Origin of the sequence: Pseudomonas idahonensis, assembly GCF_037903935.1 — a bacterium.
GTDB lineage: Bacteria > Pseudomonadota > Gammaproteobacteria > Pseudomonadales > Pseudomonadaceae > Aquipseudomonas > Aquipseudomonas danubii.
This window is the reverse complement of record NZ_CP149586.1, coordinates 3,665,753-3,722,368: the sequence shown is the minus strand read 5'-3', so window position 1 is coordinate 3,722,368 and position 56,616 is coordinate 3,665,753. Positions and strand designations below refer to the sequence as shown.

54 protein-coding genes and 1 pseudogene (2 of these 55 only partly in view) are annotated in these 56,616 nt (G+C 59.9%); 33 read left to right on the top strand and 22 right to left on the bottom strand.

The genetic code is table 11. The features are described from left to right. Together WIN67_RS16755 and WIN67_RS16750 are read left to right on the top strand one after the other, a co-directional pair. Positions 1-56: pseudogene (locus WIN67_RS16755) on the top strand (PLP-dependent aminotransferase family protein); it begins 1,335 nt to the left of the window's first position. 261 nt (positions 57-317) lie between these two features. Continuing rightward, positions 318-767 (top strand): GNAT family N-acetyltransferase, encoded by a 450-nt coding sequence (locus WIN67_RS16750; protein ID WP_102879140.1) that lies wholly within the window; start codon positions 318-320, stop codon positions 765-767. Positions 768-789: 22 nt separating this feature from the next. On the opposite strand, the gene WIN67_RS16745 is transcribed toward WIN67_RS16750, so the two are convergent. Genes WIN67_RS16745 through WIN67_RS16735 form a run of 3 tightly spaced genes read right to left on the bottom strand, consistent with a single transcriptional unit; the run spans position 790 to position 2,930 of the window. Next, positions 790-1,545: a DUF4253 domain-containing protein gene (locus tag WIN67_RS16745; RefSeq protein WP_339069386.1), complete on the bottom strand. Its 756-nt coding sequence runs from the start codon at positions 1,543-1,545 to the stop codon at positions 790-792. 55 nt (positions 1,546-1,600) lie between these two features. After that, positions 1,601-2,158, bottom strand: a complete 558-nt coding sequence (locus WIN67_RS16740) for a hypothetical protein (protein WP_339069384.1) — start codon at positions 2,156-2,158, stop codon at positions 1,601-1,603. Next, a complete protein-coding gene (locus tag WIN67_RS16735; protein ID WP_102863385.1) occupies positions 2,145-2,930 on the bottom strand; it encodes a response regulator transcription factor in 786 nt (261 codons plus the stop codon). Before WIN67_RS16735 ends, WIN67_RS16740 begins: the two co-directional genes overlap by 14 nt. Before the next feature lie 138 nt (positions 2,931-3,068). Here WIN67_RS16735 and WIN67_RS16730 point away from each other — a divergent pair, with 138 nt between their 5' ends. Both WIN67_RS16730 and WIN67_RS16725 read left to right on the top strand, forming a co-directional pair. Beyond that, entirely contained in the window at positions 3,069-4,172 is a 1,104-nt protein-coding gene (locus WIN67_RS16730; RefSeq protein WP_102879142.1) for a polyamine ABC transporter substrate-binding protein, read from the top strand. Between the two features lie 166 nt (positions 4,173-4,338). Beyond that, positions 4,339-5,532 carry a contractile injection system protein, VgrG/Pvc8 family gene (locus WIN67_RS16725; RefSeq protein WP_339071723.1) on the top strand — a complete coding sequence of 398 codons (1,194 nt, stop codon included), beginning with the start codon at positions 4,339-4,341 and terminating at the stop codon, positions 5,530-5,532. A 105-nt stretch (positions 5,533-5,637) separates the two neighbouring features. On the opposite strand, the gene WIN67_RS16720 is transcribed toward WIN67_RS16725, so the two are convergent. From WIN67_RS16720 to WIN67_RS16680, 9 genes are all read right to left on the bottom strand, one after another. Continuing rightward, positions 5,638-6,918 carry an MFS transporter gene (locus WIN67_RS16720; protein ID WP_110653319.1) on the bottom strand — a complete coding sequence of 427 codons (1,281 nt, stop codon included), beginning with the start codon at positions 6,916-6,918 and terminating at the stop codon, positions 5,638-5,640. Continuing rightward, a complete protein-coding gene (locus WIN67_RS16715; RefSeq protein ID WP_339069379.1) occupies positions 6,915-9,359 on the bottom strand; it encodes a lantibiotic dehydratase in 2,445 nt (814 codons plus the stop codon). The genes WIN67_RS16720 and WIN67_RS16715 overlap by 4 nt, the downstream gene beginning before the upstream one ends. Positions 9,360-9,362: 3 nt before the next feature. After that, entirely contained in the window at positions 9,363-10,166 is an 804-nt protein-coding gene (locus WIN67_RS16710) for a hypothetical protein (RefSeq protein ID WP_110653317.1), read from the bottom strand. Continuing rightward, on the bottom strand, positions 10,156-11,037 hold the full coding sequence (locus tag WIN67_RS16705; protein ID WP_339069376.1) for a DUF692 domain-containing protein: 882 nt from the start codon (positions 11,035-11,037) through the stop codon (positions 10,156-10,158). The genes WIN67_RS16710 and WIN67_RS16705 overlap by 11 nt, the downstream gene beginning before the upstream one ends. Positions 11,038-11,133: 96 nt before the next feature. Continuing rightward, complete coding sequence (locus WIN67_RS16700) at positions 11,134-11,292, bottom strand: TglA family RiPP precursor (protein ID WP_162884043.1); 159 nt, start codon at positions 11,290-11,292, stop codon at positions 11,134-11,136. 10 nt (positions 11,293-11,302) lie between these two features. Beyond that, complete coding sequence (locus WIN67_RS16695) at positions 11,303-12,376, bottom strand: M50 family metallopeptidase (protein WP_339069373.1); 1,074 nt, start codon at positions 12,374-12,376, stop codon at positions 11,303-11,305. 68 nt (positions 12,377-12,444) lie between these two features. After that, the gene (locus tag WIN67_RS16690) at positions 12,445-13,254 is read right to left on the bottom strand and encodes a class I SAM-dependent methyltransferase (protein ID WP_339069372.1); all 810 of its coding nucleotides are present in this window, start codon (positions 13,252-13,254) and stop codon (positions 12,445-12,447) included. Positions 13,255-13,375: 121 nt separating this feature from the next. Continuing rightward, entirely contained in the window at positions 13,376-14,122 is a 747-nt protein-coding gene (locus WIN67_RS16685; RefSeq protein ID WP_102879149.1) for a methyltransferase domain-containing protein, read from the bottom strand. Between the two features lie 355 nt (positions 14,123-14,477). After that, a complete protein-coding gene (locus WIN67_RS16680; protein ID WP_339069369.1) occupies positions 14,478-14,990 on the bottom strand; it encodes a hypothetical protein in 513 nt (170 codons plus the stop codon). Between the two features lie 107 nt (positions 14,991-15,097). Here WIN67_RS16680 and WIN67_RS16675 point away from each other — a divergent pair, with 107 nt between their 5' ends. The 6 genes from WIN67_RS16675 (at position 15,098) to WIN67_RS16650 (ending at position 20,187) form a co-directional block, all read left to right on the top strand. After that, a complete protein-coding gene (locus WIN67_RS16675) occupies positions 15,098-15,694 on the top strand; it encodes a hypothetical protein (RefSeq protein ID WP_339069367.1) in 597 nt (198 codons plus the stop codon). 270 nt (positions 15,695-15,964) lie between these two features. Further along, positions 15,965-16,528, top strand: coding sequence for a hypothetical protein (locus tag WIN67_RS16670; protein WP_213666473.1), 564 nt, complete (start codon positions 15,965-15,967; stop codon positions 16,526-16,528). Between the two features lie 24 nt (positions 16,529-16,552). Further along, positions 16,553-16,930: a hypothetical protein gene (locus WIN67_RS16665; RefSeq protein ID WP_272755276.1), complete on the top strand. Its 378-nt coding sequence runs from the start codon at positions 16,553-16,555 to the stop codon at positions 16,928-16,930. 840 nt (positions 16,931-17,770) lie between these two features. After that, positions 17,771-18,814 carry a reverse transcriptase family protein gene (locus WIN67_RS16660; RefSeq protein WP_339069363.1) on the top strand — a complete coding sequence of 348 codons (1,044 nt, stop codon included), beginning with the start codon at positions 17,771-17,773 and terminating at the stop codon, positions 18,812-18,814. A 27-nt stretch (positions 18,815-18,841) separates the two neighbouring features. Beyond that, positions 18,842-19,579, top strand: a complete 738-nt coding sequence (locus WIN67_RS16655; RefSeq protein WP_339069361.1) for a retron Ec48 family effector membrane protein — start codon at positions 18,842-18,844, stop codon at positions 19,577-19,579. Between the two features lie 65 nt (positions 19,580-19,644). Beyond that, positions 19,645-20,187 (top strand): restriction endonuclease, encoded by a 543-nt coding sequence (locus WIN67_RS16650; RefSeq protein ID WP_339069359.1) that lies wholly within the window; start codon positions 19,645-19,647, stop codon positions 20,185-20,187. Positions 20,188-20,458: 271 nt separating this feature from the next. On the opposite strand, the gene WIN67_RS16645 is transcribed toward WIN67_RS16650, so the two are convergent. From WIN67_RS16645 to WIN67_RS16630, 4 genes are all read right to left on the bottom strand, one after another. Further along, on the bottom strand, positions 20,459-21,718 hold the full coding sequence (locus WIN67_RS16645; RefSeq protein WP_339069357.1) for a hypothetical protein: 1,260 nt from the start codon (positions 21,716-21,718) through the stop codon (positions 20,459-20,461). Positions 21,719-22,263: 545 nt separating this feature from the next. Next, positions 22,264-22,710: a hypothetical protein gene (locus WIN67_RS16640; RefSeq protein ID WP_339069355.1), complete on the bottom strand. Its 447-nt coding sequence runs from the start codon at positions 22,708-22,710 to the stop codon at positions 22,264-22,266. A gap of 448 nt (positions 22,711-23,158) precedes the next feature. Then, on the bottom strand, positions 23,159-23,422 hold the full coding sequence (locus WIN67_RS16635; protein ID WP_306393599.1) for a short-chain dehydrogenase: 264 nt from the start codon (positions 23,420-23,422) through the stop codon (positions 23,159-23,161). Between the two features lie 630 nt (positions 23,423-24,052). Beyond that, a complete protein-coding gene (locus WIN67_RS16630) occupies positions 24,053-24,250 on the bottom strand; it encodes a hypothetical protein (RefSeq protein ID WP_339069353.1) in 198 nt (65 codons plus the stop codon). A 166-nt stretch (positions 24,251-24,416) separates the two neighbouring features. On the opposite strand from WIN67_RS16630, the gene WIN67_RS16625 reads away from it, so the two are divergent. From WIN67_RS16625 to WIN67_RS16580, 10 genes are all read left to right on the top strand, one after another. Next, on the top strand, positions 24,417-25,019 hold the full coding sequence (locus WIN67_RS16625; protein ID WP_019093945.1) for a transposase: 603 nt from the start codon (positions 24,417-24,419) through the stop codon (positions 25,017-25,019). A 32-nt stretch (positions 25,020-25,051) separates the two neighbouring features. Next, on the top strand, positions 25,052-26,725 hold the full coding sequence (locus WIN67_RS16620; RefSeq protein WP_339069351.1) for a ShlB/FhaC/HecB family hemolysin secretion/activation protein: 1,674 nt from the start codon (positions 25,052-25,054) through the stop codon (positions 26,723-26,725). A 21-nt stretch (positions 26,726-26,746) separates the two neighbouring features. Then, positions 26,747-28,564 carry a DUF2341 domain-containing protein gene (locus WIN67_RS16615; RefSeq protein ID WP_110653308.1) on the top strand — a complete coding sequence of 606 codons (1,818 nt, stop codon included), beginning with the start codon at positions 26,747-26,749 and terminating at the stop codon, positions 28,562-28,564. An 11-nt stretch (positions 28,565-28,575) separates the two neighbouring features. Further along, positions 28,576-29,001 (top strand): ExbD/TolR family protein, encoded by a 426-nt coding sequence (locus WIN67_RS16610; protein WP_011061113.1) that lies wholly within the window; start codon positions 28,576-28,578, stop codon positions 28,999-29,001. Positions 29,002-29,004: 3 nt separating this feature from the next. Continuing rightward, a complete protein-coding gene (locus WIN67_RS16605; protein WP_339069347.1) occupies positions 29,005-29,721 on the top strand; it encodes an energy transducer TonB family protein in 717 nt (238 codons plus the stop codon). A 40-nt stretch (positions 29,722-29,761) separates the two neighbouring features. After that, positions 29,762-31,453, top strand: a complete 1,692-nt coding sequence (locus WIN67_RS16600; protein WP_102863407.1) for a putative porin — start codon at positions 29,762-29,764, stop codon at positions 31,451-31,453. Between the two features lie 17 nt (positions 31,454-31,470). Continuing rightward, entirely contained in the window at positions 31,471-32,118 is a 648-nt protein-coding gene (locus WIN67_RS16595; RefSeq protein ID WP_339069344.1) for a DNA repair protein, read from the top strand. 20 nt (positions 32,119-32,138) lie between these two features. Further along, complete coding sequence (locus tag WIN67_RS16590) at positions 32,139-32,624, top strand: YbjN domain-containing protein (protein ID WP_213666477.1); 486 nt, start codon at positions 32,139-32,141, stop codon at positions 32,622-32,624. A 92-nt stretch (positions 32,625-32,716) separates the two neighbouring features. Then, positions 32,717-33,718: a peptidylprolyl isomerase gene (locus WIN67_RS16585; protein ID WP_339069342.1), complete on the top strand. Its 1,002-nt coding sequence runs from the start codon at positions 32,717-32,719 to the stop codon at positions 33,716-33,718. A gap of 82 nt (positions 33,719-33,800) precedes the next feature. After that, positions 33,801-34,778, top strand: a complete 978-nt coding sequence (locus tag WIN67_RS16580) for a LysR family transcriptional regulator (RefSeq protein WP_102879164.1) — start codon at positions 33,801-33,803, stop codon at positions 34,776-34,778. Positions 34,779-34,844: 66 nt separating this feature from the next. Here the strand turns inward: WIN67_RS16580 and WIN67_RS16575 are convergent, their stop codons facing one another. Beyond that, positions 34,845-35,240 carry a hypothetical protein gene (locus WIN67_RS16575; protein WP_339069340.1) on the bottom strand — a complete coding sequence of 132 codons (396 nt, stop codon included), beginning with the start codon at positions 35,238-35,240 and terminating at the stop codon, positions 34,845-34,847. A gap of 196 nt (positions 35,241-35,436) precedes the next feature. Between WIN67_RS16575 and WIN67_RS16570 the strand changes: the two genes are divergently transcribed. Together WIN67_RS16570 and WIN67_RS16565 are read left to right on the top strand one after the other, a co-directional pair. Beyond that, complete coding sequence (locus WIN67_RS16570; protein ID WP_339069338.1) at positions 35,437-37,389, top strand: hypothetical protein; 1,953 nt, start codon at positions 35,437-35,439, stop codon at positions 37,387-37,389. 91 nt (positions 37,390-37,480) lie between these two features. After that, positions 37,481-37,993 (top strand): GNAT family N-acetyltransferase, encoded by a 513-nt coding sequence (locus WIN67_RS16565; protein WP_296413250.1) that lies wholly within the window; start codon positions 37,481-37,483, stop codon positions 37,991-37,993. Positions 37,994-38,428: 435 nt separating this feature from the next. Here the strand turns inward: WIN67_RS16565 and WIN67_RS16560 are convergent, their stop codons facing one another. Next, a complete protein-coding gene (locus WIN67_RS16560; RefSeq protein ID WP_102879168.1) occupies positions 38,429-39,121 on the bottom strand; it encodes an aspartate/glutamate racemase family protein in 693 nt (230 codons plus the stop codon). Positions 39,122-39,199: 78 nt separating this feature from the next. On the opposite strand from WIN67_RS16560, the gene WIN67_RS16555 reads away from it, so the two are divergent. Beyond that, positions 39,200-40,006: a helix-turn-helix domain-containing protein gene (locus tag WIN67_RS16555; protein ID WP_267268283.1), complete on the top strand. Its 807-nt coding sequence runs from the start codon at positions 39,200-39,202 to the stop codon at positions 40,004-40,006. Between the two features lie 156 nt (positions 40,007-40,162). Beyond that, positions 40,163-40,654 (top strand): hypothetical protein, encoded by a 492-nt coding sequence (locus tag WIN67_RS16550; RefSeq protein ID WP_102879170.1) that lies wholly within the window; start codon positions 40,163-40,165, stop codon positions 40,652-40,654. 197 nt (positions 40,655-40,851) lie between these two features. Here WIN67_RS16550 and WIN67_RS16545 read toward each other — a convergent pair whose 3' ends face one another. Together WIN67_RS16545 and ccoN are read right to left on the bottom strand one after the other, a co-directional pair. Next, positions 40,852-41,070 carry a CcoQ/FixQ family Cbb3-type cytochrome c oxidase assembly chaperone gene (locus WIN67_RS16545; RefSeq protein WP_102863416.1) on the bottom strand — a complete coding sequence of 73 codons (219 nt, stop codon included), beginning with the start codon at positions 41,068-41,070 and terminating at the stop codon, positions 40,852-40,854. 60 nt (positions 41,071-41,130) lie between these two features. Beyond that, complete coding sequence (ccoN, locus tag WIN67_RS16540; protein ID WP_102863417.1) at positions 41,131-42,558, bottom strand: cytochrome-c oxidase, cbb3-type subunit I; 1,428 nt, start codon at positions 42,556-42,558, stop codon at positions 41,131-41,133. Positions 42,559-42,831: 273 nt separating this feature from the next. On the opposite strand from ccoN, the gene WIN67_RS16535 reads away from it, so the two are divergent. The 3 genes from WIN67_RS16535 (at position 42,832) to WIN67_RS16525 (ending at position 45,844) form a co-directional block, all read left to right on the top strand. After that, positions 42,832-44,505, top strand: coding sequence for a nitrite/sulfite reductase (locus tag WIN67_RS16535; protein WP_102863418.1), 1,674 nt, complete (start codon positions 42,832-42,834; stop codon positions 44,503-44,505). Continuing rightward, a complete protein-coding gene (locus tag WIN67_RS16530; RefSeq protein ID WP_102879172.1) occupies positions 44,502-44,996 on the top strand; it encodes a DUF934 domain-containing protein in 495 nt (164 codons plus the stop codon). The genes WIN67_RS16535 and WIN67_RS16530 overlap by 4 nt, the downstream gene beginning before the upstream one ends. A 176-nt stretch (positions 44,997-45,172) precedes the next feature. After that, entirely contained in the window at positions 45,173-45,844 is a 672-nt protein-coding gene (locus WIN67_RS16525) for a DUF3313 domain-containing protein (protein WP_102879173.1), read from the top strand. A gap of 41 nt (positions 45,845-45,885) precedes the next feature. Here WIN67_RS16525 and WIN67_RS16520 read toward each other — a convergent pair whose 3' ends face one another. Both WIN67_RS16520 and WIN67_RS16515 read right to left on the bottom strand, forming a co-directional pair. Next, the gene (locus tag WIN67_RS16520) at positions 45,886-46,866 is read right to left on the bottom strand and encodes a DUF3829 domain-containing protein (RefSeq protein WP_339069329.1); all 981 of its coding nucleotides are present in this window, start codon (positions 46,864-46,866) and stop codon (positions 45,886-45,888) included. Beyond that, the gene (locus WIN67_RS16515) at positions 46,863-48,485 is read right to left on the bottom strand and encodes a J domain-containing protein (protein WP_110596851.1); all 1,623 of its coding nucleotides are present in this window, start codon (positions 48,483-48,485) and stop codon (positions 46,863-46,865) included. The genes WIN67_RS16520 and WIN67_RS16515 overlap by 4 nt, the downstream gene beginning before the upstream one ends. Before the next feature lie 387 nt (positions 48,486-48,872). On the opposite strand from WIN67_RS16515, the gene WIN67_RS16510 reads away from it, so the two are divergent. From WIN67_RS16510 to WIN67_RS16485, 6 genes are all read left to right on the top strand, one after another. Continuing rightward, positions 48,873-49,331: an SRPBCC family protein gene (locus WIN67_RS16510; protein WP_110653297.1), complete on the top strand. Its 459-nt coding sequence runs from the start codon at positions 48,873-48,875 to the stop codon at positions 49,329-49,331. 30 nt (positions 49,332-49,361) lie between these two features. Next, the gene (locus WIN67_RS16505) at positions 49,362-50,039 is read left to right on the top strand and encodes a type 1 glutamine amidotransferase domain-containing protein (protein ID WP_339069327.1); all 678 of its coding nucleotides are present in this window, start codon (positions 49,362-49,364) and stop codon (positions 50,037-50,039) included. A 255-nt stretch (positions 50,040-50,294) separates the two neighbouring features. Further along, positions 50,295-50,795 carry a thiol peroxidase gene (tpx, locus tag WIN67_RS16500; protein ID WP_102863425.1) on the top strand — a complete coding sequence of 167 codons (501 nt, stop codon included), beginning with the start codon at positions 50,295-50,297 and terminating at the stop codon, positions 50,793-50,795. Between the two features lie 178 nt (positions 50,796-50,973). Continuing rightward, positions 50,974-52,296, top strand: coding sequence for an MdtA/MuxA family multidrug efflux RND transporter periplasmic adaptor subunit (locus WIN67_RS16495; protein ID WP_110653295.1), 1,323 nt, complete (start codon positions 50,974-50,976; stop codon positions 52,294-52,296). Further along, positions 52,293-55,391, top strand: a complete 3,099-nt coding sequence (locus tag WIN67_RS16490) for an MdtB/MuxB family multidrug efflux RND transporter permease subunit (protein ID WP_102863427.1) — start codon at positions 52,293-52,295, stop codon at positions 55,389-55,391. The genes WIN67_RS16495 and WIN67_RS16490 overlap by 4 nt, the downstream gene beginning before the upstream one ends. A 37-nt stretch (positions 55,392-55,428) precedes the next feature. Beyond that, positions 55,429-56,616: the 5' end (the start) of an efflux RND transporter permease subunit gene (locus WIN67_RS16485; protein ID WP_102879180.1), read on the top strand. It continues 1,920 nt past the right edge of the window; the window shows 1,188 of its 3,108 coding nt (coding positions 1-1,188); its start codon is at positions 55,429-55,431; its stop codon lies beyond the right edge, outside the window.

Below are 56,616 nucleotides of genomic sequence, written 5' to 3'. Positions count from 1 at the left end.
CCAGTGCCGAACAGGCATCGACGCTGGCGCTGCGCTTGGCGCAAGTCATCCAGTGAAGAAGGGAGCTGATTGTTACTGGCGCGAAATGGCCCGCAGCAAGGTTTGAGTCGCAACAGTCCCGCCGGGACCACTTCGCGATGCAGCACTTTTTTCTGAGCTTGAAAATGGAACGCATGTGGCGGTGTGGTTATACCAACCCTGCCGAAGCAAGCAGCGACATCGCTGAAGGAGGTGTCTGTTTGCCGCGGCGTTGCTGCGTATCGCAAGGTTGGATGTTCTGGTATAGAAACACTCCACTCAAGCCAAGGACGACGACTGTGCAGATACGCAAGATGACTCACGAAGACCTGCCGAGCGCCGCTGCCCTTTGCCTGGAAGCGTTCATGCTGGCGGTTGCGCCTTCGCTGTCAGCGCAGGGCGTGGAAACCTTCGCCAAGGTAGCGGCAAAGGAGGCGTTTGCCGAACGAATGGCGAGTGACAACCTGATGCTGGTTTGTGTCACAGAGGGAACCCTGGTCGGACTGATCGAGCTCAAGGAAGGACGCCATGTGGCGATGCTGTTCGTTGCGCCGCTGTGGCAGCGGCGCGGCGTTGGCAAACGCTTGGTGAACGCAGCTCTGGAGCAGGCCAGAGCCGATGTGGTAACCGTCAGAGCGTCTCTGTCCTCAGTGGCAGCTTACGAAGGTTACGGTTTCGCGTTGGCTGGGGAGGAGGGTGAGTTTGCCGGGCTGATCTATCAGCCGATGGAGAAGCGGCTGAGCCTGTGAATCCACACCCTTTCTCCAAGCGTCATTCCACGTAGCGCAGCCACAGGTGTGTCCGCTCGCGGATCGCCTGGGCGACCGCTGAAATTACCGCTTGCCGGTTCTCATCAGGGGTGTTGTAGAGCGCACAAAAATCCTTCGCCACGGCGTTGGCGACGTGCAGGTCGGCAGGCGCTGCACGCAGGAAACCGAGGTAAGACGCGCCAACCCCCATCAATTCATAACCGTGGGCCTGGGCAAAATGGCGCGCTAGCGCATAGTTTTGCGCGGGGCCCAGGTCGCAACTGAAATAGCCGTTGGGAAACGCAGCCAGTGCCTGGCAGGCATGCTCGACCGGAACCAGGAGCGCCGAGAGAGGCTGGTCGAGCAGTGAAACCGGATTGTTCTGATAGTCCATCCATTCCTGCAGGGCGGGCTGGTCAAGGGTCAGGCCGTGGGCGCAAGCATCTTCGAACGAGCTGCCGGCCACCAGCTCGGTGAAGTTGCGCAAGCAGATTGCGAACTCGGCTTTGGTGGTGGGATAGCCCAGGTATTCGCCCTGTTCGAAGCATTCGGCAGGTAACTGGGCAATGTCCTGTTCCGAGGCCTCGTCCAGTCCCAGGTTGTTGCGGGCATGCCCGCAGGTGTAGCGAGCCTGCGGCAGATCATCCAGCGAGAAGAGGGGCCTGAAGCCTGGGTGGTTGTCGGCGATCTGGCGGTAGGCGTCGATCAGCTCATCCAGGCTGGAAATGGCGCTCAGGCTGTACTCATCGCAGGTGCCGGCAGCGGGGTTACCAGGCATTGCGTTACCGCGAAATTGCATATCCATCGAAGTGCTACCTGCTTAGGGTTGATGTTCAGGTCAATGATTCAGCTTTTCTGCGCGCCAGCGCACCACCTGCCAGCACCGCCGGCATGATGGCCAGGCAGCAGCTGATATGCACCCAGCTTATCTGGCTCAAGGAGAAGATCCCCACGGGAATGCCCCAGACCAGCAGAATGATGACCCCGACCCAGATGGCGGGACGCAAGGAGCGGGTCGCGTGGGTCCGGGTGCTGACAAATCCCCCCAGCCCTGCCATGAGGGCCCAGCTCAGCACCGTCAGCCATTGAACGCTATGCAGGCTGACCAGTTGATTGTGCTGTTGTTTCCAACCCGGTTCGCCAAGGGCAACGAACGCAGGAGGGAGAAACTGTGCAATGACCAGCCCGAAAACAGGCAGCACCAGGGCGCAGGAGAGCAGGCCGAAGAGAATGGCTTTAAACATGGGGTGTTCGACATCCGTGTTGAGAGGGGCTTGGAGGGTGTTGCTGATGGGATGCGGGGTTCGTGAGGCATCCAGGCTATGCAGTGGTTTGCTTACGGTTTCCCGGCAGGGATCGTCATCGAGGTCGATAGCGTCAAGAGAGAACATCCTGTTTTGGCATGAAGAATCGAGCGAAGAGTTCGGATTGCGACTTGATGTTCAGCTTGGCGTAAATGTTGCGACGGTGAACCTTTATCGTCTCTGCCGAGAGGGAAAGTTTGCCAGCGATCTCCTTGTTGGAAAAGCCACTGAGCAACAGCCTGAGTACATCGCTCTCGCGGGTGGTTATTTGCGTGCCTAGCTGGCTAATGGTTTCGGGCCATTGCGGCGGGGCGCTGAGGTTTTTCTCGACATCCGTTTCAAAGCACATGCGCTGATGCATCAACGCAGTGACCCACGGCTTGATCAGATCCAGCATCGTGATCTGTTCTTGATTGAAGTGCACGCCGCTGCCAATGGAGATGCACAGGGTTCTGTCGGCATCGAGCTGGATGTTGTATTGCACTTCATCGACAGAAATGTATTGCGCAAAGTACTTGTGGTAGTACTCGGTTTCCCGAAAGTACTCCGGCGCAATATCCAGCAGGTGAAAGAATCCGCTCTGCGGGTTTTCTCGATTGGCGATATAAAAGGGGTCCAGCAGATATAGCCCCTTTACATACAGGTGAATGAACGCATCCACCTCTTCCACATCGGCTACTTCGGGAAGACTGACCACTTGTACTTGTTGATTGCTGAAGATCAGCACGACCCAGTTATCGATCTGCACATATTCATTGAGTGTGCGAATAAGCGAACTCCAGAAGTCTGGACGGTTCAGCTGCATGATCAGTTTTCCAATCGAGCGGTGCCAAGCCAGGCTATGCAGGTCGAGTGGCATTTTCTACCCCTTTAGGGTTAGGGAGTCGTAGGTAAAAGGTAAGTAATCGTAGGTATTTACTATTGCCCAAGGCTCGGTATATTCGCCTTCAAGGTTTACGACAGCCATGAGGGCACGTCGTCTAGACAGGGATGTTGCATGAGAAAATCACCTTTGCGAACCGTTTTTTCGGTCGCGTTGCTCTGCGCCGGAATCAGTACATCCGCAGGTGCAGTAGAGCCAGGAATGTACCTGTACAACTGGTTCGGGCTGCTGGCTCCGGAAACGCCAAAAGAGTTCGAACAGGCCACGGGCACCCGAATTCACATGGATGCCTTCGACAGCGCCGAGATCATGCAGAGCAAGGTCATGGCCGGACGCACCGGCTATGACGTGGTGGTGGCGACCTCCAATGTGTTGCCCAGCCTGATCGAGGCGGGGGTGCTGCAGCCGCTGGACCCTGCCCAGCTGAGTAACCTGTCCCACGTCGACCCGGCCATCCTGGCCCAACTTGCGGTCAACGACCCAGGCAATCGCTACGCTGTGCCTTATTTGTGGGGCACCACCGGCATTGGCTATGACGTGGATAAAGTCAAAGCGGCATTGGGTGATCATGCGCCAGTCGATAGTTGGGACTTGATCTTCAAGGAAGAGAACATCAGCAAGCTCAAGTCTTGCGGTGTGGCCATGCTTGATTCGCCCAGCGAGATCATTTCGATTGCCTTGAATTACCTTGGGCTCCCCAGCAATAGCAAGAACCCGGATGATTACCAGAAGGCTCAGGAACTGCTGTTGAAGATCCGGCCTTATATCGTTTATTTCGATTCCTCCAGAATTGACACTGACTTGGCGGGCGGCAACATTTGTGTCGTGGTGGGCTGGGCTAATGGCGCCCTGGCGGCGCAGGCCGCCAACGAAAGTGCCAATACCGGACGCACGATCAGCTACAGCCTGCCTCGCGAAGGTGCGTTGGTCTGGTCGGAAAACCTGGTGCTGCTCAAAGACGCCCCTCACCCAAAAGAAGGCCTGGCGTTTATCAATTACATGATGCGTCCGGAAGTGATTGCCAAAACGTCAAATCACACGCTGTATCCTAATGCCAATAAGGATGCCACCGAGTTTGTCCAGCAGAAGTTGCGCGATAACCCATGGATATATCCCGACAAGGCAACCGTCGCAACACTGGTTCCGCTTGAACCGCTGCCATTGAAGTTGGAGCGCATCCGGACGCGGGTCTGGACTAAGGTGAAGAGCAGTATCTGATCGGGTTTGACTCTTCCTCTCCTGCGCCATGCACGTTTTATAGCGAGTGCGGGCTCATTATTTAAAACATTCGTTGAAATGTATTCGTCATGCGGGAAATTAACTTTCCCGCATGGCGGTATGCGCCTGTGTCCATTCAATACCTGATCCAAGAGGAGCACAGTGGATGTTCAGCCCAGCCAATCAACCGCACTTCTGTTTGACCATCGACGGTTTTGCGCATGAGGTTCAAGTGCTCGCATTCACCGGGGAAGAGGCGATCAGCAAGCCTTACTTTTTCAAGGTGGAGTGTGTGAGTGGCCGACCCGACCTGGAACTGCAAAGCCTCGTCGACAGGGAGGCCTTCCTGGCTATCGATGGCCACGGCAATGGCATTCACGGGCGCATCTATCACATCGCCCAATGTGCGGACACCCAGTGCTACAACCTGGCCCTGGTTCCGCACCTGTCCTACTTGCGCCACCGCACCAACCAGAGGATCTATCAGCAGTTTTCGGTACCGGCCATCGTTGCCCTGATTCTCGAAGAACACGGGATTCTGGGCGATGCCTACCGCTTTGAGTTGGACTCGACCTACCCCGAGCGTGATTGCTGTACCCAGTTTGGTGAAACGGATTTGCACTTCATCCAGCGCTTGTGTGAGGAGGAGGGGATTCACTTTCACTTCCAGCACAGTGCTCAAGGTCATGTGCTGGTGTTTGGCGATCATCAGGCGGTTTTTCCCAGGATCGAGCAAGCCACGGCTGTCGCCCCCGAGGGCGACAGGCGGGCCAACGAGCGACTGATCAAGCCCGCCAGGCAGCTCACCCCGCAGGCCGGTGAGCACCGCCGCGCGGCCTACCGTCCGCTTGAAAGCCAAGGTCAGCAAACCGGGTTAGCCAGTGGCCATGTTCTGGAAATTCCCGGCCCGCCGGGCCAAGAGCGCAATGAGCCATGGCTTCTGACTCGGGTCATCCATGAAGGCAGACAGCCACAGGTATTGAATGAGTACGCCAGTGGCGACCCGGCTGACGATGACCGGCATCCGGGTTACTGCAATCGCTTCATGCTTGTGCCGGGGAATGCGCTCTATCGTCCGCCTTTGGCTCACGAGAAACCGCAGGTGCCCAGCCAGACTGCGCAGGTTATCGCCATGGAAGATGAAGCGCTGCGCACTGATGGGCGCTGCGCAAGGCTCAAGGTCAAGTTTCCCTGGGATCGGGAAGGTCGGTTTGACGACAAAAGCAGCTGTTGGCTAGGAGGCGCTGCCAATTGGCAGTGCGAATTGACGCCACTGCGAACGGGGGTGGAAGTCAGGGTCACCTTTCTTGAAAGCGACCCCGATCAACCGTTGATCAGCGGTTGCCTGTGCTGTCAGTGATTCGATGCTGAGCATGCCTTGCTCGCTCATACGCAGCGCAACTGGCGGGTTTTTGCGGCGGGTTGACGGACCTGTGGTCAACGAAGACCAGCTGGCCGCCAGCGTTTACCGCGCCGTCGCTGTTTTCAGTTGCCACGGTTTGAAACTCAGCCACAGCAACACCCCAGGTACCTGCAACGCAATCATCACGCCCAGCGACCACTGATAAGCCTCCACCGGATGCCCTTGTCCACTGGCCGGCCACAGGTTCAGGATCTCTCCCATCAACCATTGCAAGGCGAACGCCAGCACGAACACCACCAGGTTGAACGACGAGCTGACCCGCCCGGCCAGTTCAGGCGATACCGACTGGGCTACGATCGCGTAGTTCATGGTGGTGGAGGTGCCGAAGAAGCTGAACCCCATGGCAATCAGCAGCGGCGACACCGGCAGTCCGCTGATCATCAGCGATTGAAACACGATGAAAATCGCAACCCCGGCGCCGCACACCATGATCGGCTGCACACCAAAGCGGCGCAGGTAGTCGGTGATCGAGCCGAAGGCCAGCGAACCTGCCACCATCGCCACGGTGCCCCAGAGCAAGGTATTGGCCATGCTCGACTCGCTGAGCTGGGCGACATCGCGTAGCCACGGTCCCATCCACAGCGACAGCACCGACATGTAGATCGCATGGGCAAACACCGAGTACAACGCCAGTCGCCAGAATACCCACGAGGAGTAAAGCGTCCCCACGGCCTTGGACATTTCGGCCAGAGTGGTGTGCTTGGGTTTGTAGGTGCGCGGCACGCTCAGGTGAATGACCGCGCTGACGAACAGAGTCAACAGCGCCAGAATCAAGAACGCTTCACGCCATGAGATCCACTTGAGCAGTTCATGCAGCGGCGTGGTGGACGCCATGGCGCCCAGGCCACCTACCGACAACAGGCACGCCGTACTCAGCGGCAGACGCTCGACCGGCAGCCAGATGGTGCACGCCTTGATCGCACTCATCAGCGAACCGGCAACCCCCAGGCCGATCAGGCCGCGACCGATGATCAGACCCAGCTCAGTATGGGAGAAGCTGAAAATCAGCGAGCCCAATACCGCGAACAACAGCATGGGGGCCTGCACGCTGCGCGGACCGTAGCGGTCGAGCATGACGCCGAGCGGAATCTGCGCCGCGGCGAAGGTCAGAAAGTACACGCCGGTCAGCAGGCCCATGCTGCTGGCCGGCAGGTGCAGTTCCTGCTCCAGGTCCACATAGATCAAAGCGTTGACCGTGCGAAACAGGTACGAGACGAAATGGCCGAGGCCAAAGGGAATGAATATGGTCAAAAACAGGTACACAAACGTGTGCTTTATTTCCTGGTCGGCCTTGGCGCAAGAGGCTGTATTTTCTTTACTCATGTCGCAAGAGCCTCGCATGTGGAAAAGGTTGTGCGTATTTCACAGCAGAAACGCCCCCGTGCCTCTTCAAGCCAAAGTTCATCGGGGCACGGTCGCATTTCAGAGAACTTGACGTGGCCAGCGTTCTTCAGCGCATTGCTGATGCCGTCGAAGGACAAAGGGTTGTCGAAGTCGAGGAACAGCGGTTTGGGTTCGGTATCGATCTTGACGAAGGCATAGCGGGGCAAACCGTGAGCGCCAGCCCAGGCACGCCATTGCAGGGTGTGTTCAAGCTCGTCGATCGAGCCCTTCGGTTCCGGCAGGCGATCGCGGGCAAATAGCCAGGAAGCGCGCTTGTAGAGGGTCCGGCCCAACCAGATACGGCGGTGATCGTGTTTGGCCACGGCGCTGCCGGCCAGGGCGAAGCCCAGCCGATGCAAGGGCGTGGAATACACGCACAGCAAGTCTTCGCTGAACTGACCCAGGGCGTCGACCACTTGCAGGCGACCGTTCACCCGCAGCACTTTTGCCCTGCCGGCGGCAAACTGCTGGTGCGCTGCGACACAACCGCCGCCAGACGGCAGCACCAATTGCAGGTAGGAGGGCTGCAATGGCCAGTCGATGTGGGAGCGCTGATAGCTCTCGGGCGAGTCAGCCAGTACCAGGCGCGGGCGTTGGAAAATCGCCTCCACCTGTTGGTTTATCTGCGTATTGAAGGGTCCGAACGGGGCGGCAACGGGCTGGCTCAGCGTATGAACTGCCGGGTGCACTTCACCGACGATGATTTGGTAGTCGCCGCGATTGAAAGCCTCGACCGACGCGCTGGAGAGCAGGATATCCGGAGAGTGAAAGTCGCTGCCGAACACCTCGAAGCCTTCGACATCCAGAAGAGTGTTCAGCAGGCTGATCAGGCGCTCGACATCCGCAGTACACAGACGCACTTCGGCATGCTCCGGGAAGCCCTGCAGCAGTTGCGCCCAAGCGGTTTCCAGGCACTGATCGAGGTCGCCGATGATGCGCGCTTCAAGTGCAGGCAACAGAGGGGCAAGGGTGTTGAGCAGGTCGAGAAAATCAACCGGTTTGCCGGGGTTGGCCACCTGGCGCTGCTCCCAGACCTCAATGAAAGCCTGATTGAGCTGGTGCGCGATGGCTTTGATCAGCCACTGATTGATGCGCATCAGCGGCGCCAGTTCTTGGTTGATTTGGTCGAGCATGGCTTGCCCAAGGCTGATGTTCATGTTTCTCGAACAATCTTCGTACAGCGGGTAACGCCCAACATACATGGCGCCGGTTTCTCGGCTGAGGTCGACCCCGGCCTCGCCAAGCAGTTGGTTCAAGCGCTCCAGGCATTCGGTCCGACGCATCAGGTCGCCGTGGGCATAGTCACGGCGCAAGCCCTCCAGTGCTTCAAGGCGCGATTGCCAGAGCTGGTTGAACGGGTCGGATACCCCCGCGTTGGCCAAACAGCGTTGCAGCTGCACGATGGGGTGACGCTCACGGGGCGACATTTGCCAGCCCCGGCGCACGATACGTTTGCTCACCAGGTGCTCCAGCAGATCGCGCAATGTGCCAGCCGCGTCTTGCGGAGAGTTGTTCAATATCCCCGCATAAGTGGCGGCTCGACCCGGGTGCTCGCTGATGTACTGCAGTACCTGTGCGGTTTGCGGGTTGAGGCGCTGGCTTTTGCCAATCGGCATGAACAGGGTCTGTTCGTGCAGGTAGCAGCCGGTATTGAGCTGCAAGGGCATAAGGTCGGTGTCTGGGCATTGCTGGTTGATCTGTTCGACCAACCGCTGTACCACCCAATTCTCGAAGAAGGTGTGGCGATCCTTGATCCACGCCGTGTCATCCTGGGTCAGATGCACATTGGCCGTCTGCCGGGTATCGAACCGGCCCCAGGCCAAAGGTCCGAAAAAACTGGAGGTATCGTTCTTGGCGCAGAAACGTTGCGCGTAACTCCAGCCCAAGCGCAGCTTCTGCTTTTTGCGGGTGTCGTTCCTGCTGTGCCGATCCCTGATCAGCTCACGGATGCGTGTCAACGCCGACGGGTTGGAGATGAACAAGGCCTCGGCCACCGCCTCGTCATCCAGGAAGTCGATCAGCCCTTGGCGGGCGCTCTCCAGATAGGCGTCATATTCCCGGGCGGCTTCTTCAGGCGCTGACGTTCGCGCCAGCAAAGCATTCCAGTGTTGCAAAGCCTCACCGAGAGGTTCGCGCAGTACTTCTGGCAGATCGGTGGGTTGCAGGGCCTGGTTCTCGTTGAGTTTGCGGATGAATTTGCGGCAGGCCTGGGGCGAATGCGCGTTGGCCTTTTCAAGTAGCGTCGCCTTCAGCGTCTGCAAGGAGCGGAAGTCTTGCTCGAAGGCGCGGCACGCCGGCAGGTCGGCGAATCGGCCCAGATCCGTCAAGTGATGAATGGGGAAGCCGGTCGAGCGCAGCCAGAAGTACTGTGAGCTTTCCATGGTCTAGGCCGGCATCCTGATGGCGTTGAGTCGATGCAGCTTATCGAGCAGTGCCAAGTCTTCGCCGCTGGGTTGTGCGGCGCTGGAACCCAGTATCTGCATCAAGCTTGCGAGTGACTGCGGTTGCTCCAGGCAGTGATAGAGGTACGCAGCGCGCGGGCTGATCAGGGTGAATTTGTGGCGCGCCTCAGGGGTGGGCAAATACACCAAGATATGCTCGCTGGCTTCCTCCGGTCTGCTACGCCCGAGCAGGCTTTTATCACGCAACCAGTGCGACAGCGCATAGCGGCTCTGGTAAATGCGTGCACCGTCGGTGCGTTGATAAGTGCCCGGCACTGCGGCACTGGTTTCCACCAGCCCGATGTAGAGGCGCACAGATTCGCGCTCAAGGCCCATCAGGTCGCGAATCTGCGGGTAGTCGGCGAGTTCCTGGCGTTCGAGCAGAAAGCCCAATGCCGCATCGCAATAGCCATACACTCTTGGCCCGTAGTCGAACCACTCTTGTTGGCGCAGGAATGCCTTGGACAGTGCCGGCAGGTCCAGGTCGATATTGAGCAGCGCGCGCAGCGTCAATGGCGCGCCGGTTTCCAGCGCATTGATAAAGGAATTGACCAAGCGGAACTGATAGTTTTCGACGAACCATTTCACTCTTTCAAACTGACTGCCATAGGCCTGCAGAATCACCCGCTCGTTATCAGGAAAGTGTTCCAGCCATTGAGTCGCGCCTTGAGCTTCGAACAACTGCTGCTGCAGTGTTTCATCGCGTAGCAGGCGTCGCCACAGCTTCCAGACCTGCTCAGCATCCATGCGTCAGCTCCTGTGCCGCTTTTGTGTAGTGATTCCAGATGTTCTGTGCGCGCCGCACATCGGTGACGATCATGTGTTCGTCGTTGGCGTCCATCACGCGTGTCAGTGCGTGGTGAGCCTGCCCCTGGTATTCGAGGATGATCGCCGAGGGTTGGCAGCTGGACATGAGTTCCTGGTACAGATCCCAAACAGGTTCGGGCACACACGAGTCATGCCAGTCGTGGTAGAGCCCCTCATGCCAGCTGCCACCTGCCAGATGCACAGAGATCACCTTGTCCAACGGCAAGGTGTCGAGGTAGTCGCGCAAGTCAAAGTTTTTCAGGTTCAGGTGGTTGGTGTAGATGTTGTGCAAGTCCAGGTGCAAGAAGGTGCCGGACTGCTGCACGAGACGGGCCAGGAACTCGGCTTCGCGCATTTCTGCACCCGGGCATTGCAAGTAATAGGCGGCGTTTTCATGGGCCAGTGGCATCCCATAATGTGCCTGCAAAGCCTTCGCGCGTTCGGCGCAGCGCAGAACCTCTGCATTGGAAAACTGCAGCGGGCTGCTCCAGATATCCAGCCAGGAGTTGTCGCCATAAAAACAATGGTTGGCGACCCATGGGCTGTTCAGCATCTTGGCCAGGGGCACATGGCGTTGCACAGCGGCGGTTTCTTCAAGCGGGCTGAAACCAAAGTCGCAACCGTAGTTGGAATGCGCCAGCAAGGTGAATTTCTCAGCCAGCCGATTGATCATCGCCTGGGCCGCGGGCTTGATGATCTGCGGGCCATCCATAGGGGCCATGATGTTGTCGAGCAGTATTTCCAGCACATCGACTTCGATGTCCTCAAATGGAAACCAGTCGAGGATCTCGGGGTTGTACTGGATACCCACACCAATCGGTTCGGGCTTAACGAAGTGAGCCATGTGGTTGCCCAGTCTGAGGAAGGGGAGGCTCCCTCGACGTCAAGCCGAGGAAGCCCGGAGCGATCAGGCGAAAACTTTGCTTTCGATGATTTCGATATCGTCGAGGTCGAACTCCTCGAACGGTGCATCGGTAAGGGCTTGCGGCGCGACGTCGGCCGGGGCGGTTGTGGTGGTGGCTTCATCCATGGCGGCAATAGCCGGAGTCACTGTAGGTTGAGTCATGACACTGTCCTTATGGGTGGTTGAAAAGGCGAATCAGGGTGGCTGCAATGAAGCTCCAGGCGATGACCCAGCCCAGGCAGGTCAACAGGAATGTGCTCCAGTAGAGCCTGCGCAATGCAGGGGAAAGGCTTTCCTGCGGCGCGCTGCGCCAATGGCGTTTTACATAGTTGAAAGCACGCTGGCGCAGGCGCGGTTGCCCCAGCACTTCGGTAATCGCCAGGTAGGTGTCGCCATTGAAGATGGGCAGCAGGGTGGGGATGAGGGAAATGCACGAAGCCACGATCATCACCACGAAAAGGGCGGGTAAAACCCCTTGGGTGTCACGGAACATCGCCCACAGGGCAATGCCCACTCCCGCATACAGAAGGCTGAGCAAGGGGCCTGCCAGAATGGTGATCACCCGTTGGTTCAGCGGTAGCTGCGACCATTGCGTCTGCACCGGACGTACCCAACCGGTGGCGAGCAACAAGTAGATGCCGATCCCGAAATCGTTGACCTTGACCCCATAGTGACGACAGGCCATCGCGTGCCCCAGTTCGTGAAGGGCGATGGAGGTCAGGATCACCGGGAAGTGCCAGAGCAGCCAGCGGTAACTGTGGATATAGGTGGCGCTGACATCGGCCATGAAGCTGTCCAAGTGCGCGCCCAGGTACACGAAGCTCAACAGGGACAAGGCCAGCAGCAGCAAAATGAATGCCGCGCGGCAGCACCAGGGCGCCAACCGGTAAAGATGATCAAGCAATGGCTGCGGGTTGGTTTTAACCAGGTTAATCAGCAAATGCTCTTTCAGCGGGCCATAGGTTATGCCCGTGGCGGGATCGCGCAGGTCCTTTTTATGATCCGTTTGCTCGCTGCTCAGCAGTTTCAGGTTGAGCAGTTTGCGCTCGAACTGCGCAAGCTTCTCGGGGCTGACCTTGATTCGATGCTGCGCCAGGGCGGCGTCGACAATCGCTTGCAGGTTTCGCTGGCCATCGAACAGCAAGGCAAGTGAGTACTCGGCCTGGCCCAGTTCAAAACCGATATCACTACGGGGGTCGTAGAGGTTGTAGCGCCGGGTGACCGCGTCTGCTGGCGGTGGTGTCACGACCAGATCATCCCTGAAGCAGGAATGGACGCGGGCACTCGACTTTTCGAGGGCATAGGCCGAGGCACTCATGTGCGGAGTCGCATCGAGTGCAGGCTTGGCATGTAGGACTCCTGCAGTGCCTTGCGGCCCTGAGCCTTGATGCTATCGAGGTGCTCGGTGGCAGGCTGGGCACAGGCTCGCCCCAGCACGAACACCGCCCCCGGTCGGGTCGGCCCGCACACGGGCTCATGGGTGGTCTGGATCGGCTCCCAACCATGCCGGTACATCAGGTGCTCGATACTGCTGGCACTCAAGTAGCGGCGATGGTTATGGGTTAGAAACCCTTGTTTGATGCCATAACCCAACGCGCGACCTTCAATCAGCAGCAATCCGTCCTCGGCACTGGCCTGCCGGCAAAGCTGCATGACCTGGTTGACGTCATGAACATGCTCCAGCGAACCATTGATGATGATCAGGTTGTAATCACCCGTGGGGCTCATGTGTTCGGCGCCCACCAGGTCGATGTCCAGGCCGATATTCTTGCCGTACTCGACGTAGGCCCGGTCGGGGTCATTGCCTCTGACTGTCCAGCCGCGCTTGGCAAAAGGAATCATCAGGCCGCCGGCGGAGCAACCGACGTCAAGCATTTTGCCTTTGGCGGGAAGCACATCTTGCAGGTACTGATACAGGTGTTCGCCGCGGCGTACCTGGTCCAGAAAGAAGGCGCGCTCCGGCTCCGTATTGCCGAACAAACTCAGGCGGTAGAACTTGTCGTAGTAAGCGCTGTAGAAGGCTTCGTCGAAGCGGTATTGCTGGAAAATATGCCCACAATCCTGGCAGCCGAGCACTGGCAATGCCACCGCCTGGTCACCGGGGCCCTGGACACTTTCCAGCAAAACCCGATGATCTTTGGAATTGCAAAGTTCACAATCCATTTTCTGCGCACGAAAGGTTTCAGGCATTTGCAATAGTTGCAAATACTGTTGTTCTATAGTTGTACTCACAATGAAGCCCCATTCACTTAATGCAGAAGAAGCCTTCAAAGCAAATATATTTGAAAATACTGGTTATATCCTTGAAGCCGGCGCGGGATAACATGTCGATATTGCCGGCTGTGGAAAAAGGTTCAAGTACACCTTTCAAACTTCTGGTCTTCGCCAGGATTTCCTCGGCGTTATAACCTTGGTCGCGCTTATAATCTACATACAGGCTGCTGAGAATGTCTTGAAAGCGTGCGTCTGGGCCGCGTACTTTTTCAAACATGATAAAAGCACCGCCCCAGTTCAAGGTCTCGTAGATACGATCGAACAAGGCTTGGCGAATGCGCGGGTGCACGAACTGAATAGTGTAATAAGCAACTATCAGATCACTTTTTTCATAGGGAAAGGTCAGGATATCGTCGGTAACGAAGCTGACGTTGTGCTGCGGCGAAGCGCTCAAGAGCTCATTCGCCTTGCGCGTCATGGCCTCTTCCACATCAATGCCCACCCACTTCACCGAGGCGCAGTGGCGCTGTGCAAGTTGCCGAGTGAGGGTGCCGGTGGAACTACCCAGTTCGTAGCAGGTGCTATCGCTCTTTACAAAAAAGTCGCTGAGCGACAGCACGATGTTATGCCCGTCCTTATATTTAGGTACGGACTTCGAAACATGGGAGTCAAAGTGTTGCGGGGTACTGCCTCCGAAACTCCATGAGGCATTACTCGACTCTACGCCGTCACCGACGGTTTCGTAGAGAGTGGCAGGCGAGGTAATTAGGGAAGACATGTATGTCACATCCTTGTCCGATACCAATAGGGGTGTACTAGTACAACGAGATTCCTTTCTCTTGGACGGGAGAGTATCCAGTCTTAGTTAACGTGTCATCATTTTTTTTTGCGAACAATAAAGGTGCGGGCGCACCAAAAAGGTGCGATAAATCGCTGTTGAGAATAGTCCGCAGTACACACCGATTGTTGATGTTCTCGGTACTTGAGGTTGCACTGTTTGAGGCGATGGATCTTCCATCGCCTTGAAGGCGCATCAAGCCGCGAGGCAGAGGGCTCGGACCGCGCTCGATAGTGATGCGTTGTTTGACATCATCGGCCTGATTCCCGGTATCGATCTTGAGGCCAGGGCTTCTTCATGACTGTTTGGCAGCGTAGGTCTCGCCCGTCAGCAGCATGACGCCGTCTTTTGAGCAGACGCGGGTGATGCTGTTGATCACGACATTAAGGCCGCTTGAATGCGGGAACAGCGAAAACAACAACTCGAAATACAGGTAGTCCTGCACCAGGCGCGCCGCCAGATCGGGATGGTCTTGCAAGAGCGCCCTGAAGCTTGGGTAACCCAGCTGTGCAAGCTCCGGAATGTCGACAAAACCCTGGTCGATATCGTCGGTTTTGCATTCGGCGGCAAAGGTGTCGGCGCAGTCAAGAAAACACTGCGGCAGATCGCTGTGGTGGATGCGCAGTTCATAGAGCGTTGCTGGAATCGTCAGTGCCTTGCCGAAGCCCAGGCTGCGATAGCCGATGGTTTTTGGGTCGATGAGTTGGCCGGCGGAGGTGAACTTCATGGGGATTGGCGCTTGATGGTCCACGACGGCTGTGCCGGTTCTATTGGCCAGTTGTTCGGGAGTGAAGTGAGTGTCATCCATGATTTGCAATCGTCAGAGAAGCCGAGAAGGGACTGTACTGTGTCCGATGTATAGTGGCGAGCGGCAGTTAACGGATGCTGCGCCCATGACTGATCGGAACGATACGGATGTTTGATGAGCTGACGTTTACCTGTGAAGTACCTGAGAAAAAAGATGCTTATGTCGGTGCTGGGGCCTGCCTGCCCACTGATCTGGCTTGGCCCTGTTCGCCTGATGGCGTGCCGCTGACACACCTCATGGCCTTTCCTGGAAGCTGGTTTTCAGGAGCCTTGATCGACAGGAATTATTGGGTTTCGGTTTTTATGCCGTATCAGCCGGGTGAAGTGGCTCACTATCGAAAGCTGCGCGCCATTGACGGTCGTTCGCAAGCAGTTGTCATGGGCTACGTTCGAGCCGGTTCCGAGCGGAATGAGGCGGCTCAGCCGATTTCAGATCGCGGGACGGTGCGGCTGGGGATGAACGCCGACGTGGACGATGATGAAAACCTGGCCTCGAAGTTGGATGGCGTGGACGCTTGGCTACAGTCGCCTGTTTCAGCAGGAGCAGGGCGTAGAAGGCTTTCCATTTATGGGGGCGATCTGGATAGAGCGCTGCCTGAGCATAAAGGCGTGCTTTCGGATGGCATGGGGTATCTGTTTCTGGATGAGGACTTTTCAGAGCGGACAGGTGCGGGGATTGGTCGGTTCTTTTTGCAGTTGGGGTAGGGCGATAAGGCGCTATTGAACTGATGCTCAGAAAGGCAGCATGGAAACGCCCTATCACTTGGTCGGAGCTTTGCCTAAGTGTCTGCGGTTCTTGGAAGCTACCCGTTTGGACTCGCCGGTGTCGGTACCTTTCTCAGGGAGCAAGTTCCAGGAAGTTTTGCGACCGCTGTTCTCGTCAAAGGCATAGGACGGATGTGCTAGATAGCCCTTTGCTACATGTTCAGGGTGCGAAGCTATTGCCTCCAAAAATAACGGCAAAGGACCGCCCCCATGACCGCTTTTACAAGGCAGCTTTTGCCTGCCGCATTACTGTGTAGTGCCCTCGCTGCCCAGGCGAGCGAAGTGCTGAAGGGCGACTACTGGGTCGTTCACTACCAGGGTGCCTTGGGCAAGAATCAGGTGTTCATCGCCGACGGCGACCCCACTCACATCATCAATCGTCCAGGTGGCGCGAAATCATTGGGTGTCTATCAACTTTACGAAGAGCCCGGCAAACCCAACTTCACCTCTTACGATGTCGAAATCGACTGTGCGAAGAACCGCGTGCGCATCATGGATGCGGCGGATTTCCACAGCGTGTTCAATGAATTTCGCAATGCGAAGTATTCCAGCCAGTGGCAGAGCAAACCTGACGCCTGGCTGGCACAAAGCCGTGACTTTGTCTGTAAGCCGACTGAACGCCAGGCCAAGAAGATGGAGCACTTGGGTGTGATGTCCGCGTCGCAAATGAGCAAGGCAGGGCCGCAGTTCTTCGAGATATTGAATCGCGAGACGGCCAAGGCGGCCATCATGCAGAAGATAGATGAAGGGTTCGCGCAGATGTCTGCCAAGTAACGCGGCCTTCAGGGAGAAGACCTTATGAACCGATTGTTTATGTTGGCCCTGCTCGCCACCTTGCTCAGTGGCTGCGCATCATTGTCGGCCAGCAGTGCCTGGAAAGATCGCCCGGTGGGCGAACTGATCGACTTCTTCGGCGTGCCAAGGCAGATCATGGTGGCACCGGAGGAAGATATGGTCGTGCTCAGATATGTACGTGACAGTAGCTATGTTTCACGTGAAGCAGCGGGTACTTACACGGGGCCGCAGAATGGGCAACTTGTGCACGCAGAATACTGGGAAGACGTGCAGCACTCAGGCAGTTGCGAAATCAATGTGTTCGTCAACAGAGCGCGACTGGTGGAAAAGGTGCGAACGAAAGGGCGTTGTGTAGCGGTCGAGATGACGCCGGCAGGGTAGGAATGGGCCACTGGCGAGGGCAGATTCCACGAACAGGCACATCAAGACAGTGGTCGTCGACCTGCGCTATAGGCGCGTGTATGGCCCACTTTGGGGTTTGAAGAGACCGGCAACCCTGTACCAGGTCTCATCCGAGAGCTCGTAACGCTTTGTAATTGCAGAATTCCTTCTTGTAGAGGAGTAGGGGCGCTACAAAAACTGAGCCAACGAGGGGCCATGATTGGAGTTCCGGGTTTTCGTACAGAGTTTCCCAAAGCTGCCCTTCACGAAGGGTAGGAACCGGCCAGAAGCGGCCATTCACGATAGGATGCTAATGAACCAAAGCCGGCTACAGTGATTGTTAGTAACCCGCAGGTGCCCCTCTGAAGCGATGGCAACCTAGCATCACAAAGATGTTGCATCCGATGCAAAAACGTGTATTTTTTACTTTGCGTGAACGTACCGTTCACTTGCTGCAATCGAAATGATACATCCGCTGATTAGCTTAGTAATAAGCATTCGATACGCTTCTGTATTGAACTGATAAGGAGGCCTCGGCAGTCTCCGACCCCGCGTCCCGCTGGAGTGCTTCACGGTGGGCCTACCATGAGAAAGATGGTGGTTTTCAGCGGATGGTTTCGATGAATGCAACATCTTTCTCTATACCCTATGTAATGGGTTGGTGTGGCCCACATTTATTTCCTATGGATGGGTGCGATGCTTTCGAATCCCCAGAAGGTGTCTAAAAACTCAATCGCTAGTCGAGAAAGCTTATGCAGGCTTCTTCGAATTCCTGATGACTTCCTAAACTCGGTCTTAGCTCTTACCCAAGATGAGCGATATTCTAGAAAGAATAGCGTCATGAAAGCTGGGGGTGTGGAGCGGCCCATCTATAATCCGCATCGCCATCTACGGAAGCTACAAAAGCGTATCAATGTCGCAATATTTTCTAATCGATATGTTGTGAGATGGCCTCATTTTATTTACGGATCTATCCCTAATCAGAAGAATAATGACGGTTACGATAGTAAGGATTATGTGTCTTGCGCTGGAAGGCATTGTGGTGCTAAAAGCCTGTTGAAGATAGACGTTTCAAGTTTTTTTGACAACATCCATCAAGATATCGTCTACGGAATATTTAATAGCTTTCTTAGTTATAGCGAGGAGGTGTCGAATATACTCGCGGATATATGCTGCCATAACGGTCACCTAGTACAAGGTGGCCTCACCTCTAGCTACATTGCCTCCCTATGTCTTTACGATGTGGAGGGGCGAGTAGTCGAACGATTGAACAGGAAGGGATTGACGTATACTAGACTAGTAGACGACATCACAATTTCTTCTAAATCACTGACGACTGATTTTACTTATGCATTGAAGATCGTCAGCGATATGCTGACCGATAAAGACTTGCCGATCAACGAAGGTAAAACCCGAGTTTATAGGACATCAACTGAGCCTTTGAGCGTACATGGTCTTAGAGTCAGCTTTGATAGCCCAAGGTTGCCTTCAGATGAGGTAAAGAGAATTCGAGCTGCTGTTAAGAATTTAGAATCTCTTGCGGCAGAACCCGGCTATAGAACGACTCATGATTACAGGCATGACTACAATCGGTGCATGGGGCGCGTTAATAAGCTCCACCGGGTGAAGCACGAGCAGCACGCACCACTTCTGAGGCGGCTAAATGATATTAGGCCTCTTCCTTCCCGTCGTGATGTTAACCGGGCTAAAGACATGGTAGCTCGACTGGAAAGAGATTTCTCTTCAAAAAAATCAACCTATTGGTACAAGTCTAGATACTATCGCGTGATGGAAAGGTTGGTTGTACTGGGTCGGATTTATGATAAAGCGACGGAACAGTTAAGGATGAAACTGAGAGCCTTGAGGCCAGGTTTAGAGGATTAAAGTGCCAGATATATTTCGGAGGTACGCATGGTTTCAAATTCTGCGGAAAAATTTTCGCAAGTACATCCGTATTTTAAATGTCTAATTTATCTCCTCGCCTTAATAGCTGGAATTGGCTTTTCAATTTCGACTCTGGTTGCAGGCGCAATAATATTTTCGGACGAGATATACAGGCTGCCTATTTGTTTTTCCAATAAGTGCTTTGGGCGATTTTATGAGCACTTTAGTGCTGCTTTTGCGATTGCGAAGTCCACGCTTGATTTAATAGTTGTTGTGGCGACTGTTGGTGCAATTTTTGTTGGCCTGCTAAGCTACTTATCAGCCCTGCGCTCCTCGCACTTTACAAATCATGTTTCACATTTAACTCTATTTCAAAGTTTCTTTGTTGAGGAAGTTTGCAAGCGTGACCTATTGTCTTTGTCTTCTTTCGATACTCATAAAATCTATGGGCTTATTTATGGTGGCTCCCGAAAAGGCGATATGACAATTTCGGATGCGTATTATTTGTTTATCGATTCGGTTAACAAAGTAATAGGCGAGTCAAACTTTAAATCATTCAAGGCAAGCAAGGGTCCATTCATATATAAAGAGCATCAATCACGAATGATCAAAGCATTGATTTTGATAGGGTTTGATTTGCAATTTATGCCTAAGAAGGATTTTTATGAGATAGAAGTACAGGTGTTCTCCCTTATAGATGCAATCTCAAATTCATTTTGTGGTGGGGACCCTCGGGCGAAGCTTCATGATCGTATCTATAGATGATGGTGATTTAACCATCTAACTACCTGCTTGCTACAATGATTTCGATTTAGATCTTTGAGGCTACGATGATTGACGCTAGATATCCGCCGCTTACACTTAAACCAGTAGAGTTTGAGTTGGAGGTCCGCAAGATACTTGATGCGCTTGGTCACGACATCCAGGACTATCATTCTGAGCATCGAGAACGCATTCAAGGCACCGACGGAGAATACGAGATCGACGTTTCTGTGAGATTTCAGGTGCTAGGGATGAGTTTTCTCGTGCTCGTTGAATGCAAACACTACAAAAAACCTGTTAAACGCGAAGTGCTACAAATTCTCTACGACCGTATGCGATCGGTAGGTGCTCAGAAAGGCGCTATTTTCGCTTCCTCCGGTTTTCAGTCTGGGGCTTTGGAATATGCCAGAACACATAATATTGCTACGGTTTCTCTTGTGGATGGACGAAGCACTTATTTTACAAAGTCATTTGGGAGCGAGGCGATCGAACCGCCGGCGTTCGCAAATATCCCACCGGTAGCAGGCTGGCTTGTGAGAGGAAACTCTTTTTCCTTGATCTCCTACCAACATGGTGAAGCATTGGCGAGTTTTCTTTTTAGTTCAGATTAAAAATGTGCTTCATCTTGACTTGATTGATCTCAATCCCGGTTAGCCTTTTCAGGCACCAGCCTACGGCTCTTAGGCCTCAACGCTCCTCTGCCTAGTAATTTGTCCTCTTAGAAGCTCTTAAAGTGTGCACTATTGGGAAGAAGCGGTCGATATTGTCTGCTTCTGGCCGAAAGCGTCCAGTCTTGAGCGGCAGCTTTCGGCCAAAAGGAGACAGTAAGTTCAGTAATTATTTTTCGCTCCAAATGCCTTTCCTATAGATAGCTGGCCTCAGTCACTGGGCAGGGTCATCAGCACTGGTTTTTGAGTCCGAATCATTTGTACTATTGAAAAACTCAGATCTTTGGGCGATCTGGCCCGTACTAAAAAATAACTCTGGAGAGTTCGTAATCTCATTTACCAGTTGTGGAGGATCTAGGTCACTAAAAATCATTCCCCCGTCGATGACTATTGCTTCAAAACTTCCCCTTCCAAAAATTTCTGCAAGGGAGTCAAAATCTGCAACTTTTGATTCAAGCAGAATATATAGCTCGTCCTCCAATTCCTTGATGACAGCCAACTGCCGATCCAACCCCCTCTGGGCGGACTCCAGCGTCCAGTTAGGAACATCATTTCCCTCTTTAAAAGATTTAATCTTATCGCGAAAAAAATCGGCACCGCTCTGATGCCTCTCCATTCTTTCATCAAAAATTTTTCGAATTGAGTCTCGAACTCGTTCCAGTGCTCGTTTGTGGCGGCCAATATTAGTCAAAGAATAATTTCCGCTAAGCAGAACTTGACAAGCCCTACCTGCAACATACCTTTCGAAGGCAGAAAAAACACTATGCTGCATGAGCGTACGCATTGCTTGCGTCGGATTAGCAAGTTTTCTATGAACATACCAATGTACGCCCGAGTACTCATCGCAGCTCTCGAAATCCATTGCTTCCGCTTTGTGCTGAGCTTCTAAGTCATCCAGAAATACACTTAGAATTTCAAAGCAGTCATCAGTATTGGTAGTCACACGGCGGAGGTTCTCTGCATTGAGTATTTCATCTCCTTCGCTCAAACTATCGAAGCAGTCAGCGATAACTTCGGAGATTCGCTCAAGCTTGGCTTTGTCACCAGATATCTGCCGGTTTCTTATGGTGACACAAATATCTGTAATGTAATTCAGGCGAGCATGGATAGAATTTAAAGCTCCTAAGGTAAGAAACATAGGCATGAAGTTTTTAGCTAGCTGGCCGTCTACCTTTTCTAAAGCCGCCATGGAGGTGATTTTACCACCCTCAACAACACTGGTTGTTTTAAGCCCAGCTAATGGCCCTTTTTGAATAGTCATCAATTCACCGGACGCTCCTGGTCTGAAAACGATCCGATAAAAATCTCCTTCGCCAGATGTAGGGAATTGAGATTGGAGGTGTTGGCTTACGAGTTGAGTCCAGGGCGAATGCAAGGAATGAGTTGGTCTTTTCACCAGCTTTGGCAATAATGGGTATTTGCCAAACTGAACCTTAATTGCTAATTGCAAATCTTTATTGCGATTTCGATTCATAGCTATCAGCTCTTAGTTAATTTAGACACATTTAATTTCGTGCATGTTCATTGGCGAATCCGGCTTGCAGTTCGATCACTCGATCATTCTTGGCGCAAATAGGTGAATCTATTTTCAGTGAATAGCAGAGTTGCGGCAAGATCGAGAAATGCGAAAAATATGCGAAGAATGGGGACGGATATATTTTCCGAAAATAAATCCGTCCTCTTTTATGTAAACCTACCAGACGTTGCGTGGTGCTAATGCAAGTGAGCCAGCAGACAGCCTGATTGATCGGCGATCACAGCTTTAGGAAGGCGAGCACCAGGTAACCGAATTTCAGTGCGATGTTTGCCCACTCCAATAACCATTCACCCCACCCTCGCACAGCTCCCGGCGTGGAGCCTGATGATGGAGGTCCGCTTGGAGAAAGTTTGGAGATTGGATGCGCAGGCGTAAAATTACGGCCCGCCTTCATTTCTCTGGAGCAGGTACTGCAGATATAACGATGTTCATGGTGCATGATTGTGATCCCGTTCGAAAATGGAGAGTTTTTTCGATGGGGATTAACGAAGGCGGTGTTTATACCCGCTGAGTTCAGGACCATCCGCCAAAAGCGGCGCGCGCAGGATAGCTCGTAGGGAACGAGCAAGAAGGGAATTGAGTTTCGCCAGCGCACTCAGGTAATAGGCGAGGACAGAAGACCAATAGCGCGAACGGTCAGCAAAGAAGCTGGCACTGATAAGCCCTTCGATTTCTCCGAGGAGATCTAGGGCGAGCTTGGCGCGCTCGATGGCGTTTGTAACTGCCCCACGGTTGTTGCCATGGTTCGGAGGAAGATCGTCGAGTTTTTCTAAAGCTTGCTTGGCTCGACGTACAGCCTCGCAATCAGCTTGCTTAGCTTCGTACTCTAACTTAGCGAACTCTGCCTTAAGCTCAGCTGTCACTGCGTCTACTGGCGCAGGCTCATCCGTCAAGTTGACGGGATCTTGTGTTAATGATGGATCGTCCATTGAGGAGTCTCGGTTGTTGTCACAGGCGAACCTTAGCGATTTATCAGAGCCAGTACAATCACCCTACCACCGTCAGACTGAAGCAGCAGCGAAGCGTTCTAGGCAAACCTTTGGCTGCGCTCCTCCCGCCGTCCAACGGACGCAGATATCTGGATAATCGAAAATTGTAGTGCCTCCGACGTTTTGGATTTGGAAAGTGAAACCACCTTACTGATCCACTAGTCTTGGAGAGTAACTTGGTCGAGGTAGCCTCCCCATAAAGGATGCATTCACGACCACGTTAGCTGACACTGTCCAATATCAGATCGAATTTTCCTTGAATCGCCGCATGCTTCGTCGACAGCCGATGACCGCTTCTGGCCGATTGCAGCCACTTTTAACCCCTAAAAAAATCCAAGACCCCATTTGAAACGCTCCGCGCTATCAAGCAGCGCGGAGCGCTCAGGCGTCAGGCTTGAAGGCGCCAGCCCATCACTCCCAACAGATCGCAACTGTCACGCAGCAGAATCGCCGCTGCGTTGGAGATATGTTGCAGATCGGTGTCGTCAGCACTCTTCAGCTCTGCACGGGAGAGGCTTTCCAGCAGTTGAGTGACCGCCAGTAAACGTGCGGCGCCGTTGGCGTGCAGCACGTCCAAGGGGGCGGTCTTGTCGATAAACAGGCAGGGAATCAGGCAGTCGATGCCAGTGATGGGAATAAATCGTTGGTTCATGAGGATCACTCCGCTGTTGGTTAAGGGAGCTGCTCAGATCGTCGCCAAACGAAAGGGTGGCAGCTGTACGCAGGTTGGCGAACCGGATTAACCAACAGAAAACCGGCAGACCCTGAAGGTCTCCCGCGCACAGCCACCATAGAAAAGCAGCCGTGACCATAAATGTTCGACGGCTAGCGCTGCAAGCGTGACTGCCTGTTGGTTGATTTCCAGGTCGCCAAACCCGGTCGCCATTGGGGCGAGTGGGGACTATGGGCGTTGGGTCTTGGGGGGACAAGTCAGACGCGTCTGCAAGTTTTGTAGGATCGAGGAGGGGGACTTGGCGGCCTGCGAGCCGGCCAGTCTTTCTGGGTTGTTGGGGGTACATATCCATTCCTGCGGGTGCGGCCGCTGGCGGTTTCGCTCTTACAGCGAGTCACTTTTACCAAACGCCGTAAAAGTAACCAAAAGGGCTTGCCCCTCCATGGGCCCCTCGCTAGGGCTCGGGGTGCCCTCTCTCCGGCATTGCTCCGGGGGCCGCCGCCAACCGGCCATCCATGGCCGGGTGGCGGCTAGCTCGGCATCCATGCCGAGCTGCCCCCTACGCAACGCCTGCGTTCGGCCGGCTGGGAAGGGGCTTGAAGATCAAGATCAAAAGCCAAAGCCAAAGCCAAAGCCAAAGCCAAAGCCACGGTAAACGGCGCGCCCGTCCGGGCGGCGCATTTTTAAGCCTTCTCCAGTACAACAATTCCTTCCCGTAGGAGCCGGCTTGCCGGCGAAGAGGGCGGTCTGGTCGTGCGCGGAATAAAGACAGGTCAGCGCTGTCCTGGCGGCGGTTTTCGCCGGCAAGCCGGCTCCTACAACGTTCGCGCGTTCCTCTTGTGAATGAAGCTTTTATGACAAAAGTTCGGTAGCACATGGCCACGCACGTCTTGGGTATGTAACGCGCTTGAGGGGGCCGCCAGGCCACTTTTTTAAGCCGAGGCGGGACGCCGGGAGTGAGGCTATGGGGACTATGGAACGCTACTCGAAAGTGGGCATGCAGGAGCTGGATCAACGGCTGTCGAAGATTGTCGAGGCGGCGCGCAAGAAGCCGGTGTCGGTCTATCGCTACGGCGCGCCGTGGGTCTGGATCGTGTCCCAGGATGATTGGCAGGGCGCCTTGAAGGAGGTGGCCAGCTATATCCCGCCGGGGCATTCGCTGGTGCTGCTGCGTCCGCAGATCGATGAGTTGCTGGATCAGCACCGCGATCTGCTCCAGGGCCTCAATGCCGAGCCCGGCATGCTGATCGCGCCGCGTACGGTGATGCACATTCTGTTGCTGCAGTTGCTGTATTCGGTGCCCAGCGAGCAGCAGCTGTATGAACAGCTCAGTTACAACCTGTTGTTCCGTTGGTTCGTCGGTCTTGATCTGAACCAGAAGGTCTGGAGCTTCAGTGTCCTGAGTCGCGACATCGCCACGCTGTTGAACAACCCGCGGGCGGTGCAGTTGATCCAGAAAATCATCGGTGAAGTGTTTTGCGGCGCTCTGCTGCAAATGCCCGAGTTCTCGCTGAATTTTGCGCTGTTGCACACCTGGCTGGCGCGCCACGAAAACACCTCGATCAGCAGCAATTGAAGCGGCCAAACGCTGTGCAGACGGCGACGGCAATGCGCGTACGCGCGCCAATTTTCAGTTTTTTAGGGGGCGGTGTGGAGCATCTGGGCAAATCAGGGCGACCCGGCAGTGGCGGGCGCTGGTGGCCGTTGTGCGGCTGGTTGACGTTGCTGGCGCTGGCGCCAGCGGTGCAGGCCGAGGAGGGCGAGCCGGTTGCGGTCGAAGCCACGGCGGCGCGGTTGGTGGACGTCAATGAATACTTCGTGCGCGGCAATACCGTGCTCGATGCCCGGGCCATCGAGGAGGCGGTGTACCCGTTCCTCGGCCCGCAAAAAGCCCTGGCCGATATCGAAGGCGCCCGCGATGCGCTGCAGAAGGTCTATCAGGAGCGCGGCTACCAGTCGGTGTTCGTCGAGCTGCCGGAGCAGAAGGTCGAGGACGGCATCGTCTATCTGCAGGTCAGTGAAACCAAGGTCGGTCGGGTGCGGGTGGTGGGGGCCAAGCATTACTCGCCGGTGGAGATCCGTGATCAGGTGCTGGCGCTGCAGGAAGGCCAGGTGCCGGATTTTGCCACGGTGCAAAGCCAGCTGGCCGGGCTCAATCGTGGCGCCGGGCGCCAGGTCATGCCGCTGGTGCGTGAAGGCCAGCGCCCGGGGACCATGGACGTGGACCTGCAAGTGGAAGACCAGAACCCCTGGCACGCCAGCGTCGGCCTGAACAACGACTACAGCGCCGACACCGAGAAGCTGCGCACGGTGGTCAATGTCGGCTACGACAACCTCTGGCAGTTGGGCCACAGCATTTCCCTGACCTATTTCACCGCGCCCCAGGACACCGACAACGCCAAGGTCTGGTCCGGCTCCTACAGCGCGCCTTTGAGCGAGCGCTGGGCCTTGCAGTTCTCCGGTTACCAGTCCGACAGCAACATCGCCACCATCGGTGGCAGCAACGTGCTGGGCAAGGGCCATTCCTACGGGGTGTCGGCGATCTACACCTTGCCCGCGGCCGGCAACTGGGCCAACTCGCTGTCGGTGGGCGTGGACTTCAAGGACTTCGAGGAAGAGATGCGCTTTGGCCGCAGCAGCGACCAGATTCCGTTGAAGTACGCCCCAGTGACCTTTGGCTACAACGGCTACCGCTACAGCGAAAAATCCCAGCTTGGCCTGGGCCTGAACCTGATCGTCGGCACCCGGCGCTTCTTCGGCTACGGCAGCGACGCCGAGGAGTTCCACTACAAGCGCGATGAGGCCAGTGCCAGTTTCTCGGTGCTCAAGGGCGACCTGAATTTCACCTACACCTTCGCCAACGATTGGCAGTCGGCGTCCAAGACCGCCTTCCAGCTGGCCTCGGGGCCCCTGGTGTCCAACGAGCAGTATTCCGCTGGCGGCGCCACGTCGGTACGCGGCTATCTGGCCGCCGAGCGCACTGGGGATGAGGGCTACCTGTTTTCCCAGGAGCTGCGCACGCCATCCCTGGCCAAGTTCCTCGGCAGCTACGTGCAGGAGTGGCGTTTCTATGCCTTTGCCGAAGGCGCGCACCTGTCCCTGCACGACCCGCTGCCCGAGCAGGAGGACCAATACAGCCTGGCCAGCGTTGGCCTGGGCACCCGCGCCAGTTTGAGCAAGTGGCTGTCCGGCAGCCTCGACTGGGGCTACCCGCTCAAGGACGGCCCCAACACCCAGAAATACGACCCGCGTCTGCACTTCAGTGTGCAGGCGACGTTCTGACTTTTTACGGAGACCCTTCACATGCAACGCTTATTCCTGAGCCTGTTGATCTGCCTGGGCTTCGTGCTCCCGGCCACGGCCCATGCCTGGTGGCAGGACGACTGGCATTACCGCAAGCAGATCAGCGTGGACACCACCCCGCAAGGCGCCGCCATCAACGAGGCCCTGGGCCGCACCGCGTTGCTGGTGCGCCTGCACACCGGAAACTTCACCTTCGACGGGGTCAAGGAAGACGGCGCCGACCTGCGCTTTGTCGCAGCCGATGACAAGACCCTGCTCAATCACCAGATCGAAAGCTTCGACCCGCTGATGGGCATGGCGCTGATCTGGGTCGATGTGCCCAAGGTCGAAGGCGGCCAGCGCCAGGACATCTGGATGTACTACGGCAACCAGAAGGCCCCGAGCACCGCCAATGGCCAGCTGACCTTCGACCCCAGCTACACCGCGATCTACCACTTCGACGGCAGCAACGGCACTCCGGCCAAAGACACCACGGCCTACGGCAACACCGCGCAGAACGCCACCGGCGCGGCGATTGACGGGGTCATCGGCCGCGCCCTGCAGTTCAGCGGCCAGCCGCTGTTGCTGCCGGCCAGCCCGTCGCTGCAGCACAACGCTGGCGGCGCCTTCACCTTCAGCGCCTGGGTACGCCTGGATCAGGCCAGCGGCGAACAATTGCTACTGGCCCGCCGCGAAGGCGCCGGCAGCTTGCTGATCGGCATCAACCAGGGCCTGCCCTTCGTCGAAGTGGACGGCCAGCGCGCCGCCTCCACCCAGCCGCTGAACCCGGGGCAATGGCAGCACCTGGCCCTGAGCGGCGAGGGCAGCCGACTCGCGCTGTACGTCAACGGCCGGGAAACCGCGAGCCTGGCCCAGGCTATTCCCACCTTCAATTCGCCGTTGGCCATCGGTGCCGACCTGCCGCCGGCTGCCGGGGCCGAGGCCAGCCACTTCCTGCCATTCACCGGGGCCCTGGACGAGCTGCGCCTGTCCAAGGTGGCGCGTCCGGCGGCGCTGATCCTGGCCGATGCCAGCGCCCAGGGCGCGGAGTCGAAGCTGGTGGCTTATGGCGTCGATGAAGAACAGTCGGGCTTCGGTTTCGGCAGCCTGGGCTTCTTGCTCAAAGCGGTGCCGGTGGATGCCTGGGTGATCATCCTGGTGCTGGTGGGAATGATGATCCAGTCCTGGGTGATCATGCTGCGCAAGAACCGCATGGTCAGCCGGGTCAGCGCCGCCAATGCGCTGTTTCGCGAGCAGTTCGCCAAGGTCGGTACGCGCCTGGAGATGTTCGCCGACGACCAGGTCCTGGCCAGTCGCCTGGAGCACTCCTCGCTGTGGCGCCTGTACCTGGTGGCGGTGAAAGAGATCCGCACCCGCCGCGAGCAGGGCGCCGATACCTCCTCGGTGTCGGCGGCCACCATCGAGGCTATCCGCTGCTCCATGGACGGGGTGCGTACCCGGGAAAACCAGCAGCTGAGTTCCAAGCTCTCGACCCTGTCCAACGCCATTGCCGGCGGCCCCTACATCGGCCTGTTGGGCACGGTGCTGGGGATCATGGTGGTGTTCCTCGGCACTGCCATGGCCGGTGACGTCAACATCAACGCCATCGCCCCGGGCATGGCCGCGGCCTTGCTGGCCACCGCCATGGGCCTGTTCGTCGCGATTCCGGCGCTGTTTGGCTACAACCGCCTGATCACCCGCAACAAGGAGGTCGGCGCCGACATGCGGGTGTTCGTCGACGAGTTCATCACCCGGCTGGCGGAGCTGCATGGCGAGAGCCAGCACAGCGAGAACGCCCACTGGCGGGTCAGTCACAGCAACGCGTCGGTTCCGGCCTGAGGAGAACTGCCATGGCTTCCGTGAACGCCTCCCATGACGACGAAGACGATGCCGCCGTCGACAGCATCAACATCACGCCCCTGGTGGACGTGCTGATGGTGGTGCTGGTGATGTTCATCCTCACCGCCACCGCCCAGGTTTCGGGTATCCAGATCCACTTGCCCAAGGCCAGCGCCTCGGTGTCGCTGTCGGAGGCCAAGACCAAGGCCATTTCGGTGAACGACGGCGGCCAGGTATTCCTCGATGCCTACCCGGTGACCCTGGGCGAGCTGGAAGAGCGCTTGCGCATCGAGAAGGCGCAGAACCCGGACTTCCCGATCATCGTCCGTGGCGATGCCACGGTGCAGTACCAGAAGGTCATCGAAGTCCTCGACCTGCTGCGCCGCCTGGAGTTGTCCCAGGTCGGCCTGGTCACCGGCAAACCGAGCCAGGGCTGAGCCATGACCGCACAACAACCCATCGAACTGCCTCCGGTGCAGAACAAACCGCGAGCCGTGCAGCTGCTGAAGTGGGGCGCCGGATTGCTGCTGGGGGCCGTGGCCGCCTGGTTTTTGTGGCAGTGGGCCAATGACATGGCCGGGGTGCGCCGGGAGGCGCCCAAAGTGCCAACCATCATCCCGCTGCCGCCGCCTCCGGAAACGCCGCCACCGCCGCCGGAAAAACCCAAGGAGCCGGAGCCGGTGGAAGAAAAGATCCCGGAACCCGAACCCACGCCCACCCCCGAGGAGGTCAAGCCGGAGGAGGAAGCACCGCCATCGCCGGTGGACGATCTGGCCAACCCGATGCAGATCGACGGCGATGCCCAGTCCGGCAACGACGGCTTCAACGTCGGCGCTGGCAAGGGCGGCGGCATGGCCGGCGCCGGTGGTGGCGGGCTGGGCACCGGCACCTACAAGCAGTACCTGGCGGCGACCTTCCAGCGCGCGCTGCGCGAGGACCCGGAGCTGCGCAAGAAGGCCTATGCGCTGCAGGTGGACCTGTGGCTCGGCGCCGACGGCCAAGTGACCCGCGCCGAACTGGCCGGCTCCAGCGGCAATCCCGAGACCGACCAGCAGGTGCTGGCGGCGCTGCGGGCCACGCCGCGCCTGAAAGAGCGCATGCCGGCCTCCCTGACTTTGCCGGTGCGCCTGTCCCTCAAGGGCCGGCGTCCGGAATGAGCGAACCCCTATTTGCAGTTTCTACAGGAGTTGTGTGCAGATGATTTCCACCGTGAATCGATTGACCCTGGCGCTCGGCATGGTCGCCCTGACCCTGGCCGGACAGGCCGCGGCTGCCGCCGCGCCTTCGGAGAACGCCACGATCAACCTGATCCGTCTGTTGGTGCAGCAGGGGGTATTGAAGCAGGAGCAGGCCGACGGGCTGATTGCCCAGGCCGAGAAAGAGGCCCAGCAGGCCCGCGCCGCCACCGCTGTGGCCGCTACCGGCCCCGCTGCGGCGCCCGGTGATGTGCGGGTGCAATACGTACCGGCCATCGTCCGCGAGCAGATCCGCGATCAGGTCAAGGCCGAGGTCATGGCCACCGCCAAGCAGGAAAACTGGGCCCAGCCCAACACCTTCCCGGACTGGGTCTCGCGCATCAGCTTTGACGGTGACATCCGCCTGCGCCAGGAGTCGCGGTTCTTTGCCGACAACAACAGCAACGAGCTTGTCGACTACGCCAAGCTCAACGACAACGGCCCCTACGACGTCAACAAGGACACCAACAGCAAGCTGCCGCCGCTGCTCAACAGCCGCGAGGACCGCGACAACCTGTTCCGCCTGCGGGCGCGCCTGGGGATGAAGGCGGTGATCTCGCCGGAATGGACCGCCGGTATCCGCATCGGCACCGGCTCGGACAACAACCCGGTGTCCACCACCCAGACCCTGGGCGGCGGCTTCGGCAAGAAGGACATCTGGCTCGACCAGGGCTACCTGACCTGGAAGGCCACCCAAGACCTGACCCTGACCGGCGGGCGGATCGCCAACCCGTTCTATTCCACCGACATGCTGTATTCCAACGACCTGAACTTCGACGGCGTGGCGGCGATCTTCAACCACAAGCTGGGCAGCGACTGGGGCCTGTTCGGCACCCTGGGCGCCTTCCCGGTGGAGTACACCAACGACACCGCCACCAGCAACGGCTTCGACAAGAACGAGAGCGACACCAAGTGGCTGTTCGGCGGGCAGATCGGCGCCAACTGGAAGATCAACCGCAGCAACAGCCTCAAAGGCGCCTTGGCCTACTACCGCTTCGACGACATCGAAGGCCAGCGCTCCAGTCCCTGCGCGCCCTGGGCCGGGGCTCCGGGCTGCGACACCGACGGCTCGCGCGTGGCCTTCATGCAGAAGGGCAACAGCGTGTTCCTGCTGCGCGACATCACCCCCAACCCGGCCACCCCAGGCCTGACCCCGCAGCCGCAGTTCGTCGGCCTGGCCTCCAAGTTCGACGTGCTCGACCTGAACCTGGCCTGGGACACCGAATTGCCGGACGACCTGCGCCTGCGCAGCCAGACCAACTTCATCCGCAACCTGGCCTACGACAAGGGCGAGATGCTCAAGCGCAGCGAGGGCGAGATCGTCAACAACATCAACCGCAACGGCCAGTTCGAAAGCGGCGGCAATGCGCTGCTGGTGCAGTTCACCCTGGGCAACGCCCTGGAGATGAAGAAGTCCGGCGATTGGAACCTGCTGGCTGGCTACAAGTACATCCAGCCCGATGCCTTGCCCGACGGTTTCAACGATTCCTCGTTCCATCTGGGGGGCACCAACGCCAAGGGCTATTTCGTCGGCGGCAACTACGGCATCGACAAGAACATCTACGCCACGGCCCGCTACATGAGCGCCTCGGAAGTCTACGGGCCGCGTTATGAAGTCGATGTCATGCAGCTTGAACTCAATACGCGCTTCTAAGCATCAGGAGGAAGGTTATGAACAGCCGAGCGAGGGCAGGGGCGGTCAGCCTGTTAGTGGCCTGGGGCGTGCTGGCCAGCGCCAGCGCTAGCGCCGAAGGCATGGAAGAACGCCTGCGCACCCAGTTGCGCAGCACCACCCAGCAGTTGCAGGCCCTGCAAAGCGAGCAGGCCCAGGCCGCGGCGGCGCGGATCGCCGCCGAGAACGCGGCCAAGCAAGCCCAGGCCGAGGTCAAGCAACTGAGCGCCGAGCTGGCCAAGACCCGCGGCGTGGCCGAGCAACTGGCCGGCCAGCAACAGAACCTGCAAAGCCAGGCCCAAGCCCAGGCGGCGGCCAGCAGCGAGCAGTTGGGCAAGTTCAAGAAAGCCTACGAGGACCTGTTGGTGCTGGCCCGGGGCAAGGAGGCGGAGCGGGCGAAATTGCAGGCGCAATTGAGCGAACGTGACACACAAGTGCAGCAATGTGCGGTCAAGAATCAGCAGATGTACGGCATCGCCAAACAGATTCTGGCGGCCTACGAAAAAATCGATGTGGCTGAGCTGGTGAAAATCCGCCAGCCCTTCGCCGGCAGCGCCCGGGTCAAGTTCGAGGAACTGGCCCAGGGCTTTGGCGACGAGCTTTACCAGACCCAGTTCGACGCCCCGCAGGCGGCGAGCGCCCACTGATCACCAGGGAAGAGATGACCATGACTTTGATTACCAGCGTCACCACCGACAGCCTCACCGACCTGCTGCAAGGCGCCGGCTACCGGGTCAACCAGACCGAACAGAACGGCATCGTGCAACTGCTCAGCGCCAGCCAGGGCATCGGCTACGCCGTGCGTTTCGGCAACCCGGGCAGCGAAGCCGGGCACTATGTGGACTTCACCTACAGCTGCGCCTTGCGGGTGCAGGGTGAGCTGCCGGCGGGGCTGGCGCAATTGTGGAACGCCTCGCGGCGCTTTGCCCGGTTGTCGCTGCAGGGCGAATTCCTGGTGATGGAGATGGACGTGGTGGTGGCCGGGGTCGGCGAGACTCACCTGCGCAGCCAGCTGGAGTTGTGGGATCGGTTGCTGCAGGAGTTCATCGTCTACCTGCGTGAATACAGCCAGCAGGCGGCCCAGTTGCAGGCCCAGGCCGAGCAGCCCCAGGCGCCGCAAAGCCAACCCCAGGAAGAGGTGGCCAGCCTGTGAAAAAGCCGACCCTATTCAGGCGGCGTGAAAACGTCGCGAGTGAAGGCAGGACAAGGCAAAAACAGGCGAGAAAGCGGAGTTTAGGGGCCTAAATGAGCATTTCGAGCCTGTTTTTAACGCAGTACTGCCGAACGCAGCAGTTTTCACGCCGCCTGCTGGTGGTCGGTGCCGGGGCACTGAGCTTGCTCGGCCTGGCGCTGGGGCTGGCCCTGCGCCCGGGCAACGACCCGGTGGCGGCGCAGCAGCCGGCACCGGCCGTGTTGCAGCAATCGGCGAGCACGCCGGCGGTGGCGCGTCTGGGCAATCAGCAGGTGGCGGCCGAGGAACTCAAGGCGCTGTTCGCCAGCCTGCCCGAGGAGTCCCGGGGGCAATTGCGCGGCAACCGCCCGGCCCTGGAGGCCTGGATACGTTCGCGCTTGGCGGAAAAGGCCGTGCTGGAACAGGCCGATGCCCAGGGCTGGCGCCAGCGCCCGGAGGTGGAGCAGCAGACCCGCGCCGCCACCGAGCAGATCGTGTTTCGCGACTACCTGCAGTCGGTCAGCCAGGTGCCGGCGGACTACCCCAGCGCCGCCGAACTGCAGCAGGCCTATGACAGCGGCAAGGCGGCGTGGATGACCCCGCCGTTGTACCGGGTCAGCCAGATCTTCCTCGCCGTCGCCGACCCGCAGGCTGTCGAGCAGGTACGGCGCCAGGCCCAGGAACTGAGCCGCAAGGCCCAGGCCGCGCCGGGTGAGTTTGCCGCCTTGGCGGCGCAGTATTCCCAGGACTCGGGCAGCGCCCAGCGCGGTGGCGACGCGGGGCTGCAACCCTTGCAGCAACTGGTGCCGGAAGTGCGCAGCGCCGTGGCCCGGCTCAAGGTCGGTGGCGTCTCCGAGGTGGTGCAGAGCGCGGCGGGCTTCCACGTGCTCAAGCTCACCGAACAGCAACCGGCGCGCACTGCCAGCCTGGACGAACTGCGCGAGCGCCTGACCCAGGCCCTGCGCGCCCAGCGCCAGGAGCAGATCGCCAAGGCCTATTTGGAAGGCATGCTCAACACCGCGACCCTGAGCATCGATGGCGCGGTGCTCAATCAGGTACTGGAGGACAAGCTGTAGGCGCTGGCTTGCCAGCGAAGGCGGTCTCACGGTCCCCGCCGCCCGCCAAGGAAGCAACACTCAACAAGACAGGGAGTCACCAATGTCATTTCTCGAACCCGCTCCACACCAGGGTGTCGCACCCTACGTTGCGCCCCAGGAACCCCGGGAAGCCTGGCTGGCCCTGGCCGCCGGGGTCGATCCGGAGGTCGCCCAGTATTTCCTGGTCAGTGCCCGCTGCGGTTGCTTCATGCAGGCAGCCCGCAGCCTGAACATCAAGGCCACGCTGTTGCGCAAGCAACTGGCCTTGCTGGAAGAGCACCTGCGCCGTTCACTGTTCTGTTATCAGGGGAGTGCCTTGAGCCTGAGCCGCGAGGGCCTGCAACTGCAGGCACAACTGATTGCCCTGGCCCACCAGCGGCGGCTGCCGGTGATCGAGCAGCCGTTGATTCGGGTTGCCGTGGCGCAAACCATCCTCCACGACATTCTCGGTCGCGACCTGATCGCCTTGCTGCGGCGCAATGCCAGCGCCCGCCTGGAGATCATCTCCATCGACAGCGACCTGTCCCTGCAAGCCCTGAGCGCCGATCTGGTGCTGTGGCTGGCGGCCGAAGACTCACCGCTGCCGGGGCCCAGTTTCGCCACCCGCGAGCCGCTGCCCCTGGCGCGCATCGACTACCTGCCACATATCGCCAAGCGCTACTCGCGGGTGGCGGCCCGTCCCGACAGCCTCGACGACCTGGCCGACTACATGCTGGTGCAGTGGCAGCACGACTGTCAGGTAGAGCCGTTCCGGCCCTGGAATAGCCTGGTGGAACAACGCCTGGCAGGGGTGGTGCACGTCCATGTCTATGAACTGATGCTGGAGATGATCCGCTGCAGCGCCTGCATCGGCTTGCTGCCTCAGTACATCAGCCATTTCGACCGCGGCCTGACTGCCTTGCCGGGGTTGTTCAGCGAGCCCATGCAGCGCCGGGCCTGGCTGGCGGTGAATGCCCAGGTGCAGCATGAGGAACAGGTGCAGCAACTGGTGGAGCTGATCCTCAACACCTTCAGCGAGCGTGAGGATTGGTTTGTTTGAGGCGCGCCGCCCCGTGGGAGTGGCCCGGTCCGAACGCCTGGCGCTGTCCGGACCGGGCACTCAGGCTCATGCCTTGGTTTCAGGGATCATCAGATCCTCCCAGTCGTCTTGTACTTCGGCGGTGCTGGTCTTCTTGTCGGGGAAGTGGGCGATGTTCCACTGGGTGTCGGTACTGAACTCGTCGCCGAGCAGGTCTTTGGCGATAGCGTTGGCTTTGATGGCCTCCTGCCGGTTTGCCGGCACGTCACCCTCAAGGTCCTCGCCCTCTGGGTTGATCCATACCCCTGGCGCCGGGTTGACACCAGGATTCCCCTCGTAGGCGTTTTGCAGTTGTTTGCGTGCTTCTACGATCGCCGCCGCTTCAGCCCGGGGAGTGCCACGAGCTACAAGCAGGGCTTGTTCCATGGCGTCGCTTTGCCGTTGTTTCAGTTCATACGCTTCGTGGTCATCTTTGTAGGACATACGGTCATTCCTGTTGCATTGCTTGTTCAGTGATGGGGTTTACCGGGGCGCTTGGTGGCTGACCTCGGATGCCCGGTACGTTAATCGGCGGCCGGGCTCCGGTTTGCGCAATTCAACCAGGGGATGACGGGAAAATGTTGTAGCGCCGCGAACAACCTCTCAGGATGGGCGCAGAACAACGGAGGGTGGGTGCGGTTTGATTAACAGGGTTCCCAAGTTTCATGAAGTCATCGAGCTGTTTTACGAACGTGGTTTGTTCAAGAGGTCGAAGGACCCGTTGCCACAGCGGGGTCAGAGCCTGGAGCAGCGTGAGAAGCGTCAACAGGCAATGCTCGAAACAGTGACCAGGCGGATGGTGGGCGGGGCCGATGATCCACTGCTGACCCCGGTACTGGGCAATTTGCGCGAGATTCACAAGCACCTGGGGTTTGTGGCCTTGTTTCCTGACAAGGACGTATGCGCTACGCATATGTACTTCTGGATGATCGTCTGGCCGCAGCTTGAGCTGATGTTTGAGGACGCGCTGGAGAACGAGCAGGGTTCGATCCCTTTGCGTTATCTGGCGCGTTGCCACCAGCGCGATGGAGACCGGCTGTTCGGTGACCCGGTGGCGACCAGGGAGGCCATTCTGGGGAGCCTGGAGGCGTCTTTGGTACAGGTTATGGAGGAGTCGGGAATCAGGCAGGAAACGGCGCATGCGGCTGGCTCGCAGTTCCTGCGCCAGTTGGGACGCCTGATTCGTCATGATTCGTTTCCCGGCAGAACTTCGGTCGACGGGCCCTTGAAGGAACTGGAGCTGACATTGGGCCGACCGCTGAAGAAAGCCAAGGCCGTCATCCAGCACCTGGAGCAGTTGCTCGAAGGTGCCAAGGTGCTGCACGCCGCAGGGCGGTGGTCGCAGCCTGAGCCCAGGCCGGTCTTGCCGGATGAATTGCAGGAAATACACCGCAACCTTTATCAGCAGGCCAGGGGCGCTGCTGCGTTTGGTGCACGCTCGTCGAGCCCGCTGTTCGACAGGCTGGAGAGCATTTTCAAAGAGCAGATCAGGCATGTGGAGCCCGGTGATTTTCTATCGCAGAAAGCACAGCAAGTGGGGCGCTCGGAGGCAACTCGCCATCTGATCAGGCATAACGTGCGGCAGTTTCATGCCTATGTTTTGCTGGAGCAGATCAAGAGCGACCTGCAGGTCGGGCGCCGGACGTCGCGTGTCAATACCAGTGTTCAGGTGTTGGGTGCGATGTCCGGGGCAGACCAGGAACGTTGGGTGGCGTTCTTCGAGGACATGCCATTGTCGCTGTTCCTGCTCAACGCGATCTTTTCCTCTTCCTTGACCCTGGTTCATCAGCTCTTCGGCGAAGAGGCGTTTTTGACGGCCGCATTGACCCTCAGGGGGCTGGTCGAGGCCGAACAAGCCCAAGGGCCGCAACGGGAACAGCGGCTTGCTGTGGTGGCCCGAGAGCAGGTCAATGTGCTCAAGACATTGTTGGATACCTACCACGCCGAGCATCATCTGGGATGGCTGGCGATGGAGCTCCTGGCATTTGTCTATGCCTTTAAATACAAGTACGACCCGGGGTTTCAGCCGCATGCCACGGACAAGCTGGAGGCGATTCTCGATGACTGTGTCGATAAGCGGGGTATTCGTCACCTAGTGGACTATGAAACCCTTTTCGGTCATTGCCAGCGCGAACTCATGCTGGAGGGCACGGATGTGGCGCTCATCATGATCCACAGGTACAACCGCTACGTACTCGCCCACTGTGAGTACCCGCTTGAGTACTTGTGCAATCCGCTGCAACGCTTGAGTGAGATTCTGCAACGGGCCTTGAGTGCCGCTAGCGCTGAAGGGGAGATCACGTCAGCGACCCTCAAGCGCTGCATCAATGCTGAGTTCGGGACCGGCAAAGACAAGTCGATCATGCGTATCGGCGGCCTGCGTCCCTACGAGTGTCTGCGTGATGTGGGCTTTTATCTGTCGGCACTGCACCTGGAGAGGCAACGAGCCTTGAACCCGGGGCTGTTCCTCTACCTGGCATTGCCTGATGCCTTGCAGCATCAGGTGCTACAGCTGCTTTCACCTGCACGCTACGCCGAGGATCTGCGTCGCCAGCACAGTCAGTCGCCCGAGCTGCAGGGCAATGGTTTCTGAGGCCTGTGCCGCTCTGCGCTTGAGTGCCTCGCCAGAGTCGCACTCATGCCCTTACACTCGATGGCCATTTCCATTTCAAGGAAGACCGGCCATGCCTAACGCCAATCCCACTATCGTTATCGAGCGTTGCACCGAAGCCCATATCGAGGGTCTGACGGCGCTGTACAGCGAACCCAGCGTGGCGGCCCAGACCCTGCAACTGCCTTACCAGTCCCGCGAGTTGTGGCGCAAACGGGTAGGGCTGGGGCAGGACCACGAAGGGCTGGTTGCCTTGGTGGCGCTGCACCAGGGCGCGGTGATCGGCAATTGCAGCCTGATGCAGGTGGCGCGGGTGCGCCGCGCCCATTGCGCAGACGTGGCCATGGGGGTGTCCCCGGCCTGGCAGCGCCAGGGCGTCGGCAGCCGTCTGCTGGCGGCGGTACTGGAGGTGGCGGATAACTGGATGAACCTGCGCCGGGTCGAACTCACGGTGTATGCCGACAACCAGGCGGCCATCGGCCTGTACCAGAAGTTCGGCTTTGAAACCGAAGGCCAACTGCGGGACTACGCCATCCGTGGCGGGCAATACGTCGACGTGCTGAGCATGGCCCGTCTGCGTCGTTGAGGCCGGGTTTGTGTAGCCGCTGCCGCAGGCTGCGAACGGCTCAGCAGGAGACGCAGGAATCTTGAGTCCGCCCAAGATTGACAGGCGATCGCCAAGCAAGGCCCTGCGGGCCTTCGCGCAGCCTCGCCAGGGCTCGGCAGCGGCTACAGGTCAGTGCCGAGCCAGGTTTTGTAGCCGCTGCCGCAGGCTGCGATCGGCTCCGCAGGAGACGCAGGGATCTTGAGTCCGCCCGAGGCTCGGCAGGCGATCGCCAAGCAAGGCCCTGCGGGCCTTTGCGCAGCCTCGCCAGGGCTCGGCAGCGGCTACAGGTCAGTGCCGAGCCATTTTGTAGCCGCTGCCGCAGGCTGCGATCGGCTCCGCAGGAGACGCAAAGATCTTGAGTCCGCCCCAGGTTCGGCAGGCGATCGCCAAGCAAGGCCCTGCGGGCCTTGAGGTTCACTCCAGCAAAGCAAAATCCACCGCCGCCCGGGCATGTAATTCGGTGGTGTCGAGCAGGGGCAGGGGGCTGTGCTCTGGCTTGAGCAGTAGGCCGATTTCCGTGCAGCCGAGGATGATGGCCTGGGCGCCGCGGGCCCTGAGTGATTCGATCACCTGCTGGTACACCCGGCGCGACGCGTCGCTGATGACCCCCACGCACAATTCCTCGTAGATGATCCGGTGCACCGCCTGGCGCTCCTGCGCATCGGGCACCAGCACATTCAGTCCTTGTTGGCTCAGGCGGCTCTTGAGGAACTCCTGCTCCATGGTGAAGGCGGTGCCCAGCAGCCCGACGTTCAGGGTGCCTGCCGCCAGCGCGGCCTGGGCCGTGGGGTCGGCGATATGCAGGAAGGGCACGGCAGTGGCCGCCTGAATCTGCTCGGCCACCTTGTGCATGGTGTTGGTACAGAGCACCAGGCACTCGGCGCCGCCGTCCTGCAATCGCTGGGCGGCGTCTATCAGAATCCGCGCCGCTTCATCCCAGCGCCCGGCGTGCTGGGCCTGTTCGACAGGCCCGAAGTCGACGCTGTACATTAGCAACCGCGCCGAGCGCAGCGGCCCCAATTGATCGCGAACCTGCTGATTGATCAGGCGGTAGTATTCAGCGCTGGACTCCCAGCTCATGCCGCCGATCAGGCCGATGGTGCGCATGGGCAACTCCTCTGTGGTGTGGGTGAGTGAGCTTCAGTTTCGTCTCGCCTGAGCTGGCGATCTATCAGGAAATTTCACATGCCCGAGGTCCTCGAACACCGTCTGCTGGGCGGTCGGCTGCTTCTGCAACTGTTGCCCGCAGCCGCCTACAGCGCGCGCGATCCGGCGCAGTGGCAGACCCTGGGCGTGACCCTGGAGCGCCAGCGCGGGGTGCATGCCATCGACTCCGATCGGCGTGAGGATTTCGACACCTGGCCCGGCACCCTGGCCTTGACGCCCAAGGGCGTTGAGGTGTTCTCCGAATCTGCCCGTGGCGGCGAATACCTGCTGGCGCGCTGGCAGGAGCAGACGCCGCTGATCCCCGGCGAGCGCCGCCTGCAGCGTCCGGGGCATGCCGAGGCCCTGGCCCTGGGGCGTGAGGCCCGGCGCCTGCTCTTGGCGCCTGTCATCGATGAGTTGGCCCTGGAGCACTGTGCCCTGGCCTTTGTCGGCCTGTCCCAGTCCCGCCACATTCCTACGGCGCCGTTACCACGGCTGGGGCAGGTGCTGGAGCAGATGGCCGACCAGTACGCCCAGCCCTTGTCCCTGGCGCAATTGGCACTCACTTACGGTCACAACGAACTGCGCCTGCTGCGGGACTTTCGCCGCGCCGTCGGCATGACGCCCCATGCCTGGATCACCGAGGTGCGGCTGCAGGCAGCCCGGCGCTTGCTGGAGCGCACGGACCTGCCCCTGGCGGCCATTGCCCACGACAGCGGCTTTGCCCACCAATCGCACCTGGGCAGCGCCTTGCGCAAAAGCCTCGGCCTGACCCCGCGCCAGTACCGGCTGCGTTTTCACTCCTGTCTCCCTGTACCTGTCCGGTATCCCAGCCGCGGGCAGTAAACGGCCCGCAGCGACATGCAGGGGCAAGGCCGGTGCCAGCGGCTAGAGGAATGGGCTGGCCCTGGGGTAAACACCCCAACGCCCGGGACCGGCATCTGCCATGATCAATACCGGCGACCTGCAGTTCCCAAAGGTCGATGCCAGGGACACACCGCAATGGACGATATCCAGCAACTGGGCGAGATGCTCCGCCACTACGCCGCCAGCGAAGCCCACAAGAAGCAGCTGTTCGACAGCCAGTCGGTGGTTTGGGCCCGGCGTATTCATGAGCTGTTCGGGCAGATTGAACAGTGGCTGGCACCGGTGCTGCTGCCGGATCTGCTGGAGCTGCACCGCGAGCCTTATGTGGCCTTCAGTCCGGCATTGCCGTTGGAAAGCTCCAGCTTCTACAGCGAGAAGCTGACCATCGTCATCGCTGGCAAACCAGTGGAGTTCGTCCCGGATGTGATGGGGCCCAATGGGCAGATTTCCCTGGCGGTGATCGGCCTGACGGCGGCGCGCCTGGGCAGTGTTTCCCTGGTGGGCGAGGCCAGCGGCGCCTGGCAATGGCGCAAGACCAACGGCCTCAAGGACCCCGACACCTTCGTTTTCGACGGCAACTTCCTGGCGGCCCAATTGCAGAGCCTGATCCCCCGCGAGCGCGCCTGATGCAGGCGCTGGCTCGCCGGCGAAAGCGAGCGCCGGCCATGTGCAGGTCTTGCGGGCCCCTTCGCCGGCAAGCCGGCTCTTATGGGTAACACGCAGCACCGGCAACTTTAGGCGCTGGCTTGCCAGCGAAAGCGGCCTCCGGCCATGTACAAGTCTTGCGGGCCTCTTTGCCGGCAAACCGGCTCCTACGGAGTGCGTTACATGTCCAGGTTGATCCATCCCGGCTTGGGCTCTTCCGGCGCCACGGCATTGATCTTCTTGCCGGTGGCCACTTCCACGCGATGCGCTACGTCGGGGTCGTCGGCAAAGGGAATCAGGCTGGCGTCATCCAGGCTCTTGGCGCTCTGGTGGCGCAGGCAGTACTCGATGCTGAGGTAGAGAAACGCCACCCCCAGCAGATTGAACAGAATATCCATCGCTCATCCGGCTCCCTAAAGAAAGCCGCCGGTCACTGGGACCGGCGGGCAATGCCTGGCTCAGGCGATCTGCGCGTCGCTCAGGGCCAGTTCTTCATCGGCCACGCGTACGGTGCGCCAGGTGTTGTAGGCCATCAGCAGCATGCCGCTGAGGAAGAACACACCACCGGCAAAACGCACCACGAACCCCGGATGGCTGGCCACCAGGGCCTCGACGAAGGAGTAGGTGAGGGTGCCGTCTTCGTTGACCGCGCGCCACATCAGGCCCTGGGTGATGCCGTTGACCCACATTGAAGCGATGTAGAGCACGGTGCCGATGGTGGCCAGCCAGAAGTGCAGGTTGATCAGTGGCACGCTGTACATCTGCTCGCGGCCGAAGACCTTGGGCACCATGTGGTAGATCGCGCCGAAGGTGATCATTGCCACCCAGCCCAGGGCCCCGGCGTGCACATGGCCGATGGTCCAGTCGGTGTAGTGGGACAGGGCGTTGACGGTCTTGATCGCCATCATCGGGCCTTCGAAGGTCGACATGCCGTAGAACGCCAGGGACAGCACCAGAAAGCGCAGGATCGGGTCGGTGCGCAACTTATGCCAGGCGCCCGAGAGGGTCATCATGCCGTTGATCATGCCGCCCCAGCTGGGGGCCAGGAGGATCAGCGACATGGCCATGCCCAGGGACTGGGCCCAGTCCGGCAGGGCGGTGTAGTGCAAGTGGTGCGGGCCAGCCCAGATGTACAGGGTGATCAGCGCCCAGAAGTGCACGATGGACAGGCGATAGGAATACACCGGGCGTCCCACTTGCTTGGGCACGAAGTAGTACATCATCCCGAGAAAGCCGGTGGTCAGGAAGAAGCCCACGGCGTTGTGCCCGTACCACCACTGGACCATGGCGTCGGTGGCGCCGGAATACACCGGGTAGGACTTGAACCAGTCCACCGGGATCGACAGGTGGTTGACCACATGAAGCATGGCGATCACCAGGATGAAGGCACCGAAGAACCAGTTGCCGACATAGATGTGCTGGCTCTTGCGCCGCACCACCGTGGTGAAGAAGACGATGGCATAGGCCACCCAGACCACCGCCATCCACACCGCGCCGGCGAATTCGATCTCGGCGTATTCCTTGGTGGTGGTGTAGCCCAGGGGCAGGGTGATCAGCATGATCACGATCACCGACTGCCAGCCCCAGAAGGTGAAGGCGGCCAGGGTGTCGGAGTACAGCCGCACCTGGCAGGTACGCTGTACGGCGTAGTAGCTGGCGGCGAACTGGGCGCTGCCGGCAAAGCCGAAGATCACCAGGCTGGTGTGCAGCGGCCGCAGGCGGCCGAAGGTGCTCCAGGGCAGATCGAGGTTCATCTCCGGCCACACCAGTTGCGAGGCGATCCACACCCCCATGGCCATGCCGATCACGCCCCATACCACGGTTGCGACGACGAATTGGCGAACCACCTTGTAGTTGTAAGCCTGTCCGATTGTTGCTGAGTTCATGGTCAATGCTTCCACGTTTGCAAAGTCTTGCCAGGCCACCCGGTCTGGCACGGGGTGCACTGTAGGAATCAGCGGGGAAACAAAACAGGCTCAGAAAAACTGCATTAATACGGATCAGATTTATCTCATGTCCACGGCGCTGTGGTGGCCGCTGATATGGTTTTTTAGTTTTTACCTGAATCTGTAACGTTCTGCGCCGTACGCGCATAGTCGCCCCCTCACAATACGCGCCGTTTCGAGCACGACCAGCACCGATGAGGATGAGGTAGGCACATGTATCAGTACGACGACTATGACCGGGCCCTGGTCTTTGAGCGGGTGGCGCAGTTTCGTGATCAGGTCGAGCGCTTCATGGGCGGCCAACTGAGTGAGGAGGAGTTCCTGCCCCTGCGCCTGCAGAACGGCCTGTATATGCAGAAGCACGCCTACATGCTGCGGGTGGCGATTCCCTACGGCACCCTGAGTGCCCGGCAGATGCGTACCCTGGCCAGCATCGCCCGGGATTTCGACCGCGGCTACGGTCACTTCACCACCCGGCAGAACCTGCAGTTCAACTGGATCGAGCTGGCCCAGGTGCCGGACATCCTGCAGCGCCTGGCCGAGGTGGAGATGCACGCCATCCAGACCTCCGGCAACTGCGTACGCAACATCACCACCGAGGCCTTTGCCGGGGTCGCCGCCGATGAGTACCTGGACCCGCGCCCCCTGGCGGAGATCCTGCGCCAGTGGTCCACCATCAACCCGGAATTCCTGTTCCTGCCGCGCAAGTTCAAGATCGCCATCTGCTCGGCCAGGCAGGACCGCGCGGCGATCATGATGCATGACATCGGCCTGTATCTTTATCGTGCCCGCAGCGGCGAAATGCTTTTGCGCGTGATCGTCGGCGGAGGCCTGGGGCGCACGCCGATCCTTGGCCTGCAGATTCGTGACGGGCTGCCCTGGCAGCACCTGCTGTCCTACGTCGAAGCGGTGCTGCGGGTCTACAACCGCTATGGCCGGCGTGACAACAAGTACAAGGCGCGGATCAAGATCCTGGTCAAGGCCCTGGGCATCGAGGCCTTCGCCAAGGAAGTGGAGGAGGAGTGGCAGCACCTCAAGGATGGTCCGGCACAGCTCACCGACGAAGAGTACCAACGGGTCGCCAGCGCCTTCGTGCCGCCGATCTACGAGCGCCTGGCGGACACCGATCTGGATTACGGCAGCCACCTGGCCGAGTCGCCGGCCTTCGCCCGCTGGGTGGCGCGCAATGTGCACCCGCACAAGGTGCCGGGTTACACCTGCGTGGTGCTGTCCACCAAACCGGGGCCAAGCTCGCCGCCGGGGGACGTCACCGGTCAGCAGATGGAGGCGGTGGCCGACTGGTCCGAGCGTTTCGGCTTCGGCGAGATCCGTATTGCCCATGAACAGAACATCGTCTTGCCGGATGTGCCCAAGTCGCAGCTGTTCGAGCTTTGGCAGTGTGCCTCTGAGCACGGCCTGGGCACCGCCAACGCGGGCTTGCTGACCGACATCATCGCCTGCCCGGGCGGCGACTTCTGTGCCCTGGCCAACGCCAGGTCGCTGCCGATTACCCTGGCCATCCAGCAGCGCTTCGAGGACCTGGACTACCTCCATGACCTGGGGGACATCAGCCTGAACATCTCCGGCTGCATGAACGCCTGCGGCCACCACCACATCGGCAATATCGGCATCCTCGGGGTCGACAAGAACGGCAGCGAGTGGTTCCAGGTCACCCTGGGCGGCGCCAAGGGGCGTGACAGCGCCCTGGGCAAGGTGATCGGGCCGTCCTTCAGCGCCGAGGAAATCCCCGAAGTGATCGAGCGCATCATCGCCACCTTCGTGCGCTACCGCGAAAGCGACGAACCCTTCGTCGAGACCCTGCAGCGCATCGGCCTGGAGCCGTTCAAGGAGCGGGTCTATCCCAAGGCCCTGGAGGCGCTGGCATGAACAATCTGCTGCGGCTGTGCGAGGGCGAAGCCCAATTGGTCGAGGACGATGCCTGGAGCCTGGTGCGCGGGGTTGACGATACGCTGCCCGACGGGCCGCTGATCCTGCCCCTGGCTCTGTGGCTGATGCGTCGCATCGAGCATCACCCGGCCCGGGACGGCGTATGGATCGGCCCGGATGACGAAGTGGAAAGCCTCAAGCCCTGGCTCAAGCTGATCCCGCTGATTGCCGTGGACTTCCCGAGCTTTCGTGATGGCCGGGGCTACAGCCAGGCCTACCTGCTGCGTACCCGCCTGGGCTGGATGGGCGAGTTGCGGGCCATTGGCGACGTGCTGCGCGATCAACTGAGCCATATGCGCCAGTGCGGCTTCGACAGCTTTGCCGTGCGCGAAGACAAATGCGCCCTGGACGCTCTCAAGGGACTGGTGGGCATGAGCGTGCTCTATGGCCGCTCAGTGATCGAGCCCCGCCCGCTGTTCCGCCGCCGGTAACCGCCGGCACCTTTCCCGTAGGAGCCGGCTTGCCGGCGAAGGGGCCCCGAAGATGGCTTTCGCCGGGGCCCCTGGGGCCTTTCCATCCTAAAAACACCCTGCCCAGCGACAAACTTTTGGCTATACCTGTAACTCCCCTGGCCAGTTTCTGGCTGTTTCACCTACAGGAGTTACCCATGAAACTTGCATTAATGATCGGCACGGCGTGCCTTGCCTCTTTGGCCATGGTCGGCTGCTCCAGCAACGTGACCCAGCCCGATGAATACTCCGGGTTTCTCCAGGATTACAGCCGACTCAAGGAGGCCAAGTCGCCCTCCGGGGTGGAGGTGATGCGCTGGATCGATCCCAAGCTGGATACCGACCGGTACCGGGCGATCTACATCGAACCCACCCAGTTCTATCCGCAGCCACAAGCCACGGCGAAGATTCCCCAGAGCACCCTCGACGGCATCAATCAGTACTACGACCAGGCCCTCAGGCGTGAGGCGGCGCGCAGCCTGCCCCTGGCTCAAGGCCCCGGGCCGGGGGTGCTAGTGGTGCGGGCGGCAATCACGGCGGTCAGCAGTAAAACCGAAGGCCTGAAGCCTTATGAAATCATTCCTGTGGCCCTGGTGGCCGCGGCGGTCAGCACCGCCAGCGGAATTCGCGACCAGCAAACCACGCTGGGCACCGAGGCAGTGTTTCTTGATGGCAGCAGCGGCAAGGTCATTGCCCAGGTGGTGCGCAAGGGCACTGGCAAGCCCCTGGAAAACGACACGCAAGTGATGAAGGCCGATGACGTGAAGAACGTCATCGACGGTTGGGCGGCGGACTTCCACCAATCTTTCGCCAAGTTCAAGGGGCGTTAGGGCCTGGCTGTCCGGCGGCGGCCAACAGCGCCGCTGCCGCTTCAATAGTCCATCTGGGCCTGCTTGTTGTAGTAGCTGAGCAGCGAGTCGTAGGCCCGCATGACGGCGTGATAGTCCTCGCTCAGATGCTGTGGCTCAGCCTGTTTCTGCCAGTCCTGCAGCAGGGCGAGCAAGGCTTGCTGATAGCGCTGCGCCGGCCGCGTGATCTGGCTCCACAGGTAATAGGCCGGTTGCGTGCGGCTGCTCTGTGGTCGGTTGCGCAAGGGCTGCCCGGCATCCCTGGTCCGTTGCAGGTCCTGGCTGGCCTGTGCCAGTTGCGCCGGGGTCAGGGTTTTCTCGTGCATGCCCTGGCTGATCTGCTCCACCGTGAGTCGTGCCTGGATCATGTAGTCCAGCAGGTGCCAGTGGATGTCCTGCCCCAGGCGTTGCTCAAGCAGCCGCTGTTGCTCGCGTCGGGCGCCGATGTCTGCGCTCGCCAGGGCAGCGCGCAGGTCGGCGGAGGCTTGCAGGTAGTGGTCGAACTTGGGCTTGAGCAGGGCAACAGTGGCCGCGTCTTCCTCGGCCGGCATGTAAGCACCGGGTACGGCGCTGGAATGAGCGCGACGGGCCAGGTTGGCCTGGTGCAGTGCGTCGATATAGCGCTCGGCCAAGCCGATCAGCGGGGCGTCGGGTTGCAGGTGGCGCAGCCGATAGAGCATGCGCGGTTCGCAGTCACGGGCGGGCAGGGTATCCATGTTGGTCTTCGCGCCGTCTGCGAAGTCCTTGGCATTGTTCAGCAGGTCGGTGAACGCCGCGCGCCAGGCCGCTTGAGTGCCGTAAGTGTAGTAGCCCAGGCGCCAAGGCACATCGTATTGGTTGACGCAGTCGATCAGCGGCGCCCTGGCCGCGGCCTGGGCGCTGGCGGGGCTGTCCAGGCTGGCCTGCCACAGTTCGAAGCGGGCGATCGGGGCTCCGGCAGCCAGGAGCGCAAACAAGCCGAAAATCAGCGTGCAACCGAAAAGCAACAAGGGGCGTTGGCTCATGGCCGCTCCTCCTTGGGGTACCACTGCTCCTGGGTGGCGGGTGCTGCGCACTCGGGGGTATCGGCCGGCATGCGCGCGCACAGCCGTTCGGTCCAGGGCTGCAGGCCCTGATAACGCCCGGCGGTGTAGCGCTCGTCGAACCACTTGAGGGTGGCGATGACGGCCACCAGCAGCACCAGTCCTGTGCCCAGCAGCAGGCGACGCGGCCAGGGGTTGATGCGTTGCCAGGCGTTCAGCGGGTCGATCTGGCGCTGACGGGCCAGGGCCACCAGCAGCAGGACCCCGAGATAAGTGATAGTGGCTACTGGGTGGATCGCCACGCCCAGCAGTGCGCCCAGTAGCGCCGCGGGCAGCAGGTCGCGGATCAGCTGCACGTCGTGATAGGGCGTCTGGTGCCGAGGCAGGTGTTGGCTGAGGCGCTCGTCCCACTGGAACAGGCGTTGGCTCAGGGGGCGCCAAAGTCGCTGCAGCCCTTCGCCCGCGGCGCAGAAGCACAGGGCCCAGACCAGCGTGACGCCGACAATCTCCCAGGGGCTGGCGTCTTGCCCGCTGTACTGGCTCACGGCGCCGGTCAGGCAGGCCAGGACCACCCCCAGGAGCATCGGCCAGCTGTTGATCGCGTGTTCCCAGTCTCGCCAGAAGTAGGGATTGCTGGCGGGCATGCCGGCGGCGACTTGCGGGTAGTCTGCCGCCAGGCTTGCGGCCAGCTTGTGGCAGGCCTGCCAGTCCAGGTTGCCCAGGTGTCGGGCCCAGGCGCGGCGCTGACTGAAGCTCAGGGGCGCGAGTAACAAGCGTGCCGCACGGTGTTCCGGGGTGCTCGGCGGTTCGCTCGCCAGTTGTTGCTGGTGGGCCAGGTACAGCGGTGCCTGATGGCGTTTCAACAGCCGCGGCCAGAGCTGTTCCGGGCAGTTGTCTGCACTGTTGGTGTGCCAGCCTTGGCCGGCGCAGACCGCCTGGAACACCGCCACCGACCAATAAGGACTGTTGGCCAGTGTCTGTGCCAGCCATTGGTTGAACCATTGTCGGTGTTGCAGGTGCAGCAGCCAGGCATGGGCTGAACGCTGGGCGTAGGCCTTCAGGAACGCCGCTTCATCCTTGGCCTCCAGGGCTGCGGCCAGTGGCTCTTGTACTCGCTGATAGAGCTGCTGCTGCAACTCCTGCACCAGATACTCCGGCAGATCCAGGCGTTGCCAGGCACTCATCCAGCGCAGACGCTCGAACCCCCAGTGCAACACCGCGTCGGCTTGTGCCGGGTGTTCGACGCAATAGCGCAGCAGGGCCAGTTCGAACTCATAGGCGCACGCCTGCTCCTGGGCCTGCTGATAGCGCTGGTCGAGCTGATCGACAGGCAGCTCCTTGAGCAACATGGCCACCCGCTGCACCGGTGACAGTGCCAAGGTTGCCGGCGCGTTGTCTGCCCAGGTCTCGAGCGTCTCCAGGGGCTCGTTCTGTTGCTCCCAATCCTTATGGGCCAGTGCCTCTTCATAGGCGTCGCGCAAGCGTTGGAAACCTTGCGGGTCTTCATCCGGACGGGTCTGCTTGAGCAGCCTGGCGTAGTGGCGCTTGATGGTCCGGGTATCTGCGGTGGCGGGCAGGCCGAGTAGGGTCCAGCAACTCATTGGGCGGTAAAACTCCGTGCAACCGGCAGCAACATCCAGTAATGGATGGAGGAAATTGCGCACCCTACCGGTTTCCCGGATAAAAGTCCTCGACTCGAATCCGTCTATTGAAAAGCAGGAAGGCCAGGACGGCTCAGCGTTGGCCGTAGGGGGCGGCAGGGATCGGGTCTGCGCTGATTTGCCATGCGCGGAAGCTGTGCTCCGAGTTGTATGGGGCTGCTCGGAGGGAATGGACAACCTCAAGTGATTTGTGACTATTGCCTTATTATCTATAAGGTTAATTTAATGTTGTTTATAGAATAATAAAGCCAATAAAAACAACTAGTTATAGGATTATCCTAATCCTGTATGTGATATGTACTCTGGTTGAGGAAGGAGCTTTCAGGTATGCCCGTAGTTGAACGCACGACTTTTCTGGCAGGTTGCAGCCCGGCTCAGGTCCTGGATTTCTGTCTTGAGGGGGCCAACTTTCCGAAGATCTTTCCCGAGCCCGTCACGCCCTTGGGGGGCATCGATCTGCACGATCTGCGGATCAGCGCCGGGCGCCAGTTCAGCTTCAGGCACTGGATGTGGGGTGTCATTCCGGCGACATGGACGGTGGTTATACGTGAGGTGGGCGAGCGGCATTTTGTCGATGAAATGCTCAAGGGGCCGTTGCGAGCCTTTCGCCATGAGCATCGGGTGGAGGCCGCCGAAGGGGGGACCCTGTACACCGACCGGGTGACCTATCGGGCCATCGGCGGTGCACCTTTGGAACGGTTGGTGGTCAACGCCTACATGGCGCGGATTTTCGATGCCCGGCACCGCAACATGGTGCGCTTGCTGAGCGTCGAGCCGTCTTCGTGATTCTCTGTGTGGATAGCCAAGGAGCATGCCGTGAGCAAGAAAATTCTAGTGGTCCTGACCAGCGTGGCCAAGTACCCGACCTTGAACCGTGCCACCGGCCTGTGGCTGGGTGAGGCGGTGCACTTTGTGAAAAAGGTCGAGGCGGCAGGGTTCGAGGTGGATTACGTCAGCCCCAAGGGCGGTTATGTGCCCATCGATCCCCACAGCCTGGCCATGGCGGACGACACCGACTGGCAGTGGTACCAGGACAGCGCTTTCATGAGCCGCCTGGGCGCGACCCTGAAGCCGGAGCAGGTCCGCTCCGAGGATTACCTGGCTATCTATTACGCCGGCGGGCATGGCGTGGTTTGGGATTTCCCCGATAACCCCGAGTTGCAGGCCCTGAGCCGTGACATCTACGAGCAGGGTGGTTATGTCAGTTCGGTCTGCCATGGTGCAGTGGGCTTGCTCAACATCAAGCTGGGGGACGGTTCGTTGCTGATCGCTGGCAAGCAGGTCACCGGGTTCTCCAATGAAGAGGAAAAGCTGGCCGAGCTGGACCAATACGTGCCGTACCTGACGGAAACCGAACTGGTCAAGCGCGGTGCCCTGTACCAGAAGGCCGCCGCGCCCTGGGCACCATTTGCCGTGCAGGATCAGCGGGTGATCACCGGGCAGAACCCGGCCTCCGGCGGCCCGGTAGCGGACCTGCTGCTGGCGCACCTGTAGGAGTCGGCTTGCCGGCGAAAGGGCCCTTGAGCCTTGCGGTGCTCTTGCGGACGTCTTCGCTGGCAAGCCAGCTCCTACGATTACCGATCCATGATCGGCGATCATTGCGCGGCTCGCCGGGGCGTTGCTGAAGCGGTTTGTTGGACAATTTATCCGCCCGGCAATAGGTGCCCGCGCCGTTTCATGCTTAACTTCGGCCTCTCAAGAATTTCTCATTGCTGTTCCATCATCACTGTTCAATAAAGGACTCCGTTCATGGCTCAAGTCACTCTCAAAGGCAACCCGGTTCAGGTCAACGGCCAACTGCCGCAAGTGGGTTCCAAAGCCCCTGCGTTCTCCCTGGTAGGCGCCGGTCTGGCCGATGTTTCCCTGAGCAGCCTCGCCGGCAAGCGCAAGGTGCTGAACATCTTCCCAAGCGTCGACACCCCGACCTGCGCGACCTCGGTACGCAAGTTCAACGCTCAGGCCAACGAGCTGGCCAACACCGTGGTGCTGTGCATCTCCGCTGACCTGCCGTTCGCCCAGGCCCGTTTCTGCGGCGCCGAAGGCCTGGAAAACGTGCAGAACCTGTCGACCCTGCGCGGTCGCGAGTTCATCGAAAACTACGGCGTAGCCATCGCCGACGGCCCGCTGGCCGGCCTGACCGCCCGCGCCGTGGTGGTGCTGGATGAAAACGACACCGTGCTGCACAGCGAGCTGGTCAAGGAAATCGCCGAAGAGCCGAACTACGACGCGGCCCTGGCCGTGCTCAAGTAACAGGTTTTACAATTATTCACGGCCTGGCTCTGTCCAGGCCGTTTTTATTTGTGCTTCAGTGGCTTAGCGCCGCACCTTGAAACGTCAGTCAAAGGTAAATTGCCGGTAAAGGCGCTTTGCTAAAACCGCTCTAGTGCTTATCTTTCAGCCTTCCCCAAAGAAGACTCCCACGCGCCCAATGGTTGATCACTCCATGCAATCCTCTGCTCCCCGCAACTCTCGTCGCTGGCTGTTCGGCCTGTTTGTCCTGCTGCTGGTGATCGGCCTGTGCTGGAAATTCTGGCCCGCCGGCAGCGCCCCCAAAGAGGGTGCTCAGGCGAAGGCCGCGGCCGGGCATACCGGACGCAGCGGCAGCCTGCGCCCTGGCTTCGGCGGTGCCAGCGGGCCGATCCCGGTGCGGGTGGCGCCGGTGACTCAGGGTGACTTCCCGCTGTACTACAAGGCTCTGGGCACGGTGACGGCACTCAACACCATCAATGTGCGTAGCCGGGTAGCGGGGGAGTTGGTCAAGGTCAACTTCGAGGAGGGGCAAATGGTCAAGGCCGGCGACTTGCTGGCGCAGATCGATCCGCGTCCTTATCAGAATGCCTTGCTCCAGGCCGAGGGCACCCTGCTGCAGAACCAGGCCCAGCTGAAGAACGCCCAGGTCGACCTTGAGCGTTATCGCGGCCTGTACGCCCAGGACAGCATCGCCAAACAGACCCTGGACACCGCTGCGGCGCTGGTGGGCCAGTACCAGGGCACGGTCAAGACCAATCAGGCGGCGGTCAACGACGCCAAGCTCAACCTCGAATTCACCAATATCCGTGCGCCCATCGCCGGACGCGTGGGCTTGCGTCAGCTGGACGTGGGCAACCTGGTGTCGGCCAATGACACCACGGCACTGGTGATCATCACCCAGACCCAGCCCATCAGCGTGGCCTTCACCCTGCCGGAGAACAGCCTGGACACCGTGCTCAAGCGCTACCACAGCGGCGCCAAGCTGCCGGTGGAAGCCTGGGACCGGGGCGATGTGAAATTGCAGGCCAGCGGCATGCTGCAGAGCCTGGACAACCAGATCGACACCACCACCGGCACCCTGAAGTTCAAGGCGCGCTTCGATAACCGCGACCAGGGCCTGTTTCCCAATCAGTTCGTCAATGTGCGGCTGCTGGCCGACACCCTGAAGAACGTGGTGCTGGCGCCTTCGGCAGCGATCCAGTTCGGCACCAACGGCACCTTCGTCTACGCCCTGGATGGTGATAACAAGGTGAAGATCCGCCAACTGCAGGTGAGCGACAGCAACGGCGACCTGACGGTGATCAAGGACGGCCTCAAGGCCGGCGACCGTGTGGTGATGGAAGGCACCGACCGCCTCAAGGACGGCAGCGAGGTGGAAGTGGTCAACGACAGCAGCGAAGTGCCCACCAGCCCCACCGAACACCTGCAGGGCAAGCCCGCCGCTGCACCGGCCGCGGATGGCAAGCCGGCTGATGGCAAGGCGCAAAAGGTCGGCGCATGAATTTCTCGCGACTGTTCATCCTGCGTCCGGTAGCCACCACCCTGAGCATGCTGGCCATTGTCCTGGCCGGCCTGATCGCCTATCGCCTGTTGCCGGTCTCGGCCTTGCCCCAGGTGGACTACCCGACCATCCGGGTCATGACCCTGTACCCCGGGGCCAGCCCGGACGTGATGACCAGCGCGGTCACCGCGCCCCTGGAGCGCCAGTTCGGGCAGATGCCCGGCCTGACCCAAATGGCCTCCACCAGCTCCGGTGGCGCCTCGGTGCTGACCCTGCGTTTCAGCCTCGACATCAATATGGACGTGGCCGAGCAACAGGTGCAGGCGGCCATCAACGCCGCCACCAACTTGCTGCCCAAGGATCTGCCGGCGCCGCCGGTGTACAACAAGGTCAACCCGGCGGACACCCCGGTGCTGACCCTGGCCATCACTTCCAAGACCATGCTGCTGCCCAAGCTCAATGACTTGGTCGACACCCGCATGGCACAGAAGATCGCCCAGATCAGCGGCGTCGGCATGGTCAGCATCGCCGGGGGCCAGCGCCAGGCGGTGCGGATCAAGGTCAACCCCGAGGCTTTGGCGGCCAATGGCCTGAACCTGGCGGATGTGCGCACCTTGATTGCCGCGTCCAACGTCAATCAGCCCAAGGGCAACTTCGACGGCCCGACCCGGGTCTCCATGCTCGATGCCAACGACCAGCTGACCTCGCCCAAGGATTACGCCGAGCTGATCCTGGCCTACAAGAATGGCGCACCGCTGCGCCTGAAGGATGTCGCCGAGATCGTCGACGGCGCCGAGAACGAGCGGCTGGCGGCCTGGGCCAACGAAAACCAGGCAGTGCTGCTCAATATCCAGCGCCAGCCCGGGGCCAACGTGATCGAGGTGGTGGACCGGATCAAGGCGCTGCTGCCGAGCATCACCGACAACCTGCCGGCGGGCCTGGACGTCACGGTGCTCACCGACCGCACCCAGACCATCCGCGCCTCGGTCAAGGATGTGCAGCACGAGCTGTTCATCGCCATCGCCCTGGTGGTGATGGTGACCTTCCTCTTTCTGCGTCGCGCCAGCGCCACCCTCATTCCGTCGATTGCCGTGCCGCTGTCACTGATCGGCACCTTCGGGGTGATGTACCTGGCCGGTTTTTCGGTGAACAACCTGACCCTGATGGCCCTGACCATCGCCACCGGTTTCGTGGTGGACGATGCCATCGTCATGCTGGAGAACATCTCGCGCTTTATCGAGGAGGGCGACAGCCCGATGCAGGCGGCGCTCAAGGGCGCCAAGCAGATCGGCTTCACCCTGATCTCCCTGACCCTGTCGCTGATCGCGGTGCTGATTCCGCTGCTGTTCATGGCGGATGTGGTGGGCCGGCTGTTCCGCGAATTCGCCATCACCCTGGCGGTGGCCATCCTGATTTCCCTGGTGGTGTCCCTGACCCTGACGCCGATGATGTGCGCGCGGTTGCTCAAGCGTGAGCCCAAGCCTGAAGAGCAGGGGCGCTTCTACCGCGCCAGCGGCGCCTGGATCGACTGGTTGATCGAAAGCTACGGGCGCAAGTTGCAATGGGTGCTCAAGCATCAGTTCCTGACGCTGATGGTGGCCGTCGGCACCCTGGGCCTGACCGTGTTCCTGTACCTGGTGGTGCCCAAGGGCTTCTTCCCGGTGCAGGACACCGGAGTCATCCAGGGCATTTCCGAGGCGCCGCAGTCGGTATCCTTCGCCGCCATGAGCCAACGCCAGCAAGACCTGGCGAAGATCATCCTGCAGGACCCGGCCGTGGAAAGCCTGTCGTCCTACATCGGCGTCGACGGCGACAACGCGACCCTCAACAGTGGCCGTCTGCTGATCAACCTCAAGCCCCACAACCAGCGTGACCTGAGCGCGGCCCAGGTGATTGCACGGATTCAGCCTGAGGTGGACAAACTGCTGGGCATCCGCCTGTTCATGCAGCCGGTGCAGGATCTGACCATCGAGGACCGGGTCAGTCGTACCCAGTATCAGTTCAGCCTGTCTTCGCCGGACGCCGAGCTGCTGGCCCTGTGGAGCGGGCGCCTGAGCGAAGCCCTGGCCCAGCGCCCGGAACTCACCGACGTGGCCAGCGACCTGCAGGACAAGGGCCTGCAGGTGTACCTGGTGATCGACCGCGATGCGGCGTCCCGGGTCGGGGTTTCGGTGGCCAACATCACCGACGCCCTGTATGACGCCTTCGGCCAGCGGCAGATTTCCACCATCTACACCCAGGCCAGCCAGTACCGGGTGGTGCTCCAGGCCCAGGCCGGCGAGCGCATCGGCCCCCAGGCCCTGGAGCAGATCCACGTCAAGACCACCGACGGCGGGCAAGTGCGGCTGTCGAGCCTGGCCCATGTCGAGGAGCGCCAGGCGCAACTGGCCATCGCCCATATCGGCCAGTTCCCGGCGGTGATGATGTCCTTCAACCTGGCGCCCGGTGTGGCCCTGGGGGAGGCGGTGAACGTCATCGAACAGGTGCAGCAGGACATTGGCATGCCAGTGGGGGTGCAGACCCGCTTCCAGGGCGCCGCCGAGGCCTTCCAGGCCTCGCTGTCGAGCACCTTGCTGCTGATCCTGGCGGCGGTGGTGACCATGTACATCGTCCTGGGGGTGCTCTACGAGAGCTACATCCACCCGATCACCATTCTCTCCACCCTGCCTTCGGCGGCGGTGGGGGCCTTGCTGGCGCTGATCCTTAGCGGCAATGACCTGGGCATGATCGCGATCATCGGCATCATCCTGCTGATCGGCATCGTCAAGAAGAACGCGATCATGATGATCGACTTCGCCCTCGACGCCGAACGCCACCAGGGCATGGCCCCGGAGCAGGCGATCTATCAGGCGGCGCTGCTGCGGTTCCGGCCGATCCTGATGACCACCCTGGCGGCGCTGTTCGGCGCCGTGCCGCTGATGCTGGCCACGGGTTCGGGTGCCGAGCTGCGCCAGCCCCTGGGCCTGGTGATGGTCGGCGGCCTGCTGGTGAGCCAGGTGCTGACCCTGTTCACCACGCCGGTGATCTACCTGTACTTCGACCGCCTGGGCCGGCGCTTCGGCAAAGGTGAAGACGCCCAAGAGGTGGAGGCATGAAGGGCCGCAGCCAGCCTCCAGCCCGGGGCGTTCAGCCATGAACCTGTCCGGACCTTTCATCAAGCGCCCGGTGGCGACCATGCTGCTGTCGTTGGCGATCATGCTGCTGGGCGGCGTCAGCTTCGGCCTGCTGCCGGTGTCGCCGCTGCCGCAGATGGATTTCCCGGTGATCGTGGTCCAGGCCAGCCTGCCCGGGGCCAGCCCCGAGGTCATGGCGTCCACCGTGGCCACGCCGCTTGAGCGCTCGTTCGGCGCGATTGCCGGGGTCAACACCATGAGCAGCCGCTCCAGCCAGGGCTCGACCCGGGTGATCCTGCAGTTCGACCTGGACCGCGACATCAATGGCGCAGCCCGGGAAGTGCAGGCGGCCATCAACGCCTCGCGCAACCTGCTGCCCAGCGGCATGCGCAGCATGCCCACCTACAAGAAGGTCAACCCGTCCCAGGCGCCGATCATGGTGCTGTCGCTGACCTCCGATGTGCTGGAGAAGGGCCAGCTCTACGACCTGGCCTCGACCATCCTGTCCCAGAGCCTGTCCCAGGTGCAGGGCGTGGGCGAAGTGCAGATCGGCGGCAGCTCCTTGCCGGCGGTGCGCATCGAGCTGGAGCCGCAGTTGCTCAACCAGTACGGCGTGGCCCTGGACGACGTGCGCAACGCCATTGCCAACGCCAACCAGCGTCGGCCCAAGGGTTCGGTGGAGGACGAGCAGCGGCTGTGGCAGATCCAGGCCAACGATCAGCTGGAAAAGGCCCGCGACTACGAGCCGCTGATCATCCACTACAAGGACGGTGCGGCCCTGCGTCTGAAAGACGTGGCCAAGGTCAGCGACGGCGTGGAAGACCGCTATAACAGCGGTTTCTTCAACGACGATGCGGCGGTGCTGCTGGTGATCAACCGTCAGGCCGGGGCCAACATCATCGAGACGGTGAACGAGATCAAGGCCCAGTTGCCGGCGTTGCAGGCGGTGCTGCCGGCCAGCGTCAAGCTCAACCTGGCCATGGACCGCTCGCCGGTGATCAAGGCCACCCTGCACGAGGCGGAGATGACCCTGTTGATCGCCGTGGCCCTGGTGATCCTGGTGGTGTTCCTGTTCCTCGGCAATTTCCGCGCGTCGGTGATCCCGACCCTGGCGGTGCCGGTGTCCCTGGTGGGCACGTTCGCCATCATGTACCTGTACGGGTTCTCCCTGAACAACCTGTCGCTGATGGCGCTGATCCTCGCCACC

Coding starts and splice junctions, on each gene's coding strand:
- WIN67_RS16745 (WP_339069386.1), bottom strand. CDS start 1,545: ATGCCTGGTAACCCCGCTGCCGGCACCTGCGATGAGTACAGCCTGAGC.
- WIN67_RS16740 (WP_339069384.1), bottom strand. CDS start 2,158: ATGTTCTCTCTTGACGCTATCGACCTCGATGACGATCCCTGCCGGGAA.
- WIN67_RS16735 (WP_102863385.1), bottom strand. CDS start 2,930: ATGCCACTCGACCTGCATAGCCTGGCTTGGCACCGCTCGATTGGAAAA.
- WIN67_RS16730 (WP_102879142.1), top strand. CDS start 3,069: ATGAGAAAATCACCTTTGCGAACCGTTTTTTCGGTCGCGTTGCTCTGC.
- WIN67_RS16725 (WP_339071723.1), top strand. CDS start 4,339: ATGTTCAGCCCAGCCAATCAACCGCACTTCTGTTTGACCATCGACGGT.
- WIN67_RS16720 (WP_110653319.1), bottom strand. CDS start 6,918: ATGAGTAAAGAAAATACAGCCTCTTGCGCCAAGGCCGACCAGGAAATA.
- WIN67_RS16715 (WP_339069379.1), bottom strand. CDS start 9,359: ATGGAAAGCTCACAGTACTTCTGGCTGCGCTCGACCGGCTTCCCCATT.
- WIN67_RS16710 (WP_110653317.1), bottom strand. CDS start 10,166: ATGGATGCTGAGCAGGTCTGGAAGCTGTGGCGACGCCTGCTACGCGAT.
- WIN67_RS16700 (WP_162884043.1), bottom strand. CDS start 11,292: ATGACTCAACCTACAGTGACTCCGGCTATTGCCGCCATGGATGAAGCC.
- WIN67_RS16685 (WP_102879149.1), bottom strand. CDS start 14,122: ATGTCTTCCCTAATTACCTCGCCTGCCACTCTCTACGAAACCGTCGGT.
- WIN67_RS16680 (WP_339069369.1), bottom strand. CDS start 14,990: ATGGATGACACTCACTTCACTCCCGAACAACTGGCCAATAGAACCGGC.
- WIN67_RS16675 (WP_339069367.1), top strand. CDS start 15,098: ATGTTTGATGAGCTGACGTTTACCTGTGAAGTACCTGAGAAAAAAGAT.
- WIN67_RS16670 (WP_213666473.1), top strand. CDS start 15,965: ATGACCGCTTTTACAAGGCAGCTTTTGCCTGCCGCATTACTGTGTAGT.
- WIN67_RS16665 (WP_272755276.1), top strand. CDS start 16,553: ATGAACCGATTGTTTATGTTGGCCCTGCTCGCCACCTTGCTCAGTGGC.
- WIN67_RS16660 (WP_339069363.1), top strand. CDS start 17,771: ATGAAAGCTGGGGGTGTGGAGCGGCCCATCTATAATCCGCATCGCCAT.
- WIN67_RS16655 (WP_339069361.1), top strand. CDS start 18,842: ATGGTTTCAAATTCTGCGGAAAAATTTTCGCAAGTACATCCGTATTTT.
- WIN67_RS16650 (WP_339069359.1), top strand. CDS start 19,645: ATGATTGACGCTAGATATCCGCCGCTTACACTTAAACCAGTAGAGTTT.
- WIN67_RS16645 (WP_339069357.1), bottom strand. CDS start 21,718: ATGAATCGAAATCGCAATAAAGATTTGCAATTAGCAATTAAGGTTCAG.
- WIN67_RS16640 (WP_339069355.1), bottom strand. CDS start 22,710: ATGGACGATCCATCATTAACACAAGATCCCGTCAACTTGACGGATGAG.
- WIN67_RS16635 (WP_306393599.1), bottom strand. CDS start 23,422: ATGAACCAACGATTTATTCCCATCACTGGCATCGACTGCCTGATTCCC.
- WIN67_RS16625 (WP_019093945.1), top strand. CDS start 24,417: ATGGAACGCTACTCGAAAGTGGGCATGCAGGAGCTGGATCAACGGCTG.
- WIN67_RS16620 (WP_339069351.1), top strand. CDS start 25,052: ATGCGCGTACGCGCGCCAATTTTCAGTTTTTTAGGGGGCGGTGTGGAG.
- WIN67_RS16615 (WP_110653308.1), top strand. CDS start 26,747: ATGCAACGCTTATTCCTGAGCCTGTTGATCTGCCTGGGCTTCGTGCTC.
- WIN67_RS16610 (WP_011061113.1), top strand. CDS start 28,576: ATGGCTTCCGTGAACGCCTCCCATGACGACGAAGACGATGCCGCCGTC.
- WIN67_RS16605 (WP_339069347.1), top strand. CDS start 29,005: ATGACCGCACAACAACCCATCGAACTGCCTCCGGTGCAGAACAAACCG.
- WIN67_RS16600 (WP_102863407.1), top strand. CDS start 29,762: ATGATTTCCACCGTGAATCGATTGACCCTGGCGCTCGGCATGGTCGCC.
- WIN67_RS16595 (WP_339069344.1), top strand. CDS start 31,471: ATGAACAGCCGAGCGAGGGCAGGGGCGGTCAGCCTGTTAGTGGCCTGG.
- WIN67_RS16590 (WP_213666477.1), top strand. CDS start 32,139: ATGACTTTGATTACCAGCGTCACCACCGACAGCCTCACCGACCTGCTG.
- WIN67_RS16585 (WP_339069342.1), top strand. CDS start 32,717: ATGAGCATTTCGAGCCTGTTTTTAACGCAGTACTGCCGAACGCAGCAG.
- WIN67_RS16580 (WP_102879164.1), top strand. CDS start 33,801: ATGTCATTTCTCGAACCCGCTCCACACCAGGGTGTCGCACCCTACGTT.
- WIN67_RS16575 (WP_339069340.1), bottom strand. CDS start 35,240: ATGTCCTACAAAGATGACCACGAAGCGTATGAACTGAAACAACGGCAA.
- WIN67_RS16565 (WP_296413250.1), top strand. CDS start 37,481: ATGCCTAACGCCAATCCCACTATCGTTATCGAGCGTTGCACCGAAGCC.
- WIN67_RS16560 (WP_102879168.1), bottom strand. CDS start 39,121: ATGCGCACCATCGGCCTGATCGGCGGCATGAGCTGGGAGTCCAGCGCT.
- WIN67_RS16555 (WP_267268283.1), top strand. CDS start 39,200: ATGCCCGAGGTCCTCGAACACCGTCTGCTGGGCGGTCGGCTGCTTCTG.
- WIN67_RS16550 (WP_102879170.1), top strand. CDS start 40,163: ATGGACGATATCCAGCAACTGGGCGAGATGCTCCGCCACTACGCCGCC.
- WIN67_RS16545 (WP_102863416.1), bottom strand. CDS start 41,070: ATGGATATTCTGTTCAATCTGCTGGGGGTGGCGTTTCTCTACCTCAGC.
- ccoN (WP_102863417.1), bottom strand. CDS start 42,558: ATGAACTCAGCAACAATCGGACAGGCTTACAACTACAAGGTGGTTCGC.
- WIN67_RS16535 (WP_102863418.1), top strand. CDS start 42,832: ATGTATCAGTACGACGACTATGACCGGGCCCTGGTCTTTGAGCGGGTG.
- WIN67_RS16530 (WP_102879172.1), top strand. CDS start 44,502: ATGAACAATCTGCTGCGGCTGTGCGAGGGCGAAGCCCAATTGGTCGAG.
- WIN67_RS16525 (WP_102879173.1), top strand. CDS start 45,173: ATGAAACTTGCATTAATGATCGGCACGGCGTGCCTTGCCTCTTTGGCC.
- WIN67_RS16520 (WP_339069329.1), bottom strand. CDS start 46,866: ATGAGCCAACGCCCCTTGTTGCTTTTCGGTTGCACGCTGATTTTCGGC.
- WIN67_RS16515 (WP_110596851.1), bottom strand. CDS start 48,485: ATGAGTTGCTGGACCCTACTCGGCCTGCCCGCCACCGCAGATACCCGG.
- WIN67_RS16510 (WP_110653297.1), top strand. CDS start 48,873: ATGCCCGTAGTTGAACGCACGACTTTTCTGGCAGGTTGCAGCCCGGCT.
- tpx (WP_102863425.1), top strand. CDS start 50,295: ATGGCTCAAGTCACTCTCAAAGGCAACCCGGTTCAGGTCAACGGCCAA.
- WIN67_RS16495 (WP_110653295.1), top strand. CDS start 50,974: ATGGTTGATCACTCCATGCAATCCTCTGCTCCCCGCAACTCTCGTCGC.
- WIN67_RS16490 (WP_102863427.1), top strand. CDS start 52,293: ATGAATTTCTCGCGACTGTTCATCCTGCGTCCGGTAGCCACCACCCTG.